This window comes from Acinetobacter sp. YH12086 (assembly GCF_013419345.1).
GTDB lineage: Bacteria > Pseudomonadota > Gammaproteobacteria > Pseudomonadales > Moraxellaceae > Acinetobacter > Acinetobacter amyesii.
In genome coordinates, this window is sequence record NZ_VPAF01000020.1 from 1 (window position 1) to 46,051 (window position 46,051).

General features: G+C 39.3%; 36 protein-coding genes and 2 pseudogenes. 13 read left to right on the forward strand and 25 right to left on the reverse strand.

All coding sequences use genetic code 11. The annotated features are described in order from the left end of the window. Nucleotides 1-449: 449 nt before the first annotated feature. From FTU29_RS15440 to FTU29_RS15450, 3 genes are all read left to right on the forward strand, one after another. Nucleotides 450-1,613 (forward strand): efflux RND transporter periplasmic adaptor subunit, encoded by a 1,164-nt coding sequence (locus FTU29_RS15440; RefSeq protein WP_077109212.1) that lies wholly within the window; start codon nucleotides 450-452, stop codon nucleotides 1,611-1,613. Further along, complete coding sequence (locus FTU29_RS15445) at nucleotides 1,610-4,714, forward strand: multidrug efflux RND transporter permease subunit (protein ID WP_269465455.1); 3,105 nt, start codon at nucleotides 1,610-1,612, stop codon at nucleotides 4,712-4,714. Before FTU29_RS15440 ends, FTU29_RS15445 begins: the two co-directional genes overlap by 4 nt. A 126-nt stretch (nucleotides 4,715-4,840) precedes the next feature. Further along, nucleotides 4,841-6,355, forward strand: a complete 1,515-nt coding sequence (locus FTU29_RS15450; RefSeq protein ID WP_020752726.1) for an MFS transporter — start codon at nucleotides 4,841-4,843, stop codon at nucleotides 6,353-6,355. A 103-nt stretch (nucleotides 6,356-6,458) separates the two neighbouring features. On the opposite strand, the gene adeS is transcribed toward FTU29_RS15450, so the two are convergent. From adeS to FTU29_RS15490, 8 genes are all read right to left on the reverse strand, one after another. Beyond that, complete coding sequence (gene adeS / locus FTU29_RS15455) at nucleotides 6,459-7,574, reverse strand: two-component sensor histidine kinase AdeS (protein ID WP_107008550.1); 1,116 nt, start codon at nucleotides 7,572-7,574, stop codon at nucleotides 6,459-6,461. After that, nucleotides 7,564-8,292, reverse strand: a complete 729-nt coding sequence (gene adeR / locus FTU29_RS15460; RefSeq protein WP_020752724.1) for an efflux system response regulator transcription factor AdeR — start codon at nucleotides 8,290-8,292, stop codon at nucleotides 7,564-7,566. Before adeR ends, adeS begins: the two co-directional genes overlap by 11 nt. A 123-nt stretch (nucleotides 8,293-8,415) precedes the next feature. Beyond that, nucleotides 8,416-9,672, reverse strand: a complete 1,257-nt coding sequence (locus FTU29_RS15465) for a hypothetical protein (protein WP_020752723.1) — start codon at nucleotides 9,670-9,672, stop codon at nucleotides 8,416-8,418. Nucleotides 9,673-9,743: 71 nt separating this feature from the next. Further along, entirely contained in the window at nucleotides 9,744-11,183 is a 1,440-nt protein-coding gene (locus FTU29_RS15470) for a hypothetical protein (protein WP_020752722.1), read from the reverse strand. Then, entirely contained in the window at nucleotides 11,170-12,276 is a 1,107-nt protein-coding gene (locus FTU29_RS15475) for a TniQ family protein (protein ID WP_020752721.1), read from the reverse strand. The genes FTU29_RS15470 and FTU29_RS15475 overlap by 14 nt, the downstream gene beginning before the upstream one ends. A gap of 18 nt (nucleotides 12,277-12,294) precedes the next feature. Further along, nucleotides 12,295-13,215 (reverse strand): TniB family NTP-binding protein, encoded by a 921-nt coding sequence (locus tag FTU29_RS15480; protein WP_020752720.1) that lies wholly within the window; start codon nucleotides 13,213-13,215, stop codon nucleotides 12,295-12,297. A 4-nt stretch (nucleotides 13,216-13,219) separates the two neighbouring features. Beyond that, a complete protein-coding gene (locus FTU29_RS15485) occupies nucleotides 13,220-15,124 on the reverse strand; it encodes a Mu transposase C-terminal domain-containing protein (protein ID WP_107008552.1) in 1,905 nt (634 codons plus the stop codon). Then, nucleotides 15,125-15,835 (reverse strand): TnsA endonuclease N-terminal domain-containing protein, encoded by a 711-nt coding sequence (locus FTU29_RS15490; RefSeq protein ID WP_038346575.1) that lies wholly within the window; start codon nucleotides 15,833-15,835, stop codon nucleotides 15,125-15,127. A 158-nt stretch (nucleotides 15,836-15,993) separates the two neighbouring features. Between FTU29_RS15490 and FTU29_RS15495 the strand changes: the two are divergent. Continuing rightward, nucleotides 15,994-16,647 (forward strand): annotated as a pseudogene (locus tag FTU29_RS15495) (ATP-binding protein); the annotation flags it as partial. Nucleotides 16,648-16,690: 43 nt separating this feature from the next. Here the strand turns inward: FTU29_RS15495 and FTU29_RS15500 are convergent. Further along, complete coding sequence (locus FTU29_RS15500) at nucleotides 16,691-17,422, reverse strand: TorF family putative porin (RefSeq protein ID WP_180122733.1); 732 nt, start codon at nucleotides 17,420-17,422, stop codon at nucleotides 16,691-16,693. 396 nt (nucleotides 17,423-17,818) lie between these two features. Next, nucleotides 17,819-18,595 (reverse strand): TorF family putative porin, encoded by a 777-nt coding sequence (locus tag FTU29_RS15505; RefSeq protein ID WP_180122735.1) that lies wholly within the window; start codon nucleotides 18,593-18,595, stop codon nucleotides 17,819-17,821. Nucleotides 18,596-19,310: 715 nt separating this feature from the next. Between FTU29_RS15505 and FTU29_RS15510 the strand changes: the two genes are divergently transcribed. Continuing rightward, nucleotides 19,311-20,645: an OprD family outer membrane porin gene (locus tag FTU29_RS15510; protein WP_180093174.1), complete on the forward strand. Its 1,335-nt coding sequence runs from the start codon at nucleotides 19,311-19,313 to the stop codon at nucleotides 20,643-20,645. A 101-nt stretch (nucleotides 20,646-20,746) separates the two neighbouring features. On the opposite strand, the gene ppa is transcribed toward FTU29_RS15510, so the two are convergent. Both ppa and FTU29_RS15520 read right to left on the reverse strand, forming a co-directional pair. Next, nucleotides 20,747-21,283, reverse strand: a complete 537-nt coding sequence (gene ppa / locus FTU29_RS15515; protein ID WP_078189469.1) for an inorganic diphosphatase — start codon at nucleotides 21,281-21,283, stop codon at nucleotides 20,747-20,749. 114 nt (nucleotides 21,284-21,397) lie between these two features. After that, complete coding sequence (locus FTU29_RS15520; protein WP_078189470.1) at nucleotides 21,398-21,796, reverse strand: MAPEG family protein; 399 nt, start codon at nucleotides 21,794-21,796, stop codon at nucleotides 21,398-21,400. 108 nt (nucleotides 21,797-21,904) lie between these two features. Between FTU29_RS15520 and FTU29_RS15525 the strand changes: the two genes are divergently transcribed. After that, nucleotides 21,905-22,294: a hypothetical protein gene (locus tag FTU29_RS15525; protein ID WP_078189471.1), complete on the forward strand. Its 390-nt coding sequence runs from the start codon at nucleotides 21,905-21,907 to the stop codon at nucleotides 22,292-22,294. Nucleotides 22,295-22,352: 58 nt separating this feature from the next. Here FTU29_RS15525 and FTU29_RS15530 read toward each other — a convergent pair whose 3' ends face one another. From FTU29_RS15530 to FTU29_RS15555, 6 genes are all read right to left on the reverse strand, one after another. Continuing rightward, nucleotides 22,353-24,032 carry a long-chain-fatty-acid--CoA ligase gene (locus tag FTU29_RS15530; protein WP_180024224.1) on the reverse strand — a complete coding sequence of 560 codons (1,680 nt, stop codon included), beginning with the start codon at nucleotides 24,030-24,032 and terminating at the stop codon, nucleotides 22,353-22,355. A 149-nt stretch (nucleotides 24,033-24,181) separates the two neighbouring features. Then, nucleotides 24,182-26,401 carry a DNA topoisomerase IV subunit A gene (gene parC, locus FTU29_RS15535; RefSeq protein ID WP_180122737.1) on the reverse strand — a complete coding sequence of 740 codons (2,220 nt, stop codon included), beginning with the start codon at nucleotides 26,399-26,401 and terminating at the stop codon, nucleotides 24,182-24,184. 163 nt (nucleotides 26,402-26,564) lie between these two features. Then, nucleotides 26,565-27,884: an MFS transporter gene (locus tag FTU29_RS15540; RefSeq protein ID WP_180122739.1), complete on the reverse strand. Its 1,320-nt coding sequence runs from the start codon at nucleotides 27,882-27,884 to the stop codon at nucleotides 26,565-26,567. 144 nt (nucleotides 27,885-28,028) lie between these two features. After that, complete coding sequence (locus tag FTU29_RS15545) at nucleotides 28,029-28,673, reverse strand: trimeric intracellular cation channel family protein (RefSeq protein WP_078189475.1); 645 nt, start codon at nucleotides 28,671-28,673, stop codon at nucleotides 28,029-28,031. A 59-nt stretch (nucleotides 28,674-28,732) separates the two neighbouring features. Beyond that, complete coding sequence (locus FTU29_RS15550; RefSeq protein ID WP_180122741.1) at nucleotides 28,733-29,200, reverse strand: YchJ family protein; 468 nt, start codon at nucleotides 29,198-29,200, stop codon at nucleotides 28,733-28,735. A gap of 130 nt (nucleotides 29,201-29,330) precedes the next feature. Further along, complete coding sequence (locus FTU29_RS15555; protein WP_078192606.1) at nucleotides 29,331-30,902, reverse strand: TerC family protein; 1,572 nt, start codon at nucleotides 30,900-30,902, stop codon at nucleotides 29,331-29,333. 320 nt (nucleotides 30,903-31,222) lie between these two features. Here FTU29_RS15555 and FTU29_RS15560 point away from each other — a divergent pair, with 320 nt between their 5' ends. Then, a complete protein-coding gene (locus FTU29_RS15560) occupies nucleotides 31,223-31,843 on the forward strand; it encodes a TIGR00730 family Rossman fold protein (protein WP_078192607.1) in 621 nt (206 codons plus the stop codon). A gap of 85 nt (nucleotides 31,844-31,928) precedes the next feature. Here the strand turns inward: FTU29_RS15560 and FTU29_RS15565 are convergent, their stop codons facing one another. Together FTU29_RS15565 and FTU29_RS15570 are read right to left on the reverse strand one after the other, a co-directional pair. Further along, nucleotides 31,929-32,894, reverse strand: coding sequence for a hypothetical protein (locus tag FTU29_RS15565; RefSeq protein ID WP_180122744.1), 966 nt, complete (start codon nucleotides 32,892-32,894; stop codon nucleotides 31,929-31,931). Nucleotides 32,895-33,050: 156 nt separating this feature from the next. Continuing rightward, entirely contained in the window at nucleotides 33,051-33,188 is a 138-nt protein-coding gene (locus FTU29_RS15570; RefSeq protein ID WP_180008096.1) for a hypothetical protein, read from the reverse strand. 200 nt (nucleotides 33,189-33,388) lie between these two features. On the opposite strand from FTU29_RS15570, the gene mdtD reads away from it, so the two are divergent. The 6 genes from mdtD (at nucleotide 33,389) to FTU29_RS15600 (ending at nucleotide 39,773) form a co-directional block, all read left to right on the forward strand. Continuing rightward, nucleotides 33,389-34,780: a multidrug transporter subunit MdtD gene (gene mdtD / locus FTU29_RS15575; RefSeq protein WP_180122746.1), complete on the forward strand. Its 1,392-nt coding sequence runs from the start codon at nucleotides 33,389-33,391 to the stop codon at nucleotides 34,778-34,780. A gap of 77 nt (nucleotides 34,781-34,857) precedes the next feature. Beyond that, nucleotides 34,858-35,643: a GH25 family lysozyme gene (locus FTU29_RS15580; RefSeq protein ID WP_180122748.1), complete on the forward strand. Its 786-nt coding sequence runs from the start codon at nucleotides 34,858-34,860 to the stop codon at nucleotides 35,641-35,643. A 59-nt stretch (nucleotides 35,644-35,702) separates the two neighbouring features. Beyond that, complete coding sequence (locus FTU29_RS15585; RefSeq protein WP_180122750.1) at nucleotides 35,703-36,716, forward strand: MBL fold metallo-hydrolase; 1,014 nt, start codon at nucleotides 35,703-35,705, stop codon at nucleotides 36,714-36,716. A gap of 63 nt (nucleotides 36,717-36,779) precedes the next feature. Beyond that, entirely contained in the window at nucleotides 36,780-37,835 is a 1,056-nt protein-coding gene (dinB, locus tag FTU29_RS15590; RefSeq protein WP_180122757.1) for a DNA polymerase IV, read from the forward strand. Nucleotides 37,836-38,070: 235 nt separating this feature from the next. Further along, nucleotides 38,071-39,387, forward strand: a complete 1,317-nt coding sequence (shiA, locus tag FTU29_RS15595; protein WP_180122766.1) for a shikimate transporter — start codon at nucleotides 38,071-38,073, stop codon at nucleotides 39,385-39,387. Nucleotides 39,388-39,416: 29 nt separating this feature from the next. Next, nucleotides 39,417-39,773 (forward strand): RidA family protein, encoded by a 357-nt coding sequence (locus FTU29_RS15600; protein ID WP_180122760.1) that lies wholly within the window; start codon nucleotides 39,417-39,419, stop codon nucleotides 39,771-39,773. Between the two features lie 81 nt (nucleotides 39,774-39,854). Here FTU29_RS15600 and FTU29_RS15605 read toward each other — a convergent pair whose 3' ends face one another. The 5 genes and pseudogenes from FTU29_RS15605 to FTU29_RS15620 form a co-directional block, all read right to left on the reverse strand. Then, complete coding sequence (locus FTU29_RS15605) at nucleotides 39,855-40,397, reverse strand: DUF2726 domain-containing protein (protein ID WP_078189487.1); 543 nt, start codon at nucleotides 40,395-40,397, stop codon at nucleotides 39,855-39,857. 434 nt (nucleotides 40,398-40,831) lie between these two features. Then, complete coding sequence (locus FTU29_RS15610; RefSeq protein ID WP_180122762.1) at nucleotides 40,832-43,243, reverse strand: YgiQ family radical SAM protein; 2,412 nt, start codon at nucleotides 43,241-43,243, stop codon at nucleotides 40,832-40,834. Nucleotides 43,244-43,469: 226 nt separating this feature from the next. Then, a pseudogene (locus tag FTU29_RS15615) lies at nucleotides 43,470-44,012 on the reverse strand (M48 family metallopeptidase); the annotation flags it as partial. Nucleotides 44,013-44,036: 24 nt separating this feature from the next. After that, the gene (locus FTU29_RS17540; RefSeq protein ID WP_257226947.1) at nucleotides 44,037-44,300 is read right to left on the reverse strand and encodes a hypothetical protein; all 264 of its coding nucleotides are present in this window, start codon (nucleotides 44,298-44,300) and stop codon (nucleotides 44,037-44,039) included. Nucleotides 44,301-44,615: 315 nt separating this feature from the next. Continuing rightward, a complete protein-coding gene (locus FTU29_RS15620; RefSeq protein ID WP_180122764.1) occupies nucleotides 44,616-45,815 on the reverse strand; it encodes an MFS transporter in 1,200 nt (399 codons plus the stop codon). Nucleotides 45,816-46,051 lie beyond the last annotated feature (236 nt).

Consider the following 46,051-nt stretch of genomic DNA (forward strand, 5'->3'; position numbering starts at 1 on the left):
TTCTTGACTCAAGCATTAATGCAGTACGATCTTCAAAGTTAAGATGATGGTATGACAATTTTATATACTCCATAAACCCTTTAAATTAATTAGGTGGTTTATGTCGCACTTCAAGTTTTACTCTGCCCAGCTTGTTTTAAAACTTCTACTTCAAAATGATCCATTAGCTTCTTTATTACTTCTTTTTAAATAGATAACTCATATAAAGAATAGTATGAAATATATCTAAAACTTCCAACAGGTTTCTCAATCAACCAATATTAATAAAGTTATTATAAAAGAATAATTTAGCTTAACAAAATCAAGTGTTTATTATTAATAATAGTTTCAGCCAAATTAAAATTACTTCCCATTTAACAGTTTTCTCCACACAATCTCCACATAACATTAGCAATTCATAAACACTGCTATTTCAAAATAGTAGCATCTAAAACTCTCTCTGAAAAAACATGCAAACATGTCATCATTTAATAAGTTCAATACTTATTACAACTGTACTTTTGATCGGCTGTACACAATCCAAAGATGCTGAACAGTCCGCAGCAGAAATGCCGCCGGTGGTGGTCAGTACCATCACTGTATTACCGCAATCTATGAATGTAATTGAAAATCTTCCCGGCCGTGTTACAGCTTACCGGATTGCTGAAATTCGTCCGCAAGTAGGTGGAATTGTTGATAAAGTGCTTTTTAAACAAGGCTCTTATGTGCAAGCAGGTCAACCACTTTTTAAATTAAATTCTGAAATCTTTCAGGCAGATGTAAAAAGCAATCAAGCTACTTTAAACCGTGCACAAGCTGAGGTGACACGTTTGCAGGTGCTGTTAAAACGCTACACTGAATTGGTAAAAGTAAATGCGGTTAGTCAGCAGGAATACAACAATACGGAAGCAGATTATAAAAAAGCAAAAGCCGATGTGGCGCAAATGCAAGCTATGTTAAGTAGACAGCAGCTCAATCTTAAATATGCCACTGTCACAGCACCCATCTCAGGAACGATTGGTGAAATCTTAGTGACTGAAGGTGCATTGGTTGGTCAAGGCGATAGCAATGCGATGGCCGTAATACAACAGATTAATAAAGTCTACGTCGATGTAAAGCAATCAATTAGTGATTATGAAAAGCTACAGGAAGCTTTGCAGCAAGGTGACGTGTCAAACATCAAACATACGGTTGAAATCCTGAATAGTCAGGGTAAACCTTATAATGTCACAGGTGAAATCCTATTTTCAGATACTAAAGTTGATCCTGACACGGGTGATGTCACGATTCGTATTCTAGTCAATAATCAAAATCAAAAACTTTTGCCAGGCATGTATGTTCGAGTCAATATGAGCCGAGCTCAAGTTGAAAATGCGCTGTTAGTACCTGAACAAGCGATTCAACATGATATTAATGGTAAAGCCAATGTTACGATTGTTAATCAAAAAGGTTTAGCGCAAAGCAAGCCTATTCAGCTTGGTCAACGTTATCAAAATAGCTATGTAGTAACACAAGGATTACAAGCAGGCGAAAAAGTTATTGTTGAAGGCGCTGATCGTATACAGCCTGAGCAAAAACTAAAAATTAAGCAGTGGCAACCTACAAATACTCAGGAAAGTGGAGGCAAGAAATAATGTCTCAATTTTTCATTAAGCGTCCTGTTTTTGCATGGGTGATCGCTTTATTTATTATTTTGTTAGGTGTACTCAGTATTCCCAAGTTACCTATTGCAAGATTTCCGAGTGTTGCGCCACCACAGATCAGTATTACTGCAATCTATCCAGGTGCTACCCCAAAGACACTGAATGATAGTGTTGTGACATTGATTGAGCGGGAAATGTCAGGTGTCAAGAACTTACTGTATTACAGTTCAAGTTCGGATAGTTCTGGAACAGCAACAATCACCGCAACCTTTAAACCAGGCACAGATGTAGAACTGGCACAAGTTGATGTACAAAACAAAATTAAAGCCATTGAGTCGCGCCTACCCCAAACAGTTCGACAACAGGGGCTGATGGTTGATGCTGCATCATCTGGTTTTTTAATGATGGTGGGGTTGAGTTCACCAAATGGCAAATATAGTGAAATTGATGTCAGTGACTATATGACTCGCTATGTAATTGAAGAATTAAAACGGGTCGAAGGTGTTGGTAAAGTCCAAAACTTTGGTGCTGAGAAAGCCATGCGAATTTGGGTCGATCCAGACCGCTTGGTCTCTTATGGATTGAGTATTCAAGATGTGAATACAGCCATCCAAAACCAAAACTTGCCGATATCACCGGGTCGTATTGGTGATGTTCCTGCGTTGAAGGGGCAACAAATCACCATTCCTTTGACTGCTCAAGGTCAATTAGAAACTGTAGAGCAATTCAAGAACATTAGTTTACGTGCTCAACAAAATGGTGCCATTGTTCGATTATCGGATGTTGCTCGTGTCGAAATTGGTGCGCAAATGTATAACTTTGCGATTTTAGAAAATGGTAAAGCCTCTACAGCTGTGGCGATACAAATGAGTCCTGGTGCCAATGCTGTTAAGACTGCAGAGGGTGTAAAAGCAAAAATTGAACAATTAAGTCTAGCATTGCCTGATGGTATGAAATTCTCTATACCTTACGACACTGCACCTTTTGTAAAAGTTTCGATTGAAAAAGTAATCATGACATTGCTTGAAGCTATGGCTTTAGTTTTTATTGTCATGTTTATTTTCTTACATAATGTTCGATACACCTTAATTCCAGCGATCGTTGCACCGATTGCATTGCTTGGCACATTTTCAGTCATGCTACTTGCAGGTTTTTCGATTAATGTGCTGACCATGTTCGGCATGGTGCTTGCGATTGGGATTATTGTCGATGATGCGATTGTGGTCATTGAGAATGTTGAACGAATTATGGCGACAGAAAGTTTATCTCCAGTTGAAGCCACATCTAAAGCCATGAAGGAAATTACCAATCCGATTATTGGTATTACCTTAGTGTTAGCCGCTGTATTCTTGCCGATGGCATTGGCGTCAGGCTCGGTGGGGATTATCTATCGCCAATTCACCATTACCATGTCAGTTTCCATTTTATTCTCAGCTTTCCTTGCATTGACATTAACCCCTGCGTTATGTGCAACAATGTTAAAACCGATTGATCAAGACCATCAGAAAAAAGGTGTTTTTGCATGGTTTGATCGCAGTTTTGAGAAGCTGAACAATCGCTACGAACGTAGTTTATTTAAAGTAATTAAACATAAAACCCTCGCAATGTTATGTTTCTTAGGCATTGTCATTGTGCTGATTTTTAGTTTTAAACACGTTCCGACTGCGTTTATGCCAGAAGAAGATCAGGGGTGGTTTATGACTTCAATTCAGCTTCCTGCGGATGCAACTCAAGAACGTACCCGTAAAGTCGTTGCTGAGTTTCAAAATCATTTAGACCAAGAAACGGGTATTAAAGACAATATGGCAGTCTTAGGTTTTGGTTTTAGTGGTTCTGGTCAGAATACAGCGATGTATTTTACTAATCTATTGCCATTCGAAGAGCGTACTATTACGGCACAAGAAGTCGTGAATAATGCAAATATAGCGATGGCTGAAAGTTCAGAAGGTCAAACCATGTCTGTGTTACCACCAGCCATTGATGAATTAGGTAACTCATCTGGTTTTTCACTGAGATTATTAGATCGTGGCAATATTGGCATGCCTGCTTTAAGAGAAGCGCAAGATCAGCTTTTAGCATTAGCAGCACAAAGTAAAATCGTGGCGGAGGTCTATCCTGAAGGTTTGCCAGATGGCAGTTCTGTACAGCTTAAAATTGATAGAGATAAATTGCAGGCATTAGGTGTTAATTTCAGTGATGTGACCGATATTATTTCAACCTCAATGGGTTCGATGTACATCAATGACTTTCCAAATCAAGACCGCATGCAGCAAGTCATAGTGCAGCTTGATTCCAAATCACGCATGAGTATTGAAGATATTCTTCAGATTAAAGTGAACAGTCAAAGCGGTAAATTGGTTTCAATGTCTGAAATAATTACACCCATTTGGCAACATTCACCACAACAATACAATCGTTACAACGGTCGTCCATCATTGAGTATTTCTGGCAGTCCAGCAGCAGGTGTATCTTCAGGACAAGCCATGACTGAGATGGAAAATTTGATTAAACAGCTTCCGAAAGGTGTGGGTTATGAGTGGACTGGGATTTCTCTAGAAGAAAAACAGTCGGAATCACAAACCTTGTTTTTATTACTGTTGTCGATGTTAGTCGTTTTCCTTGTCTTGGCAGCACTTTATGAAAGCTGGTCAATTCCATTCTCTGTGATGCTAGTTGTCCCTCTAGGGTTGATTGGCGCCTTTTTAGCAGTAATGTTACGTGGTATGCCAAATGATATTTTCTTTAAGGTCGGCATGATCACGATTATTGGTCTATCTGCAAAGAATGCCATTTTGATTGTTGAGTTTGCAAAAGCATTAAGAGAAGAAGGAATGGGTTTAGTGGAGGCAACCGTTGCAGCCGCTAAATTGCGCTTACGTCCAATCCTAATGACATCTTTGGCATTTACCTGTGGCGTTATTCCTTTAGTCATTGCCAGTGGCGCTAGTTCTGAAACTCAAAAAGCGATTGGTACAGGCGTCTTTGGCGGCATGATCAGCGCAACAATTCTAGCTGTTATTTTTGTACCGATTTTCTTTATTGTCGTCATGAGCATGGTTGAGAAATTCTCGAAACGTAAAGCGGCACATTAAGCATCAAAACTGAGAATAAAAGCTAAATATAAAAGCTGTGGGTTAACGAGTTTAGCCCACAACAAATCTTTCATTTACATCTTTATTTCAGAATTGATTTAATAAACCATCAATATAGGTTTGATCATGAAAGCTACGAATCTTGATCCGAAACGCTGGTGGATATTGCTCGCTGTCGTGCTTGCATTTCTGCCGATTGTGATTGATATGACTGTACTGCATGTTGCGGTTCCATCATTAACCCAATCATTGAGTGCCTCAAGCAACCAAGTCTTATGGATTATTGATATTTATCCATTACTTATGGCTGGACTTTTAGTTCCGATGGGAACTTTGGCTGATCGTGTCGGCAATCGTAAGATTCTGCTGATTGGCTTGGTTATATTTGGAATTGCCTCAGTCCTTGCGGCATTTTCCCAAACGGCTTCTATGCTGATTGCCGCACGTGCTTTATTAGCATTAGGCGGTGCCATGATTATGCCCTGTGTATTGGGTATTATTCGCAGAACCTTCGAAGACAGTCGCGAACGTGCCATTGCGCTGGGTATTTGGGGCACAATCGGATCAGCCGGTGCCGCCATTGGACCGCTCATTGGTGGTGGATTGTTAGAATATTTCTGGTGGGGTTCAGTTTTCCTCATTAATGTCCCAATCATGTTAGTTGTCGCCCCAATGTGCTATTTCTTATTATCCAAAAATGAAGCTGTAACCTCTGGACATTGGGCATTTGGTCAGGCGCTATTGCTAATTTTCGGTTTGGTTTCATTTGTATATGCGCTCAAAGCAGGCTTAGGCGGTAAACAGTCGTTGTTAATTGTCCTTCCTTTAGTCATTTTTTCTATTGGATTATTAACCATATTTGTACGCAAACAGCTGAATTCTCCTCAACCGATGCTAGATCTTTCACTATTTTCACGCCCTGCTATTTTAGCAGGCATTATTATGGCAATGGTTGCTGCAGGCGCTTTGGCAGGTGTGGAATTAACCTTAGCGATGGAGCTGCAATATGTCATTCGTTTAACACCACTACAAGCTGGTCTTTTTATGGTTCCGATTATGGTTGCTGCTGCTATTGGTGGGCCTATTGCTGGATTTTTATCTAATAAATTCGGACTGCGTCTAGTTGCAACATTTTCATTAATATTGGCAGCAATTGCGTTGATCAGTTTGAGTTATTCAGATTTTCATCATCCGGGAATTATTGTTCCCTTTATTTTAGCTTCAATTGGACTCACTCTAAGTATCGGTTTAACAGCTTCATCCATTGCGATCATGGGCTCAGTACCTGCAGAAAAGGGCGGTGCGGCAGGTTCACTTGAAAGTACAGGTTATGAACTGGGTACAGGACTAGGTATTACTTTATTTGGTGTTTTCATGGCCTATATATTTGGCAGTCATCTTCAAGTGCCGTCAGATTTAACTGCTGTTTTAGCAGAAAAAGCCAGACTATCGATTGGTGATACCTATTTAGTGGCGAGCCAGTTACCCGTTGAACAAGGTACAGCATTGATTAACGCAGGTAAAATTGCCTTCAGTTCAGCTCATGTTAATTTATTATTAACAGCAGGGATTATCATCGGCATACTCTCCATTGTGGTATTTTTTATGCTAGCGAAATATCGAGATGAGAATTCATTGTAATGAAATTTATTTGAGGATCATCAAACAGAATGGTTAAGTTCAGACATCAATTTATCTTAAATTTATGGTTTAAATGAAGCCGTATTGATCTGAACTTAACACATTATAAATGAGTTGATGTCTTACGATTTATACGATTTAGTTGAATAGTAAAACAGCTGCCACCTAAGTTTTTGGATTTAGAATAATAAATATGACCTTGGTGTGCTTCAATAATTGCATCAATCACTGCCAAGCCTAATCCAGTACCGCCATCTAGACGTGATCTAGAGTCTTCCAGACGATAGAATGGCTTGAACAGATGTGCAAGATGCGATTCATCAATACCAGGACCTTCATCTTCAAACATTAATAGCCAATGTTCTGCTGTGGCCATCGTTGTAATATTGATTTGTCCAGCATTCGAATATCTTAGAAAATTAGAAAATAATGCAATAAAGACTTGTTCCATCCTTCTTATATCAACGCAAACCAATTTATCCGTCAAATTTAAAATAATAGTTAAACCTTTAACCTGAAACCGTTCATTAAACATCTGCAGACATTTTTCAATACTATCTTTTAAATTGGTCTTTTCTAGTTCTAAACGTAATTGTTTATTTTCAATAAGTGTCAGTGTCCGTAAATCTTCCACAAGGTAAGATAAGCCTTCGACTTGGTTCAATAAGCTTAGGTGTAAAGCTTGATCGGCAATAAATATACCATCGACAATACCTTGCAAGCGACCTTGTAATATTGTCACAGGTGTTCGTAATTCATGTGCAATTGCAGCATTCCAAACAGTTGAATTCTTAACTGATACTTCAAGTTGGTTTGCCATTTCATTGAAGTTCTCAATAAGGGACTTGATTTCATGTGGAATATCATGATGTGGCTGTTTAATTCTGAGTGCTAAATTACCTTGTTGAATTTGTTGAATAACATCTGCTAAATCACTAATTGGCTGTGTATAGCGTTTTCCATATTTAAAGGCGAGGATAGTAGAAAGAAAAAAGCCTGTTAATAGCACTAAAAACAGCCAGATAAAGTCAACATAGGTAACTGAAAATTCATTTGAATTAATAACTTGCGTATTTAGAAAACCTATTTTTATCGCCCAGCTATAAACAAAATAGCCAATCATGAAAGATAACAGCGTAATGCCTAAATTGAGTAGGCTCATCATGATAATAAACTGGAAGTTAATTCCAACTGAATTTTTAAAAAAGTTAAATTTCATGATTTTGATCTAAGCGATACCCCACGCCACGGACATTGATTAATAAACCATTTACATAATTTTCTTCAAGTTTTTTGCGTAATTTGCTGATATGGCTATCTACAGTGCGATCTAAAGCATCACTTTCAGGCATACAGTTTTGGATCAATTCATTGCGTGTAAAGACTTTATTTGGTGTTTTTGCCATCAAAACCAGTATCTTATACTCAGTTAACGTAAGGTTGAGCAGCTGATTTCTTTGACCATTTGAAATGTAAACTTGATGATGATCTGGATTAATTTCAATATTTTTATAACGAATAATATTAGTTATTTCCGTATTTTGGCTTGTACTTCGTCTAAGTACGGCTTGTATTCGCGCAATCACTTCATTTGGGTTAAATGGTTTAATAATAAAATCATCAGCACCCATTTTTAGCCCCATGATCTTATTCACTTGATCATCTAAGGCAGTCAGCATAATGACAGGTAAATGACTTGTTTGACGGATGATTTGTAGAATTTCCCAGCCATTTAGTTTGGGTAATTTAATATCAAGGAGAATCAGGTCTATAGAGTTGGCTTTTAAGCACTCTAAAGCTTGTTGTCCATCCAATGCACGGATGACCTTCATGTTTTCATTTTTTATGTATTTTTCAAGAATGTCACCAATATCATAATCATCTTCTACAACGAGAATTACGCTATTTTCAAAGCTATGTTGTAAGTTCTGATACATACAAGTTATTCGGATAAAATCTTGGTAAGTAAATAGTTTAACAGTTTGAATTGTAAATTTCAGAATAACTGAATTCTACTTCTGCTTACCCAATACATTGAGAAAAATGTACCTGAGCTTCAATTACTCACTAGGTTTCTCATCTTTTTTCTTCTGAATCAAATCCCATATAGAGAAATCAGGCTTAGCTTTATCAGAATGTTCCGCAGGGTTAACTTTAAATGCTTCAAGATTGATTTCTAAAAGTTTTAATTTAAGCTCCTCTGAACCAGTAACTCCTAACTTTTCAAGCTCTTGAATTTCTGTTTTGTACCGTTCATAAGATTTAGCCAATGCTTCTTTATGAGAATATTCTTGCTCTAATTTAGAAAAACGATTTAAATTTATATTCGCAATTGTTGCAATCCAAATCAAAGGTGCGTTGATCAATAATTTGAATAAGAATGTATCCCACTTCATATTCAAAAAATCTGATTTATCAAACAAATAAAAATTAAATCCAAAAATTGCTAATACAACTAATACAAATACAATAATACTGATGAATTGTCCTTTTTTGGCTTCTTGTCCTTTTACAACAAAACCACCTGCAAGCCCTGCTTCACTTGATAATCCAATAACTGATTTTGCTCGCTCCTCAACATTTTTTAAATTTTCTAACCTTTTATCCAAATCTTCACTTAATGCAGTAATGTTTTTTTCTTCATTACCATAAATTTTGTCATAAAAATTTTGGACTCTCGATAACTGAAAATTTATCTGCTCATTTTTACTTTTATTATCAGGATCATCAGAAATAAATAAATCGTCATAGTATGCAACTAACTCATTAATTTTTCTTTCGTATTCTTTAACTTTCGTTTCACCATTATCATTTAGTTCATCAAACAATTTGTCATATTGATCTAAAATTTTATCAATTACATAATTTACTCGATCAACTTTAGAAGTATCCTCACCATTTCGATCAAATAATTGACTATAAGCTGTGTGAATTTTTTCGGACTCAACTTCCAAAATATCTAGATTATCTTCATTGGTTACTTCTAATATACGAGAATAAATAGAACTACCATTTTCATCATTAGCTAAAACAGATTGAATTTTTTCAATAGCAATTAGAGACTCATCTAATTTGGCTTTTAGTTGAGATAACTCATTCGTTTTATTAATTAAACTTTGTTGGTGAGCTTTAATCTTATCTAATTCACCTTGTAAAAGTGAACTAACAGTATGCCGATTATCTGTTAAATCTCTTAAGTCAGACCTCAAAGAATACATGGATGATAAATGATCATTTAAAGCCCTAAGTTGTGCTAATCCTTCACGTAGTTTTTTTTCATCACTTTCTTTCAGACCAAGCAAATCCTTTAAGCCCATTTTTTTCTCTTAATTAATGAATTATCAAAATATTAAACTAAATTATATATCGAAGTATTGAAACTTTAGACTTACTTTTTAAAAGATGGATCAATGTTCTTAGGCAACCAATAATTTTGGTTATTGTACAAAACATTATAGCCATCTTTTATTTCAACGATCATTTCCAACTTGATCTTCAATGAATCCTGATAACTCATCTCATGGAATAGTTGTAAGCCATTTTTCACCCATACCATGACATTGAAATCAGTATTTGGGCTGAGCATCGAGATCAATTCTTTTTCCAATTTCCGCTTACTTGCTTCTTTTATGAAGTTAGAATGCTTTAAGGAAATATAATCAATATCCGTATCATATTGATCGTTTAAGAAATTAATAAACCCTGTTAATGCAGCAGCCTGACCTGAATACTCATTTAAATAAGCTTTTACTTTTGCCAAATCTGGCAGTAATTGCTTATCCTGAATAGATAACATCAATGCAACAGCAGGCTTCATTGCAAGCCTTACAGATCGAGCAGATGTTTTTCCTTGATGCATTTTTTCATCGAGCTTTTGCTTATAAGCAAATACAACATCAAAAGCCAATGAGGGCTGCGGTAACTGATCAATCAACTTATTGGCTTGATCTATCTCAGAACATTCATTTTTATTTATAGTTGAGATTTTTACCCCATGCATTTGATCGAGCCACTGTGTTACTAATTCAAACTTTCTAAGTCCACTCGTCCGTAAAGTCAACAATAATTGGTCTGCATCAGGAATATTACTCTCCCATAACATTTCTGTTTTAATAAAAAAATGAGTATGTTTATTCAAATACAAAGCTGCTTGATGTGCTCCAACTAAATCGACCAACCAAAGCACGTAGTTTTCATATTGTTTTTTTAAAAAAGATGACTCGAACAAATAAATATTTTGATGGAACTTTGACCATAGATTTTTAATCCAGTAGCAATCATCACATAGATCACCGCATCCTGCTGAGATCATCGTTTTACATTCAATACAAGGTTTATTCGGTTGAGTTATACATTTTTTACAAACTTTATTTCCTTTTTCATCTAACTCTAACAAGCGATATTTATGACATGAAGGACATGTTTCATAATCCCTTGTTGAACATTTCGGACAAACTCTGAGGTCATCATTAAAGCGTGATATTTTCGTTAATTTTTGCGATTGAACATTGCATCGCTCACATCGTTCAACCTCTCTAAAATAAACAGAACAACTATTACAAACGACCCCATACTCTGTAAGCGTTCCTATCGGTCTGTTAACTTGATTGCATCTTATACAAGGTTGTTTTTTAATACATTCATTACAGATCGCTTGATCATCATTTTTAGGTAATCGAGCAGATAACCCACATTTTGGGCAAAGACATTTTTTAAAAATTCGAGCATAACAAGTTGAGCAATATTTTTTCCCTTTATATCTTTTTTTTAGTTGGGTAACTGATTTTTCACACCCATTACATAACTGCTCAATATTAATCTCCGCCAAGCTTATGACTCCGTTTCTTTCTTGATTTTCTTAACAAATTAAGCCACTTACGTTGCACGGTTTTTTTTGCTTTTGGTTTTCCATTATGAGAACTCACACGTTGTAAAGCATATACTCTTATAGGCTTGATCATTGCTGATTTCATTTGTTGAAGTTGAATCGGTAGTTTTTTACGCTTATCCCAAAAATTTGCACTACTAATCCCGTACTCATAAGAGCGGTCAATAATCAACTCACATGGGATTTTCATAATTTCATTCAAGATGGAAAGCAAAATTATACGTTCGTTTGTATTTAAATATTCGAAAGCAATTGGTGTGAAAGGAGTTATGGTATTTAAATTTATACCAAAGCTCTTAAACATTTCAATAAGTTGAATATTATCTGTATCTACAAGTAATCTGATTTCACTTATCCATGCACGAGCAATCGCAAACCATTCGGTAGCTGAAATATTTTGATTATTATATAAACCTGAGCCTTGTTTTAAAACGTTATCTGCATTTTTTTGAAAATCTAAAATTTGAATATTGCTAGGTTGTGGCTGATATAAAGTCAAATTAAAATGGCATGAGAAACATACTGCTAATGATCCATGCTCTAAATCTATTTTAAATGGCTGAATGACTACACCGCAATTCGGACAATGATCAATTAAATTTATTTGATGTTTTTCACAACAACAATGCCACCCCATTCGCCACATTAACCGTAAATAAGCTGATCTACCATCACTTTCAAAACATTGAGTACACACCTGCCGACCTGAAAAATTTGATCTACTACGCTGACCTAAACTTAAAACCCATCCACTATTTGAACTCTTAACTAGATAGGGAGCCACATTAGTTAGCATTGTTTTCAAAATTTTTTGTTTATCATCAAAAGAATGTACAAATAATAATTCAAGCCGATCTTCCGTCATACCTCGATCAAGATCAATCGTTAATGCTCTCCATCTACCCCACAATGCTTCTATAAGTGTTAAAGGGGAACATCCCATGTCTAAGGCTGAACGAATGAGCCATGATGATAATACTTCACCTTGTTCAATGGGGGTATGTATAAACCAATTTTGAGCATAATTAGGCATATTACACCCTCAATAATACTAAATAGAATTAAGCTGAATAGTGCGAATATTACGAGCACCCTCTGTTGGTTTAAGCCACTTGAATTTTTTAACAATTTCGAGGGTAATTTCTTCTTTACCAGTCAATATTGCTTCTTTTGCACATTCCACCAATAAACGATTTAAATCACCAAAATTACCACCTGAAATTTCATAGAGTAAGGTCGCAATTTCTTGTGATGCCAAGTTTGATAATTTTTTTAGGGGAAGTAAGCGAACATAACTTAAAAGAAGTCTTAAAAAATCCGCATCCAATTTCCATAAAGGCAAATCTATAATTTCAAAGCGACTGGCATACTGAGTATCCGTATGAAGAATAAGAGATGCATCACGAGTACCAACACCAATGATATTCATACTAAGTTCATTGCTTAGCGTTTTAAGTGTATTCATCACTTCTTGCCGTTGCCTAGCACTCCCACTTAAACAATTATGCAACTCATCAATAATTAACATTTTGGTTTCATATTTACGCAGTAGATGGGTTGCTTGATACCTTAATTTGCTTTCAGGATCAGTGACACGAAAAGGGACAAAAAAATGATCTAAGATATTAATATATAAATCTTTTACATTTGCCCTAGCAGGGGCTTGAATAGGAATGACTGGTTTAGTCAATGACATAAGCTGCATGTCCATATCATCAACTCTCTTAGTATAGTATTCTTTTGCAAACTCATGAATAATCTTAGTTTTTCCCATATTTGAATCACCAACAATTAAAAGACATTCTGGTCTTAATTTTCTAGGTCGTTTCAAAATATCAGTCAGTGTATTCAAAACTGCAATTGCTTTCTGATAACCAATCCACCGATCCTCATAAAGAATATTAATTCTTTCAGCATCACTAAGAATCATAGTGTCAAGGACATGCTCAGCAAGGTAATCATATTGTTTCATGGTCTTACCTCAAATCGTCAAAAGCAGTTAAATTTTGATCCCATAAACTATTTTGTGACTTTGGAGCATCTACATTTGTATGGATAACTGAATTATTTTTATTTTCATGGTGTAGTGCAGCAACTATCTTACCATTCTCTTTTTTTCTTTGATTCATTCGGCGTTGCTTTTTAGTTAAAGTCACGGCTTGATCTACTTTTTCACGGAGATAAATAATTGCTCTGTAAATAGCATCTTGATCAACTGTATCTAATCGCTCACTCTTAAGATATGCTTGGACTTGTCTATATTCATGCAATCCGATTGATGGAATTTCACGTTTGGCTGTAGGTACTTTAAAATATGTATTTGTATTCGGTTCATAAAACCAAATCATTGAAATATCACGAGGATCTCTTTTAAAAATAAACTTTCTTTTACGCTTTTTCTCATCGTCAGTTGGATCAATCGCATTGATCCAAGGTCTTAAACAATCAGCAAAATAAAAAAGTTTATCTTTTTTTACGCCCGTTCTTTGAATGGTTGATTCAAATTCAGGGGCGAAATCCAAAAATAGTGTTGCTTCATCCGCAACCCTTTCTTTTAAACCAGTACCAACTTTAAATTTTGTTCCCCAAATACCCTCTTCCCACATTTGTTGTGGCGGAATTTCAAGTATTGAATGCTTGCTTTTATGATAAACATTTACAATCCAATAGACGATGTAATGTTCTAATTCACGAAGTGTTAAACAAGCATTCTTAGCGGAATCATAAGTTCCTTTTTCAAAAATATTAGATTTAGTCGTTCCATCTAAAACATGCATTTCAAGATTTACGATTCCAAGTAAACGCTCAATATGCCCACCATATTTTGCACCACCAATAGGTCGATACTCCCAATTAATATCGTACTTTAGACATGCTTTATGCAGATGGTTTGTTCTAAAATCAGAACCATTATCAGAATGGACTGAATCCATAATACCTTCGATATCCCACTCACCATCCACATCTAACTCAAGCAGTTTTCTTTTCTTTGAAATAATGGCTGATGAAATACACATTGCTACCGATGTTGCACTTGGAGCTTCTAAAGAAAGGTAATAACCAACAATCATTCTACTAAAAACATCAATTGCTAATGTCAAATATGCCTTGCCTATTGTTTCACGGTATTGTTCATCAACGATTTCTATATCTAAAGGAGTGTGATCAATCTGCACATACGCCAAAGGATAGTCTGCATTCGGAAAAGTCCCTGCTGATGCTTCATACTTATCTTTAGCAGCCTTTTTTCCGTATCTTGCCTTAGTCACTTCATAGCCATTAAGGGCTTCAATTCTATAGCGAATCGTATTGTCATGAGGTGGTTCAATTTTTCTTTTGAAGCACTCAAGCTTCACTTCCAAAATTGTTTTGGCAACACTTGGCTTTAAACTTGTTAAATACTTAGTATGGATCGCTTGTTGAATAATATGATTTAATTCAGGCGACAACCTTGTTTTTTCTGTTGTCCAACCACGTTTTTTTGGGACTAAAGCTAAGATAGACTTGTTTTCTCGGTAAGCTTTAAGCCATTTCCAAATAGTATTTACATGAAGATTATGTTCACTTGCAGTCTTCTTAACCGCCTCAACTGTGGAATAGTCAATGAGTTCCCTAATAATTTCATAATGATCTAAAGCGATTTGCCATGACTCAGCAGAAATATCCTCACCTTGGTTAAGCTTAGAATTATCTTCACTTAAAACAGATAATTCCCTTATGTTCACTTGTAAACTTCGAGCAGATTCCAAATTTGCAATCACGACATCTTTTGCATTTAAAATATTGATAATTTTATATTTATTACCTTTATAACCAACAATTGCATTTGGTTTAATAACTAGGCGTTTTCTATCAATCTTTACTGAATCATCCTGTATCATTTAAATAACTCCTTGTGCTTTAGAGCCATCATTTACCCAAATAACAGTTTCAGTAGTAAAAGGGTTATATAGATCGCAAGCAAGTATATTTTTTGAAATTAAAACCCATATTTGGCGAATAGCCTTTAATACATTTTTTTCATCTTTAAAAATATAAGCAGGCAATTGATTAACTGTTGAAAAGCCTAGTTTTAATAAAGTTTCAATTAATACTCTCTGATCTACCTCATCAACATGAGAACGTCTGAATCTTTTTAAAAAATTGATATTTTCCCAATATTGATCATACAAACGAGACTCATCAATAATTTTGAATTTCCATGCCTTTTCAGAAGCTAAAGCATAAGCTGCCCTAAATTTTGGTCTAAGGGTATTCCAATCTTCCTTTAATTTTTTTCTAGGCTTAATTTCAATCAATAATGGTGCAGGAAAGAAATCAATATCATTATAAATTGCACTTGAAAATTGCACCAAATAATCAGGGGTATATACCGATTCATTTCCTAATTCAGTTATATAAGGAATAGAAATAGGCTGTTCAACCACATCAATAACATTACTGTTATATTCTTGCTTAAAAAGAAAATCACGCTCCAAAGTGGATTCAAACCAAATCGTTTTTTCTCCCCTAAAAGAGTAATTCCCCGAAATACTTCCGTAAACGGTTTGGGCTTTTCTAACGGGACTATATTCATCACTTATTCTTTTCATATCAGACCTCAAGAGTAATCTACTAGCCCCTATTATTGTAGTTTTGTAATCTACTAGCCCTTATTATTGTAAAAACTAGCTTTTATTTCTGTACAAAACGACATGCAACTAGCTGAATTTATATAATGCCACTAGCTTCTATTATTGTAAATGACAGCGGATCAAATCCTAAACCGGGTGAAATCACCTTGGCACATTTAGGGGTTTTATTTTTAGATGAGCTGCCGGAATTTGATCGAAAGGTGTTGGAGGTATTACGGCAACCACTCGAATCCAAAGAAATTGTGATTTCACGGGCTTCTCGTCAAATCACCTTCCCTGCAAATTTTCAATTGATCGCGGCAATGAATCCTTGTCCATGCGGCTATGCCTTTAACCAAGACAGCCGCTGTCAATGTAGTGCTGAAAGTATTAAACGCTATCAAAACCGTATTTCAGGTCCATTATTAGATCGTATTGACTTACATATAGATGTCCCGCCACTGGCAGCACATGAATTACAAAGTTCACAAGAGGTTGAAAGTTCAAGTACGGTTAGGCATCGTGTCATTCAAGCTTATGCTTTACAAATAGAGCGTCAGCAAAAATCCAATATGGCACTCACGCCGACGCAATTGGAACAACAGGCGGTTTTGGATGCTACTGCACAGAATATTTTACAGTTAGCCCAGCAGCGCATGAATTTATCTGCACGTGCTTATCATCGGGTATTACGTGTGGCTAGAACCATTGCCGACTTGGCTCAAAGTGAACACATTCAAGCTCAACACGTTTCTGAAGCACTGTCCTATCGAAGCCAGCTCAATACTTAAAAAAATGGCGACCCTAGGTCGCCATTTTTAATGCTTTTTAAAATTAAAATTCGTATTTCAAGCCAAATACGACTTTATTCTTTTGTTTTTCATCCAGACGGTCATAACCACCCACGATATAATCCATATTTACGCTCGCACCAGTGTCACCCAATGGATGACTTAAACCTGCTGTAAAATGACGGAAGCCAAAGTCTTCAGTGGTTTCTACAAATTCGTCATCATCACCATATGCATATAGGCCCAATGAAGTATTTAGCGTGAAATCTTTTGGCAATGCATAGCTATAGCTACCTAAGATATACGTATCGCCCTTGTTACCCCAAGTCGTATTTTGCGTTAAGGTTTGCGCAGTTACGCTAAAGTCTTTGTAGTTCAATCCTAAAAGTGTTTCGAAACCATCTGAATCAACATCCGATTCATAGTAGTAATAATACGTACCACCGACGGTATAACCTAAATCTTCAGTAATTTTGCCGTTATAACCTGCATAAAAGTCATGTTCAAAAGAATCACGCCCTTCTTCACCAAGTGCATAATCTAAAGTTGAACCCCAGTACCCAGCATAGAAGCCTGACGCATGGCTATAGTCCAAACCACCTTGAATAGTTGCGCCGCTATTTTCAGGTACATTGGTAATACCACGTAAATTATAGCTAGACAGTACGCCGATATTTCCGGATACAGAATGCTCAGAAGCTGGCGCTTCAGCAAAAGTAAATGTCGATGCTGGTCCTAGTACAGCGATTGATAAAGCTTTAAGTGCAAATTTCATGGTTTGTTCCCCCACATCGTACGACGACGTATTTTTTGGTTATTTCGTTGAACTCAATGAGGTATTAGCAAGCGCTGTGCCATGTTTAAAAATAAGCGCATATTTTTTTTATAAAAGTCACCATTTTGGTTTATCAAAAACCAATATATTACTGTTTTTATTAATTATTTTTTAATTATCCTATTTAAACTTTTATCTCTACAATTTTTTTTAGAATGCAGATTGTCAACTATTCAGATTATTTAAATCTTCGGGTTGATAGTTGTAACAGGATTTTAAAAATGCGCTTTTTTGAGTATATTTTTTCAACACCGATCTCAAAAATGCATAAAAAAAGTGCACAATCACCATTATGCACTTTCAAGAATATGACCGAATACGATCAACTCGTTAATGTTAGAAAGAATAGGTCAATCCAACCACAACGTTATCATCTAATTGCTCGCCTTCACGATCTTTACCGCCCCATACATAGTCAGCAGCAATTTCAAATCCAGTATCAGCAATCGGTTTACTCAAGCCTAAACGTGCTTCAGTGAACACCACATCTTCTGTGGTTGTTAATAGGCTGTCATCACGACTGTCATTAAAAACAGAAACACCAAGCGATGAATTTAATGAAACATTATAAGGTAATGCATAGCTATAAGCAGCATTCAGATATACATCTCCTGCGTTGCCATAATTAACATCAGACAACAATACAGCCATGCTTGCAGTTAAATCTTTATAACTTATGTCCTGAATAAATTCGACGCCCGTTGTGCGACGCTTTTCAGAGCGGTCATCGTTATAAACTGAACCGCCACCTTGATAGACATAGGCCATCACTTGTGACTTATAGCTCCAATCTTCATTCAGTTCACGTCCATATCCAACATAGAAATCATGTTCAAAACCATGTGACTGACTGTCGTCCGTAGGGTCATAGTTGAGTGTAGAACCCCAATAGCCCGCGAACAGCCCACTGTTGTGTGCATATTCAAGTCCGGCTTGTAATGCCGCTTGATCATTTTCTTCACTCGCACGGTACACATATTTGTTTACCACGCCCAAACTTCCAGACCAATTCCCTTGTGCAGTTGTGGCTTGTTCAGTTTGTTCTGCAAATGCAGGGACTGTACCTAGGGTCACTAAAATACTTAAAATTGCTTTTTTATAAAATTGAATCATGTTTAGTCCCCACATCGGATCGATCGTGGATTGGGTTGAGTAAAATTTAGCGCCGATTTTAATCGATTTTACCGCACTGTATAGCCCCTTTTTTCTTATTTTGATAAATTAAATCATTTAAAAACAAAGGTGAGATTATATAAAACAGTAAAAAATAAGGTATTGATTCATAAAATATCTTTTATCCAATTCGAGTATTTAAAAATAATTTAATTCCTTCATTCATATGTATTTATCACGGTTTATATCACCTTTTTTTAATTGTATTTTTATGGAAGATATTACTTACTACAGAGCCATGTTTTACGATCTATTTTTGAAAAACAAGCCAAGATTGCTTGCTTTGACTGGACATAGAAATCCCCCCCCTCAACTATTTTTATAATTTTCGATCAAAAGCCAACTTTGTATTCAGCACAAAATGGCGATAAGAATGATAATAAATCAGCAAGTTAAATGAAAGTTTTTACCATTTTTTATATTTTTTTATGATAAGCAATGAATAAACTTCTCTTTAGCTTAATATATATTCAACTTAAATAAACTATCTGTTAAACAACAATAACATACGAAACATTTGCTTATTACAGATTGACCGATGATCTGAATGTTTTCTAACTTTAGTGTAATAAGCGCATTAAAAATAGTGATTTTTTTAAGAAAAAATATACAATCGCACTACATATTAACCAAATTTGCATGAGGCTCTCTCCCAATGCTTAAAGCTCAACAACTAACACTTGCAGTATTAGTAAACGCTGCTCTTATTTCTACTGCTTTTGCTAGCGAACAAAGTGAATCTAAAGGCTTTGTGGAAGATGCTGAAGGCTCTGTATTGTTCCGTACAGGTTACATCAACCGTGACAAAACTAATTACATTGACAATGATACTAGTGCAGTAAAACGAGTAACAGATACCAGCTCAGCTGCTCAGTCTGCGATTGTAAAACTTGAATCTGGTTTTACAAAAGGTATTATCGGCTTTGGTGTAAATGTTACTGGCGACGCTTCATTCAAATTAGGCAGCAATGATAATGCTGGCAATGGCATGATTCCGCTTCATAACGGCGGAGCTAAAGATGCAAATGGTGATGTAGACGCCTATGACCATTGGGCGCGTGGCGGAGCTAGCCTTAAAGCACGAGTATCAAATACAACTGTTGAATACGGCACCCAAGTTCTAGATCTTCCTGTACTTGCGTCTAATACAGCACGTATGGTTCCAGAATATTTCACTGGTGTTCTTGCGAAAAGCCGTGAAATTGAAAATCTAGAATTGGTTGCTGGTAAATTCACAGAGAATCAATATTCAGATCAAATCAATACTGATGGCCGTCATCTAGATAATGCAATCGTTTGGGGTGCAAAGTACAAATTTAACGATCAGCTTAATGCATCTTACTATGGCTTAGACAGTGAAGATGCGCTTGAACGTCACTACATCAATGCAAACTACACATTGCCTTTAGCTGAAAAACGCTCATTAAATGTAGACTTCAATGGCTACCATACTGAATGGGACGAGCAAGCTGGAACTTATTCTTCAACAATTGGTAATAAAAATGTTGACGGCCGCAGCAATAGCATCTGGTCTCTTGCAGGTACATTAAACCAAGGCGCTCACTCAGTCATGCTGGCTTACCAACAAAATACAGGCAACACTGGTTATGACTATGGCGAAAATGCTGATGGCGCACAGTCAATCTATGTAGCTAACTCATACTTATCTGACTTTGTGGGGAACCATGAAAAATCGGCACAAGTTCAATATAACTTAAACTTTACTGATTATGGTGTGCCAGGCTTGAACTGGACTTCTGCATTCGTTTATGGCTGGGATATTAAAGTCAACAATTCAGCAAAAGAAGGTCAAGAGCGCGAATTCTTTAACCAAGTGAAATATACTGTTCAATCTGGTTTTGCTAAGGACGCAAGCTTACGTGTACGTCATTCTTACTACCGCGCAAGTGATAACTACCAAGCTGGTAACTATATCGGTGATACAAACGAATGGCGTTTATTCTTAGACATCCCTGTGAAATTATTTTAATTTCGCAGCTACTCTAAGATAGCAAAAAAAACCTGCACACTGTGCAGGTTTTTTTATGAGCATCGATTTTATCTAAAAACGATGCTCAGCTTAAAACAATATTATTTGTTCGCAGCTTTGTAAGCTTCAATTGAGCTAAGTACTTCTTGTTTCGCAACATCAGCACCTTCCCAACCACTTAACTTAACCCATTTACCAGGCTCTAAGTCTTTGTAGTGTTGGAAGAAATGTTCAATTTGATTGATCAATAATGCAGGAAGATCTGTATATTCTTGAACATCTTTATAAAGCGGAGTCAATTTGTCGTGTGGAACCGCAACGAGTTTTGCGTCAACACCACCGTCATCTTCCATGTTCAATTTACCAACAGGACGGCAACGAATTACAGAACCTGGCTCTACTGGATGTGGAGTTACCACAAGTACGTCTAGTGGGTCACCATCCAAAGATAATGTATTTGGAACATAACCATAGTTCGCTGGGTAGAACATTGCAGTACCCATGAAACGGTCTACAAATAACGCATCAGAATCTTTATCGATTTCGTATTTGATTGGTGCTGCATTTGCAGGAATTTCAATAATGACATAGATGTCGTTTGGTGCATCTTTACCCGCTGGGATATTGCTGTAGCTCATAGCATCACTCTTTAAACAAGTTAAATCTTTTAATCCGGCACAATTATAACGGTTTTATCGCTTTTTTTGTGATTTTAGCGATCATGCTGATAATTTAATCATCAAGCTGAACATTTAGCTTAATTTAATGACCAATAACATCAGGCAAATTGGGCATAACATCGACAAGGTCCAAATGATTGAACGTAAAGTTGCCCAATTCGCTAAATAACATAGCCCATAAATAACGCGTAAAACGAGATAGGCAATCCCAAAGGTCATGATGTATTGTTGATGAATCACCATGTATTCAGCCATTAGAATAGCCGCAATAAATAAAGGTAAACTTTCAAAACTATTTTGCTGCACTGCATGTGCGCGGCTCGCCAATCCTGTAGAGCGCGCTAAAACTTCACGTGGATTTTGATTATCACTCGACTTAAAACCTGCAGCTCGCTTCGCAATAAATGTAAATACATATGGCAATAAACAAGCGGCCAAAATGAGATAGATGATCCCACTGATGCTGTGCATGTGTTTTTTCTCAGGAAGATTTTTATGGCTGCTATAATACCATGGCATTTCGTGAATAATTTTTGTTAAATATAGTGTTTTTATAATCGGCAGATGAAAGGATCCTCTATGAGTACTTCTGATCAAGATCAATTATTTGAAGTTCTTGAAGAGCAAAAACGCCATCAGCTTCGCGTCGATCGTGTTTTAAAAATTGTCATTCCTGTGACTGCATTTTTACTTGCTGTGATCTGTGCCAACTTAAATGTATGGTCGACTGTTTTCAGCTTTGTCATCATGTGGATTGCATTCTATGCAGTTTCCATCAAGCAACTTCCCCTTTGGCATTGGGTCATTGTCATTGCACTATATTGTTTAGTCGACAATATTTTAACCTATGGCAGCTATAACCAATCTGGCTTTAGTCGTCAGTTCGGCGCGATGTTTATTTTCTTAGGTGTTTTTGGTGTAGGACGTCGCTACTTTGATCGCTGGTCGATGAATAAAGGCAAGCTTTAATGATCAAAATTAAAAGCGATAAAAAAAGCGCCCGAAGGCGCTTTTTTTATGCATTATATTATGCTGTTTTACGCAAATCTTTACGTAGAATCTTACCAACATTCGATTTTGGTAATTCATCCATAAATTCAACATAACGTGGGCGTTTATAGCCAGTTAAGTTTTCTTTTGCGAATGCCAAAACTTCTTCAGTCGTTAAAGATGGATCTTTTTTCACAACGAATAATTTAGGTACTTCACCTGATTTTTCATCAGGAACACCAATCGCAGCAACTTCTAGTACTTTTGGATGTTTTGCAACAACTTCTTCAATTTCAGAAGGATAAACGTTGAAGCCAGACACCAAAATCATGTCTTTTTTACGGTCTACAATCTTCACATAACCGCGTGGATCCATGACACCAATGTCACCTGTACGGAAGAAACCGTCCGCCGTCATTACTTTGGCAGTTTCATCTGGACGGTTCCAATAGCCTTTCATGACTTGAGGACCACGAATCGAAATTTCACCTTGCTCACCTTGAGCAACTTCATTGCCATCATCATCTAGAATAGCAACTTCAGTCAGTGGCAATGGAATACCAATCGTACCGCTGAATTCCATTGATGCTGGAGGGTTTGCAGTTGCAACAGGTGAAGTTTCTGATAAGCCATAACCTTCGATGATATTGGTACCGGTAACTTTCTTCCACGCTTCTGCAGTCGAAGGAAGTACTGCCATACCACCACCCATCGCCATTTTTAGCTTGCTGTGGTCAAGTTGCTTGAACTCTTCATTGTTCACCAAAGCATTAAACAAAGTGTTCACTGCTGGAAAGAATGAAGGTTGGTATTTACGTAATTCTTTCATTACCGCAGGTAGGTCACGCGGGTTAGGAATCAATACGTTCGCCTGACCTTTGTACATGCCGTAAAGTGCACACACCATAAATGCAAAGATGTGATACAGCGGTAATGCACAGAAGATACGATCATCTGGCTGACCATCTTGCTGACCAAATTTACTTTGGAAAATACCATCACACTGCAACATGTTTGACACAAGGTTACGATGTGTTAATTCTGCGCCTTTAGATACGCCAGTTGTACCACCAGTATATTGAAGTACTGCAGTATCACTTAGAGTTAAGTTTGGACGTTTGTAATTGTTTGCACTCACTTTAGACATTGCTGCATTAAAGCGAATATGACCTGGAATGTTCCAAGCTGGAATTTGTTTACGTACTGAACGTAATACAAAGTTAACCAATGTACCTTTCAGCGTACCAAGCATGTCACCCACAGATGCCACGATCACGTGTTTTACTGGGGTTTTACCAATAATCGCTTGGTAAACAGATGCAAAGTTTTCAATGATAACCAATGCCTCTGAACCAGAGTCATTTAATTGATGCTCAAGTTCACGAGAGGTATACAGTGGATTCACGTTGACCAATACCAGGCCAGCGCGGAATACACCCAATGCGACAACAGGATATTGAAGAACGTTCGGCATCATAACTGCAACGCGTGAACCTTTAGCCAAACCTAAGCTTTGCAAATAAGTTGCAAATTTACGGCTTGCTTCATCAAGTTCTTTAAAAGTTAAGACTTTATCCATGAAGATAAAGGCATCTCTTGAGCCAAACTTCTGAAAATTACGCTCAAAAATATCGACCAATGAGGTATTTTCTGCGGGTAATTCTACAGTTTCTGGAATCCCTGTCTTTTGGTATTCAGCGAACCAAATCTTTTCCATAACGCCCAATTCTCCTGTCGTAATCCTTAATAATCCAACTGTTTTTTTTCAATATTAAGCGGTCATTATTTAACTTGTTTGTGCTTAATATTGCATCCATTTCACGAATAACAGCATATATAACGTATTTCGTTCCATGGATGCTAGTATTATCTTTGAATGAACAGTTTATTTGCTTTTTGATATCCACGTGGTAACAACACGCCTTTCGATGCACGTTTACCCACATATTTTTGCAGATCGTCGCCTTTAAGCTTTAATTGTTGATTTCCTGCAAGCACTTGAATTATTTCATCTAAATTCAAAGTTGTCATGGATACTATTTGATCTTTTGCTTCAAGTTGTATCAATTTATTACCTTTACCCTTATTCAATACTGGTAATTCATCAAGTTCAACCAACAGCAAACGCCCCGCAGAACTGAGGAGTGCAAGATGTGTTGCATTCTCAATCGCCGTTAAATTCATGACCGCCGCGCCTTCAGATAAGGTAAGGAAGGCTTTACCTGCTTTTGCATTGGTATCGAGGTTTTTGGCTTGGGTTTTAAAGCCATAGCCTTTACTACTCATCGCCAAGACTTCTGTTTCATCTTCAGCAATAAATACTTGTTTAAAGCCGACACCACTTGCAGGTGCAAGTTTAGAACTCAGAGGCTCACCTAAACCACGCGCGGATGGTAAAGTATTGATGCCCAAAGCATAGCTACGACCGGCATCATCTAAGACATAAACGCGTTGATTTGATTTACCTTGCGCATGGCTGAGATATTGGTCACCTGCACGGAAATTTAAGTTCTCAGCATCGACTTCATGACCTTTCGCCGAGCGAATCCAACCCGCTTCAGACAACACCACAGTCACAGGATCTGCAGGAAGCATATCTTGTTCATTAATCGCATGGGCTTCTGCACGTTTCACAATTGGAGAACGGCGGTCATCACCAAATTTCTTCGCATCTTCTTTAAGTTCATTAATGATCAATGCTTTTAATGACTCAGGATTCGCCAATTGTTCACGAATAATGGCTGCTTTGGCTTCCAATTCTTCTTGTTCACGGCGCATTTCCATTTCTTCAAGTTTTGCCAAATGACGTAACTTAAGTTCTAAAATCGCTTCGGCTTGAATTTCATCGATATTAAAATGCGTCATCAACACCGGTTTAGGCTGATCTTCTTCACGAATAATTCGAATCACTTCATCAATATTCAGATAGGCAATGATCAAGCCTGCAAGTATATGTAATCGTTTTTCAATTTTATTCAGATGATAAGTCAAACGACGTGTTACGGTATTTTTACGGATTTCGATCCATTCCAACAAAATACGGCGGATCGATTTCACTTGCGGACGACCGTCAGCGCCAATCATGTTCATATTGACACGATAGCTCGACTCTAAGTCGGTGGTTGCAAATAGATGACTCATCACCGATTCAGCATCAATACGATTCGAGCGCAGGACGATCACTAAACGTGTTGGATTTTTATGATCTGACTCATCACGTAAGTCCGTGACCAATGGCAACTTCTTCGCCTGCATTTGATCTGCAATCTGCGTGATCACTTTTGAGCCTGAAACCTGATACGGCAACTCCGTAATCACGATTTCATTTTTCTCAATACTGTACACCGCACGAGTTCGATAACTACCGCGACCTGTGGTTTGAATTTTGAGTAATTCTTCTGGAGAAGTAATAATTTCCGCACGTGTCGGCAAATCAGGCGCAGGAATATATTCTGAGACTTTCTCATCGGTTAAGTTTGGATTGCGAATTAAGGCGATGGTGCCCTTCACCACTTCACGTAAGTTATGCGGTGGAATATCCGTTGCCATACCCACAGCAATACCCGTTGTGCCGTTGAGTAAAATATTTGGAACACGTGCCGGTAAATTCACTGGCTCTTTCATCGAACCATCAAAGTTATCCTGCCAATCACAAGTCCCTTGTCCTAACTCAGACAATAATAAATCACTATAAGCAGACAGTTTTGCTTCGGTATATCGCATCGCTGCGAAGGATTTCGGATCATCTGGTGAACCCCAGTTTCCCTGACCTTCAATAAATGGATAGCGATAACTAAACGGCTGCGCCATGAGGACCATGGCTTCATAACAAGCTGAGTCACCATGAGGATGGTATTTACCCAGTACATCACCAACCGTACGTGCAGATTTTTTTGGCTTACCCGTTGGCTTTAGCCCGAGCTCGCTCATCGCATAGACGATACGACGCTGAACGGGTTTTAGACCATCACTGATATGTGGCAATGCACGATCCATAATCACGTACATGGCGTAGTTGAGATATGCTTGTTCGGTAAATTCTGCTACGGAACGGTTTTCTGTCGCATGATGCGCAAGGCTTGTCATAACAACCTGTAATCCTAAATTGTTCGTTCTTTATTGGGTTCTTATGCTATGTCGCAGGTGTCCCCTATACAAGGGGATGATCTAACACTCTGCGACAAATTGTGTCTTATGGCGTAAAAATATCCATTTTATTCACCATGATCAACTAAAAATTCAACAGTCTTTATAGACCAATGGATTCTAAAGTTTTGCCTTTGGTTTCTTCACCTAAAACCAAAATCACCACGGCAACGGCAATTAAGACTGCTGTAAACATCATAAAGACATAGCTAAAACCATGATCCATATCCATCATATGTGTCACAGCAAAAGGCGCGGCAATGCCCCCGATCCGACCAATGGCACCCGCCCAGCCCGAACCAAAGGCACGAATATTGGCCGGGTATTGTTCTGGTGTATAGGTGTAAAGTACGCCCCAAGCACCGAGATTAAAGAAGGACATTAAACAGCCCCAAATCACAATCTCTGTCACACTGCCAGACTGACCGAAGAAATATGCCGAAATGGCACACATCCCAATGAAGCCCGCCAACGTAGCTTTACGACCTAATTTTTCGACCAACCATGCAGCTGCAATATAACCCGGTAATTGTGCCAAAATCATGACCAAAACATATTCAAAGGATTGAACAATGGTGTAGCCTTCTTTGACCAATAAGCTTGGTAACCATGTAAAAATACCGTAATAAGAAAAGACGATACCGAACCAAATAAGCCACAGCATTAAAGTACGACGTGCAAAAATGCCTGACCAAAGCTGTGAAAAACTGATATTGTGCTTTTCTGCAACCGGTTTGACCTCAAAGATTTCAACAACTTCTACACCACATTTGGCTTCAATCTTTTTCACCAATGCATGTGCTTCATCAAAACGTCCACGGTTAATCAAATAAGGTACAGATTCAGGCACCATTTTCCAAATCACGATCGCATATAACGCAGGAATACCGCCAATCAGGAAAGCCGCATGCCAACCAAAATCCGGAATAATAAAGCGTGATACCAATGCAGCAACCAACCAGCCCAGCCCCCAAAAACTTTCTAGTAAGACAATAAAACGTCCACGTACATGAGCTGGAATATATTCACTGACCAAAGTCACCGCGACTGGGAGTTGCCCCCCTAAACCTAAGCCGACAATAAAACGAAATACCAACAACCAAGTTAGATTAAGTGCAAATGCACATGCAGCGGTAGCTAAGCTATAAATTACCAATGTCCATGCAAACACTGTTTTTCGGCCGAAGCGATCTGCCAGTCCTCCAGAAAACACCGCACCAATCGCCATCCCAACAAAACCAATCGAGACCACCCAACTTTTATCATTTGGCGTCATGGCCCAATCTTCAGCCATTTTCGCTAAGATAAAGGAAATGAGTCCCGTATCCATGGCATCAAACATCCAGCCAAGGCCAATAACCCAAAGTAAAGTGTAGTGAAACTTACCGATGGGTAAGCGTTGTATACGTGAGACTAAGTCCATAACAAGATCTCTGAACTGGTGGAAGGATGAACACTGCTTTCCCAACAGGATGTATGATTTTGCGTTTTTTAGTATAGATCCATGCAAAAGACCGACCATTGATCCGTCTTTTTAGCATTTTAATGTGATGTTATAGCAACGCGGTTACGACAAATCTTTTGAAGATACCGACTGATCATCATCATCTTTATAAATGAATTTAGGCATTTCTAAGCCAAAGTAAATGGCGATCAGACGTAAGGTGAAACCGAAAATGAGCGTCGCAATGACGGTCAATTCTAGCGATAAGCCAATCTCAATGCAGAGCCAATAACAAATCACGGACACAAAAGAAATACTGGCATAAAGTTCACGACGGAACACCAGCGGGACATCGTTACACAGGATGTCTCGTAAAATACCGCCAGAGACCCCAGTTAACACCCCTGCTACTGCAGAGACGACAAAACCATGGCCCATTTCTAAAGCAATTTGACAGCCAATAATGGTAAAACCTATGAGACCAAGGGCATCGAGAACCAAGAAGATATTACGAAGATGACGCATCCACTTTGCAATCAGGATGGTGACAAATGCAGCAAAGCAGGTCAGCATGAGATATTCAGGATGCTTAACCCACGTCAGTGGATAGTGCCCAAGTAGCACATCACGAACCGAACCGCCCCCCAGTGCCGTGACACAGGCAATCAATGTTACCCCAAACCAGTCCATACTCCGCCGACCCGCAGACAATGCACCTGTCATTGCTTCTGCCGTGATTGCGATAATATAAATAACGGTAAGTAACATCGCCCTTCTTCCACTGAGGGTTGAGATGCGCGCTATTCTAAGCTAAATCTGCTCAAATGTTATAAAAATTGCGCACAACATTGTTTAAATTTTCGTCCAGAACCACAAATACACGGCTGCTTCATGGTGATTTTCATCTCTGTGGTCGGATCAAGGAAATACCAGCGCTGCTCGAACTTCACAAAGTGTGAAATTTCATGATGTACCTGCGCTTGCTGCCCATCGTGATAATGGGCTTTAAATTCAACTTGAGCATGGTTTTTATCGAGTTTTTCTTGGGCTTGTACAACTTCAAGTTTTAACCACTGATTGGCCTGACTCCACGCTGCAATGGCACTCACATCCAAGGCTTGCTGCTGTCCAAGCGCAGTTGTTTGTACAATATAATCAATCTCATGCTGTGCAAAAGCACTATAACGTGAACGCATCAACTGCTCTGCAGTCTGTGCATTTTCACGCCCCGTATGTAAGGGCTGACAACAGCTACCATATTCACCTTTGCCACATGGACATTGGACTTGTGACATATTTGTTTCCATAAAAAATAGCCTGACAATGCAGGCTATTTTAACGGATCTTTCCACACAATTTTCATCAGCAGTATGTGAATCAATATTGATCTATATAGATTAAGCTGAATGTTCTCTTGGCTTCAGCTTAATCTTCAGTTGGCATGGGAATGACATGCACTTTTTCGATCTTATGGCCATCCATTGTGACCACTTCAAAGATGTGTTCATCCGCTTTGAATTTTTCACCATTGGCTGGTAAACGGCCCAAATGAAATAAGATATATCCGGACAATGTCGAATACTGTTCAGCATCATCCACCAAGTCACGACCCAACAATAAAGACACGTGGCGAATATCGGTTGAGCCATCGAGTAACAATGAACCATCATCGAGACTTTCTGCTGCCGTTTCCGGTTCATCTTCATCGGGGAACTCACCAGCAATCGCTTCTAAGACATCGATCGGTGTTGCAATCCCTTCAATTGAACCGTATTCGTTCAACACCAAAGCCATTTGCAACGGTGCTTGACGTAGCTGTTCCATCACCATCAAGACTTGTGCATTTTCATGCACCACCACAGGCTCACGGAGATGTTTTTCGAAATCGAGTACGCCTGTTTCAATATAGTCATTCATGACTTTATGAGTCAGTACCGCACCCGCGATATTGTCTAACTCACCATGGGCCACAATTAAACGTGAATGCGTGGTACTGAGTAATTGAGCACGAATCGCCTCAGGTTCTTCATCTAAATCAATCCATTCCAGTTCAGGACGAGGTGTCATCACGGACTTTACTGGACGCTCAGATAAACCCAGTACCCCTTGTACCATGACACTGTGGTAAACCCCGTTGTCTTCATCAAAGACTTCATCAGCAAAAGCACGTGTTGCAAGCACATCTTCATTTTCATTTTGATTGTCTGCAACATTTTTCCCACCGAGCATACGCATCACAGCTGAGGCTGTGCGATAACGTAAGTCTGTGGTTGTGACCATTTTTTCCTGATTATGACGCATGGTTTGGTTCAAGAACTCAATCATGACAGAGAAACCAATGGCCGCGTATAAGTAACCTTTTGGAATATGGAAACCAAAGCCTTCGACTAAGAGCGAGAAACCGATCATCATTAAGAAGCACAGGCACAGAATCACCACCGTTGGGTGACGGTTCACGAAGTTCATCAGTGGTTTAGATGCCCACAGCATAATGCCGACAGCAATAATGACCGCAATCATCATGACAGAAAGGTGTTTCACCATCCCGACAGCGGTAATCACGCTGTCGAGCGAGAACACGGCATCGAGCACCACAATCTGCACAATCACCATCCAAAACGTCGCATGCACAGGATTTTCTTCCTTTAGCATAGGCTTGTTTTCAAGACGTTCACGCAGTTCCATGGTGCCTTTAAATAGCAAGAACACCCCACCAAACAGTAAAATCAGATCTCGACCGGAAAATGGATGGTCGAAAATATGGAACAGTGGATTGGTTAGAGTCACCACCCATGCAATCGAGGCCAGTAAGATCAATCGCATACACAGTGCAAGCAATAAGCCGACAATCCGTGCAGTATTACGCTGTTCTGGCGGTAATTTTTCCGCAAGAATCGCAATAAAAACCAGGTTATCGATACCTAAAACAATCTCAAGCACCACCAGTGTCAATAAACCCACCCATGCAGATGGGTCGGACATCCATTCAAAGATCATAATTGTATCTCCTGAATGTTATTCACACGTGGATCATGCTGATTTGAAGATGAAATGCATTGGACATGCGCAAACGCTTTTAATGGCGTTCTTTCTAATATTTTGATGTGTGCTGAGTGACAACAACCACTACCCATGACGGTTCTTTAGCTTAAAATGAAGTTTTAAGTATAGCAAGTTAAGGTAAAAATTCACCCTTTTTTACCAAAGTACAATCTCAGTATGGAAGAATTTAAACCCAATGATGACATTAAATTGTCATATTTAGCTGCCAATGTAGTGTCATAAAAAATAACATGCTAAGGTAAAATTAAAACGTAATGAATAGCGGATTAAAAATGACAGAAAAACGTGGTAATCCTTCTCCTGCTACAACACAACCTTTAATCGCACTGTATTGCGGCTCCCGCTCTGGTAACAATCCAATTTATCAAGAAAAAGCCATCGCATTAGCGCAAGGCTTGGCTGAACATGGTTTTGGTCTGGTCTATGGTGGCGCCAGTATTGGCCTGATGGGTCAAGTCGCTGACGCTGTGGTCGATCATGGCGGCGAAGCCGTGGGTGTGATTCCTGAGTTTATGTTGGATTATGAAATTGCACATAATCATTTGACTGAACTACACGTCGTGCGCAGTATGCATGAGCGTAAAGCCATGATGGCAGAACGTGCAAGTGCCTTTGTTGCTCTGCCCGGTGGTCTCGGTACATTCGAAGAAATTTTAGAAATCGCCACTTGGGGACAGTTGAATCAACACCAAAAGCCGATGATGCTTTATAACGTCAATGGCTTCTATGATGCACTAATTGCACAATTAGACCATGCGGTCGCTGAAGGTTTCTTGCCGCCGCAGCATCGTGCCAAGCTGATCGTATGTAATTCTTCGAAGCAGATCTTTAGTGCACTGAAAAATTTAGATTGCCCGAAAAATTTCGTGGTCTAACTGTATTTTAGATGTCAAAAAGGGGAATAAATCATTCCCCTTTTTTATTACTCAATATCCTACTTCAAATCGAGATCGTGTCGACTTAACCTGACACCATACGATAGAACCATGGCAATGTTGTCGCTAAGAAAATACTCATCAACAAACCAAGCATCAATTTCATCGCATCTTTGCTGACATTTCGTGAAGTTCGATATTTATTCACTTCATGTAAATGCATGGACATGGCAAATTCACGTCCTGCGAGTAAGCCCAAGAACACCCAAGTGGTACTCATTGGAATATTACTCCACTCTTTGAACACCAATAAAATCAAGGCATACATAAAGTCGATAATGGTTGCCGAGCGGATATCAGCCACACCCGTTTTGGTGTCGATAATGCCCTGAATCGCCCCACCACGTTGGTACAAAATGATCCCAAGCAGTACGATAAACACCACAATTGCAAAAATCAGGAACTCCAGCGGCACCTGACGAGGGACGTAGACAAAAATATTGGCCAAATCCTGAATCAGCCACTGACTCCATAAAAATGCCGTCGAAACCCACTGTAGTCCCACCCAAATATTCGAGGGGGTTTCATCACGTGTTTTACTGAAATAAACCGAAATGCCTTTAATCACAAAACGGTAAATAATAATCGCGACAACAAAAGCTACCGCATAACCCATCATCGACTTGGTTAACATCGACCCGAGACTACTCGGAGAGAAAATCGTCAACACTAAGAATGTGGTACTGACTGGAATACCGTAGCGAGTCAAAATGATCAGTAAGATCGGTGGCACAATATAGAGCCACGTTACCCCTTCTGCGGGAAATGGAATCGTTTCTAAACGACCATAAGATGCATCCCCCACGCCAGAACTGTACCAACCATAAACCAATACAATGGCTAGAATACTGCTGACATAGATCCACAACAGCCACCAAGGGCGATGCGCATTGGATGAAATAAAGGTTCCCAATGTCTGTGGCACATCATTACCGACAATAGAATAGGCCGCGAGACAGAAGCCTATGACCATCAGAATTTCGATTGTCATGAAAACAAAACACCTTTGCCATAAAGAAAAAGCCCTCCAATAAATGAAGGACTTGAGCGCATTATGACAGTTTATCTGGCGTTCATACAATTTTGTGCCGTGCTTTTCTCGACATTAAAATAAAAATTTTAGATAAAACAACAATTTAAAATTAAATTATTTCAATTTAATCTGATAAACCGCAGTGCTACCGTTCACTTCATTTCCAACCACCAACAAAGGTTGGGCATTGGGCGAATCTTTGGCCGCAATAAAAATCAGACCTTCAGGTCCCACATCGCCTTGTTTAACCATATCAGTACCGAAACTTGTAGTTTCATGTTTTCATTCGTCTTTTATTAAAATATGACCAATTTATAAACATTAGGTTGCATAGAGATGAAACTCTCATTGCATTTTTCTTGCAATTTTTTGGCTCAATTATGCAAAGCTTTTACTACATCCAAATGGCAATATTCATTTAAACTGTTTAAAAATCTCAGCTTTATTGACTTATGAATAGCACGCCAACGCATCAGGCTTTACAACCCGAATTTAGACTTCTAGTGCTATTGGTCTCTATTGGCTTTTTTATGCAAGGGCTAGATACGACCATCGTCAATACCGCAATCCCAGCGATGGCAAGAAGTTTGGGCGAAGACCCGCTTCAAATGCATAGTGTGGTCGTGGCCTATGTCTTGTCTGTCGCAGCGTGTATTCCCTTAAGTGGTTGGTTGGCCGATCGTTTTGGTGTCCGAAATACCTATTTCACAGCCATTATTATTTTTACATTAGCATCACTAGGCTGCGGTATGGCCAATAGCCTGAATGAGCTGCTGGTTTATCGGGTAATTCAGGGCATAGGTGGCGCATTACTGCTACCTGTTGGGCGTTTGGCAATGCTCAAAGTAATTCCTCGGACACAGTTTTTATCGGCCATGAGTCTGATGAGCCTTGCCGGTTTGATGGGCCCCTTAATTGGCCCTACCCTTGGCGGTTGGATGGTGGAAGTCGCAACATGGCATTGGATCTTTTTAATTAACATTCCAATGGGACTGCTAGGGGTACTCATTACCTTTAAAGCCATGCCCAATGTGACCGAACCGAGCGTACAACGCTTCGACTTTATGGGTTTTTTCTTATTGGTCATCGCCATGGTGGGGTTATCGTTAGGCATTGAAAACTTTGCCAGCCCGCATCTGCCGCTATGGTGGAGCCTGCTTTTGGTCGCTGCGGGGATCATCGCTGGTTTGATCTATGCCTTTCATGCACATACCCATGCCAATGCGCTGTTTCGCAGTAAATTATTTCAAAATCGGATCTATGCCATCGGTATTATTGGCAACTTCTTTGCCCGCCTTGGCGGCAATGCCATGCCATTTTTGATTCCCTTAATGCTACAAGTGGCTTTTGGCTTTGAGCCCTTTATCACTGGTTTATTGATGATACCGACAGTACTCGGTTCATTGGCATCAAAACCGATTATTCGTCAAATTATTCAACGTTTTGGCTATCGTAAAGTGTTATTGGTAAATACTTTCTTGGTTGGCGCCTGTATTTGTAGTTTTGCACTCTCTACGGCTGAAACCCCCACTTGGTTACGTGCCTTACACTTTTTTATTTTTGGTATTTTAAATTCGCTGCAATTCGTTTCGATGAATACCTTAACCCTCAAAGATTTACCTCAGCAAGATGCCAGCAGTGGCAACAGTTTCTTGTCTATGATTATGATGGTTTCGATGAGTATCGGTGTGGCTTTGGCAGGGACTTTAGTCAACGTGTTTACGGCCTATTATGGTGCTGCACAAATCGAAACAGCATTCCATAGCACCTTGATTTTACTCGGCTGCATTAACCTGATTACCGCAGCGATTTTTTGGCAGATTCCTAAACATGTGGATGTCTAAACCTGTGTCATCAGGCAAATCTATGACAGATCAACCTTTAAAGGGTTATGATAAAAAGGATACTTGGATACATTTTCATGCCTAAAAAAGCCAAATCACGTACCACAAAAAGTTCACTCAAAAAATACAGCCCGATTATTGCACTTAGCGCTATCAGCGGCGTCATGGTAGTGGCAGGACTAGGTTATTTAGCCGTGATGCCGCATCGCCCTGCATCTGCAGAAGAATATCCTGTCAAAGGCTTTGATGTTTCCCATCATCAAAAAGATATTCAATGGTCAAAAATTTCACCTAAAAAATACCAATTCGTTTATCTCAAAGCCACGGAAGGTGGTGATTTTAAAGATCGAAAATTTCAAGACAACTGGTTACAAGCACGGGAAAATGGTTTTTTAGTTGGGGCCTATCATTTTTATCGTCTGTGCCGTGATGGCAAGATTCAGGCGGAAAATTTTATTGCTTCCGTGCCGAAAAAAGCCGATGCCCTTCCTCCCGTGATTGATTTGGAATATGACACCAATTGCATTAACACCTACAGCAAAGAGCAGTTACTCAAAGAAATCAGCTATATGCATGATCGCTTGCACCGCCATTATGGCAAACAACCGATTTTTTATACTTCGAAGTCTTTTTATAATATTGTCTTAGCTGGCGAGTTTAAACAGACGCCGCTGTGGGTCCGCGAATATAAAGGCCCACCCGATCTAAAAAACAATCCGAAATGGCTGATTTGGCAACATACTAATCAAGGAAAAATTCAAGGCATCTCGACCACCGTCGATTTAAATGTATTTTCAGGTGATGCCAAGGCATGGACTGATTTTTTAGACAAAAATGGCGTTTCCCCGATCAAACCCCGTTGATTTATTCACCGACTCAGGACAACATCGAAGAAAATAATCCATGAAAACTGAGTCGCAGGATGCGTATTTTAAAAATTTTTCTTATTATATTTTCAGTCTTTATAGTCCTCGCCATCGGGATATTGGAATATTTGATCCAACCTTCAGGGACCTTGGCAGCGTTTAAAACGTGGCATTATCAACATCCCGCACAAAGCACTACAGATACTCACTCAGCGGCGCCCTATCACGTGAAGTTCTTTGGTGTTTCGACTTTACTGTTTGACGATGGCCAAGAGCAAATCCTCATCGATGGCTTCTTTAGTCGACCTTCGCTCAGTCAGACCATATTCACTCAAATCCAAAGTGATCAGCCTTTATTACACAGCTATATCGACCAATACGACTTAAAACGCACACGTGCTATTTTCGTGACTCATTCACATTATGATCATGCGCTCGATATTCCAATGTTGGCCCACCAGCTCCCCAAGACCATGATTGTCGGATCTAAAAGCACCTTAAATATTGCACGGGCGATGCCAGTCGCTGAATCACAACTACACGAAGTTCAAGCTTGGCAACCGATGCAAATCGGTAAATTCACCATTACTGCCATCCCCTCGCAACATACTCCGCCAACGGCCGTGAATGATGATTTGGGGGAAGAAATTTCGCAGCCACTGCAACTCCCTGCACATTTTAGTCAGTTTAAAGAAGGTGGATCATATGACTATCTCATCCAACATGGGCCGCATTACAGTTTAGTCAAAGCCAGTACAGGTGCTGTGCCCAAACAGTTGCAAAAACTAAAAGTCGATACTTTATTTCTAGGCATCGCCCAACTTTCCAAGCAAACGGCAGCGTTTCAACAGCAATATTTCAAAGAAACCTTAGCGACTCTTCAACCCAGCACCGTGATTCCAATTCATTGGGATAATTTTTTCAAACCACTGAATCCAGAGCTCGAATTTTTGCCCCGCTTTGCCGATGACACCCCTCAAAGCCTAAATCTATTAATACAGTCGGCAGCAGCTCAAAACACCAAGGTGGTTTTACTCAGTCAACCTGTGTCGTTCGAGTTAAAAAATTGAGGAAAGCGTTGGATTGACTGTGCGATACTGACATTCAATTTTTAGGCACTGATCTAACTAGGCATGAGGAAAATCATACATATCGACATGGATGCATTCTTTGCATCAGTAGAGCTGCGGGAACGTCCAGAACTCAAGCAGCTTCCTGTTGTTGTGTCTTCACATCACCCTCGTGCAGTCATCTGTGCCGCATCCTATCCTGCACGTGAATTTGGTTTACGTTCTGCAATGTCGATGGCACAGGCCCGTAAACTCTGCCCACAGGTCGTGGTGATCGAACCTAATTTTGAAAAATATCGTGCTGTTTCGGCGCAAATTCATGCCATTTTTCAACGCTATACGTCGCTGATTGAGCCACTATCTTTAGACGAAGCTTATTTGGACGTCACAGAAAATTTACAACACATTCCGAGCGCTACCGAAGTCGCTATGCGAATTCAGGCAGAGATTTTACAAAGCACTGGTTTAACTGCCTCCGCAGGTGTCGCGCCCAATAAATTTTTGGCTAAAGTCGCTTCTGATTGGAACAAACCTAATGGCATTTGTATTATCAAACCTTCACAAGTTCTGCATTTCATCCATGACTTGGCACTGAAAAAAATTCCTGGTGTGGGAAAAGTCACTCAAGAAAAATTAAAAGCCATGCAACTCAATACATTGGGTGATTTACAACAAATTGAAGAAGCCGTTCTGATTCATCATTTTGGTAAATATGGCCGACAACTCTATCTGTATGCACACGGGATTGATGAACGACCGGTCCAATCTAGCCGCGAGCGTCAGCAGATTTCCAAAGAAACCACTTTTGATGATGATCTCACCCTGAGCCAATGTCAGCCCTATTGGCCCAAACTGATTGACCAAGTTTGGTCTAGTTTAGAAAAAAAGCAGTTAAGCGCGCGCGGTGTATCGGCCAAATTAAAACTGAAGAATTTCCAAGTGCTACAGCACAGTAAAAGTTTTAAAACGTCACTGAATCATCGTGAAGACCTTGCGCAGGTATTGCAGCAATTACTGCATGAAATGCATATTTCCGAGGACGATCAATTTCGCCTGATTGGCGTAGGGGTTTATCAATTAAGTGCGCAAAACCAAGAAACACAACTTTCGCTGCTCTAAAAACTTCAAGAAGATCGTATTTGCTTAAGATTTAGGCAGAAGAACAAAATTAAAGCAATTTGCTATTCACAAAGCCTAAAATTAGAGTACTCTATCAGCGCACTACATTATCCGTGTATGCGCTGAGATGCTGAAAATCACCTTTACTTTCAGCATGCTGTCCTGTGATTGGCGTGACGATCAAATCCGAATATTACAGGGCAACTCTGTTGTCAATCATGGAATACCCCGCTGTATGCCTTCTGCAAAATCTGCTCCAAATCCTCAAAATATTTCACAAAATCAAGAACAACGCGCTCGTAAAGCCGCATTAAGTAGCTTCATTGGTGCCGTAGTCGATTGGTACGACTTTTTACTTTATGGCATTGTTGCCGCACTCATTTTCAAAGATCTGTTTTTCCCTAGTATTGGCAACAATATGGGCACGCTTGCTGCTTTAGCCACATTTGGCGTCGGCTTCCTGTTCCGCCCCTTAGGCGGCATTGTATTTGGACACTTTGGTGACAAATTGGGTCGGAAAAAAATGTTGGTGCTCACCGTCATCCTGATGGGGATTTCGACTGTCGGTATCGGTTTATTACCCAATTTTGCGGCCATCGGTTGGTGGGCCCCGATCCTGCTCGTAACACTTCGGGCAATACAGGGTTTTGCTGTCGGTGGTGAATGGGGCGGCGCTGCCCTGATGGCTGTAGAAAATGCCCCGAAAGGCAAAAAAGCCTTTTACAGTAGTGGTGTACAAATTGGCTATGGCGTCGGACTCGTTCTGGCAACAGGCGCTGTGTCTTTGATTATTGCCACTTTGGGTGAAGATGCTTTTGCCGATTGGGCGTGGCGAATTCCCTTTATTGCCAGTATTGTCTTGCTGGCTATCGCAATGTGGATTCGACGTGATCAAGACGAATCACAAGAATTCGTCGACCATATGGTCAAAGCTCAACAAACGCCACAAAAATTACCGATTCTGCAAGCGATTAGCCAACACCCAAAAGCCTTTTTCTACATTATTGCGCTGCGCCTGACCGAGTTACTCACCATGTATTTGGTGACGAACTTTGCACTGAATTATTCCACCGCTCAATTGGGCATGGACAAACAGTTCTTCCTGAATATCACCTTAATGGTTGGTGCCATTAGCTGCTTCAGCATTCCGCTCTTTGCGTGGCTAGCAGATCGATTTGATCATCGTAAAATGTGTGTTTTGGGTGGATTGATTGGTGCGCTTTCTGCCTTTCCATTCTTTATGGCCCTTGATGCTCAAAATACTTGGCTGATTATTGTCGGTGCAATTTTCCTTGCCAATATTGCCCATGATATGGTGGTGAGTGTACACCAGCCGATTTTTACCTCCTTGTTTGGTACCGCCTATCGCTACAGTGGCGCAGGTGTCGGCTATCAAGTGGCTAGCATTATCGGTGGTGGCTTTACCCCAATGATTGCAGCAGCTTTGGTGATTTGGGGTGATGGTTCATGGCATTATGTGGCAATCTACCTTGCTGTCGGCTGTTTATTGACGGCCTTAGTTGCAGCTACGATGCCTAAAACTCAAGATTAAGTGCTCTTTTTGCTTTCAGGATATTCCGCATGACCATCCAACGCCTGCATGTTTCAAAACGCTTTTCCGAAATCGCTATTTCTGGTCAATTGATCCATTTGGCAGGTCAATTGGCAACAGACCTTGATTTAGACATCAAAGGACAAACACAGCAAACATTTGAGCTTATTGATCGGTTCCTTGCAGATGCCGGTACAGATAAAAGCCACATTATGTCAGTGACCATTTATCTTAAAGATATTGAACAAGATTATGCCGCATTCAATGAGGTATGGGATACGTGGGTATCAGACATTGAAGCATTACCAAGGACTTGTGTCGAAACCAAATTATACGACCCTCGTGTACTGGTAGAATTAACGGTCGTAGCCGTTAAGCCTGAATAATCATTAAGCCTAAATAACCATTAAAAAAAAGCATGTCTAAAGACATGCTTTTTTTTGCAAAAGATTTTGGTCTTTGAATCCCTAAGATCCAATAATTTTGATCTTTTTACGTTCCAAATCTGAATATAAATGATATTTTTTCAGATCATTAACCGGTACAAATGGCGCTTGTACACGCTGCTCATTTAAGAAATCTTCGCGTAATTGAACGTACTCAGGCACATCATCATAACGAATGACCCGATAGCCTGCCAAAGCGAGCAAAGCATCTTGATATTGCGACTGCTGCATCCGTTTTAGCACCATCGGATCATCTAAAGCGACGATCGCCAAGATCTGATGCTGTTCATCTAAGACGACAAAGTCCGCCACCATATTTCGATACTTGTTCCGCGTACGATAATATTTCGTGGTCAACAGTGCATCAAAAGACACATGCGCGAGGATCGTATGCTTAGGCAAAATTTCTTTTAAACGCGTGTAGGTTAATTGCTCATTAATGTTGAAAATAGCACGTTGTTTCAATGCGCTATCTTGTTGCTTAGAATCACCTTCTAAACTTTTCCAAGCCATTATGAGCACACAGAAGAGTAAAATACTCCCTATTACTATGTATATAGTCATCTCATAATCCTTTATATTTCTTATATTTTTGGTTTTTGACATACTTCTTATGAAGACGAAGTATACAACCAGTATTATTTTTTTAATTTCCTATTAAAAAAAATAACTCTAACTTTCACACAATACGTATTTAAACTGACAAAAAGTTGCAAACTTAAAGCGTTAAACATCACATGCCACTTCGTTCAGAGTAATAGCATCCATTGCTATATACAGATACTTTAGATCATTCGCTAAAACGACAGCAAGTGCATTTCCTCTCACTGTCAGACAATTCCGATAAGCTGTCAAATTTTGCTCGTATTTCATTGAGATAACCGACACACATATGGCATTGAGCTTGTAACAGCATATAAAAATGCAAACTTTCTTATGCTGCCGAGCATAACACCCATAAAAAAAGACACCGAAGTGTCTTTTTTTATTTAATCATTTTAAGCGCGTGATTTAGGCTTCGATTTTCCTTTGGGTTTCGGACCGCCAAAAGGTTTTTTCGCATCACCCGTTTCACGCGGCGGCAGACCAGTATGCTGCGTCAAGATTTGACCGCGCTCAGGACGCTTCTTGGTATTTGAAGGACGCGATTGAGCAGCCTTCGTCCGATTACCTTGTTCGCCTGTACGTTTTTGTGAATCACCCGCAATGCTTGAATTCTTTTTACGTGCAGATTGGTATTGACCATCAGCACTGCCAGCCGGTTGATACGTCGGAATCAAATGCTGTTTTGAGTTACCAATCAGATCCTGACGGCCCATTTCTTTGAGCGCGTCACGCAGCAATGGCCAGTTGTTTGGATCATGGTAACGCAAGAAGGCTTTATGTAAACGGCGGCGTTTTTCACCTTTCACGATATCGACATTTTCGGTATAACGCGCCACTTTAGCCAGCGGGTTTTTACCGGTGTAATACATGGTGGTTGCAGTCGCCATTGGTGATGGATAGAAGGTTTGCACCTGATCGGCACGGAAACCATTCTTCTTCAGCCAAATCGCCAAGTTCATCATGTCATAGTCCGTCGTACCCGGATGCGCTGCAATAAAGTAAGGAATGAGATACTGCTCTTTCCCTGCTTCCTTACTGAAACGATCAAACATTTGTTTGAAACGGTCATAGGTCCCGATCCCTGGCTTCATCATCTTCGACAATGGGCCTTTTTCAGTATGTTCTGGCGCAATCTTCAGGTAACCGCCGACATGATGTGTCACCAATTCTTTGACATATTCTGGGTTTAACACTGCAAGGTCATAGCGTAAACCAGAACCGATCAGAATCTTTTTAATCCCCGGCAATGAACGCGCTTTACGGTATAACTGGGTTAAAGGCGCATGATCGGTATGTAAGTTTTGACATACACCCGGGAATACACACGACGGCTTACGACAGTTCTTTTCAATCTCAGGATCTTTACATGCCAAACGGTACATATTGGCCGTTGGTCCGCCTAAGTCAGAAATAATCCCGGTAAAGCCCGGTGCTGTATCACGAATTTTTTCAACTTCACGCAAAATCGATTCTTCAGAACGGTTTTGGATGATACGCCCTTCATGCTCTGTAATTGAGCAGAAGGTACAGCCGCCAAAACAGCCGCGCATAATGTTCACAGAGAACTTAATCATGTCAAAGGCAGGAAAACGCGCTTCACCATACGCAGGATGTGGCAGACGTGCATAGGGTAAATCAAACACGTAGTCCATCTCTTCCGTCGTCAATGGAATCGGTGGTGGATTTAACCAGACATCACGTTCACCATGCTTTTGCACCATCGCGCGCGCATTGCCCGGATTGGTTTCCAAATGCAAAATACGGTTGGCATGTGCATACAGCACAGGATCATTCGCCACATCTTCATAGGCAGGCAAACGAATCACCGCCAATTCACGCGGCGGCAATTTATGCTTAATGGCTTTTGATGCAGGTTGCAGCTGCACGATTTGCGTGTCGGCGTCTAAATTATCGCCTTCACGAACAATCGGATTTGCTACCGCCTCTTTTTGGAAGCCCTGATATTGCGTAACGCTGTCTTTGCCTTTCTCGATTTCACAGCCTTCAAGGTCTTCAGTCATCACGTACGGGTTAATGATCGGATCGACACGGCCAATCGCATCGACATCATTTGATGCGATTTCAACAAACTTCGCTTTTGAAGCCCGGTTATTTTTATTCACAATAAATGCAGTACCGCGGACATCCGTAATCTCTTGGATTTTTTCACCGCGAGCCAAACGATGCATGATTTCCGTGATTGAACGTTCACCATTACCATACATCAATAGATCGGCTTTCGAGTCCATCAATACTGAACGGCGGACTTTGTCTGACCAATAATCATAATGTGCAATACGGCGCAGCGAGGCTTCAATACCGCCCAATAATACAGGCACATCTGGATAAGCTTCACGCACACGTTGGCAATATACCGTTGCTGCACGGTCTGGACGTTTATTCGGTTGATTATCCGGAGAATATGCATCATCCGAACGGATTTTACGGTCTGCCGTATAACGGTTGATCATCGAATCCATGTTGCCGGCAGTCACGCCCCAAGCAATATTTGGTTTACCCAATACACGGAAGGCTTCTACATTGGTCCAGTCTGGCTGTGCAATAATACCCACACGGAAGCCTTGCGCTTCTAAAGTACGACCAATAATGCCTGAGCAGAATGATGGATGGTCAATATAGGCATCACCACAGACCAAAATAAAGTCACAACTGTCCCAACCGAGTTGATCCATTTCTTCGCGTGACATCGGCAAAAATGGCGCAGGGTCAAAACAAGACGCCCAATATTTGTCGTAATCAAACAACGCTTTTGGCGCAGTCTGCATAGTATAAGCAGTAGACATGGCTAGCAATTCTCGGCTGGCAGATGGAATGATCTGAAAAAAGATCAAAGAAGATGAAAGCCGATCATTTTACCATGAATTCCATTCATCATGCTTGATTATAATTTATACAATAGCTAGAGAATCATTGAATTGTTTTATATAGACATCAGATGTAATAGTGCTGTAGCACGACTATAAAACTAGATTTAAAAATCATTTGGATCTTTGTACAATTTAAATCAATCTAGAATGTGTCATGAGTTATCGCATTTTTATTCAACATTACAGCCTGCGCCTGTTGAAATTGAATGTGCATTTCAGGTAAATATTTTTCAATATAAACCTTACGCTTATCTATACTATCTTGAGTCATCAATGGTTTTACATCAAGCATTTGACGGCGTGTCGTTTCCTGCTGATATTTTTGCCAAAAACTCAATGCTGCATTTGGATCAAAGCCCGCTTTCGACATCAGATAAAGTGCAAGGACATCAGCTTCTAGTTCAAATTTTGAAACTTTAGGCAGAAAAACCGCTTGCCCACTCACACTACTGGCAGCCGTTGCAAGCGCACCGATACCCGCAGTTGAAGAAATCATCGCCACCTGACTTGCAAACAGCAGGGAAATCTTCTCACGATGATGATCACGCAATGCATGTGCGATTTCATGCGCCATCACAAATGCCAATTCATCTTCAGTCAGCTTTAAACTCCAATACAAACCCGTGTTAATGACAATTTTCCCACTTGGAAAACCATGTGCATTTAAATCTTTATTGAGATTCCCACTGACTTGCCAATCCCATTGACTCTAACCATGACGGTAAAACTCCGCATTTTGCTTGAGTTTATTTAAAACTTGATCCAATTTCGGATCTATGATCAAAAGTTGCTTGTCTTTCGCTTGATGAATAAATTGTTGATAGGTTCTATCCGCCTGTTTAGTTAATAACTTTTGAGGAACGATAAAAAACTGTTTTCGCTCTGCGCCTGCTGTCCCTAAATTCGTGGTACTTGTACAAGCTGAGATTAAGATAAAAACCAAAGCCATCATTAAAATAGTTATATTTTTCATAATCACCTTCAGTTTAAAACCAATGATGATCTATATATAATTCTAACCAAAAATAAATGCAAAAACATTAAAAAAATACAAATAAACATTTAATATCAATTATTTAAAAATATATTAAATTTTAAAAATGATAACCAAAAATATTTTATTTATTATATTGTGATGCGTTTCATTATTATGAGGCACCTTTTAAAAGAAATATTAGACCAAAGTTGTATAATCATAAAAATAATAAATTCCGCCATTTTTACAGTGTTATTTATATTAAAAAATAGATGTAAAACGAATATTAAATAATAGCTTATTCACATATTTCTATTTTAATTTATTCAATTTTATTGCTAAAAATAAACCGATCATCAAGATAACAGCAATAAAGCTCGTCAACCCAATCCAACCAGACATCTCCCAAACCAAACCACTACTGCTACCCAAAATACTAGAACCTAAGTAATAGCAAAATAAATATAAAGATGAACCTACGGCACGGTATTGCAGGGATTGAACTGATACCCAACTACTTGCCGTGGAATGCGCTGCAAAAAAAGCAAAAGTGAATACAATCAGCCCTAAAATGACTGACCAAAATGCCGGAATGAGCATGATCAATAGCCCCAACAACATCATGATCAGCATCGAAGGTAAAACTTTTGCCCGGCCAAAGCGTTTCCCCCAACTTGCAGCCCGAGGTGAACTATATATTCCTGCCAAATATGCTATGGAGATTAGTCCAATCCATGTTTGAGAAAGTTGATAAGGTTCTTCTAATAGGTGGTAGCTCATATAGTTAAATATAGAGACAAAACATCCCATGAGGATAAAGCCTTGAAGGAATAAAATTCTCAGCTTAGGATCTGCTAAATTTTTAACGAAAGATTCATAAAATCGGTTGAAACGAATGGGATAAGCTTGAAAATGTTGAGATGCTGGAAGTAATAAAAAGAATGCTGTGGCTATACATAGGTTAATGATGCCGATAATCATCATGGCATTTTGCCAACTAATATAGTCAATCAATACCCCTGCAATGAGACGACCACCCATTCCGCCAATAGCGGTACCTGAAATATACAGGCCCATTGCAAAGCCTATATCTTTTTGCGCAATTTCTTCACCTATATAAGTCATTGCAACTGCAGCAACGCCACTCACACTTAATCCGATCAGCACGCGATTCAATAAAAATATTTCCCAAAGTGCAAATATGGAACTGATAATTGAAAGTGACGCCGCCAAAAATAAAGCAGTGACCATCACAGGCTTGCGGTCGAATCGATCTGAAATCAAACCGGTGAAAAGCAGCCCTATTGCTAAGGCAATGGTAGAAAAAGATAAAGGAAAACTGCTATGTGTCGGACTGACATGAAAATAATCCGCAAAGATGGGCATCATCGGTTGTACACAATACAACGATGAAAAAATTGCGAAGCCTGCTAAAAATAAAGAAAATAAAATGGCAAGAAATGGCCGTGTGCCATATTCAATATAAGGAGAATTTGAGGCTAAATCAGACATGAGCTTTCCATCAATGACACGGATAGTATACGCCTTTCAGCCTTTAATTTAAAAATCACATAAAAATGAATGAAGAATTCTTTGTTTTCTTCCTTCGCCCCTTTTCTCCACACATAAAAAAACACCCCCTGACGTATCAGGGGGTGTTTCGAATAATGAGCTGGCGATGACTTACTCTCACATGGGTAACCCCACACTACCATCAGCGCTAAGAGGTTTCACTTCTGAGTTCGGGA

Excerpts from the sequence above, each read along its gene's own strand:
- FTU29_RS15440 (WP_077109212.1), top strand. The coding sequence starts at position 450 with ATGCAAACATGTCATCATTTAATAAGTTCAATACTTATTACAACTGTA.
- FTU29_RS15450 (WP_020752726.1), top strand. The coding sequence starts at position 4,841 with ATGAAAGCTACGAATCTTGATCCGAAACGCTGGTGGATATTGCTCGCT.
- adeS (WP_107008550.1), bottom strand. The coding sequence starts at position 7,574 with ATGAAATTTAACTTTTTTAAAAATTCAGTTGGAATTAACTTCCAGTTT.
- adeR (WP_020752724.1), bottom strand. The coding sequence starts at position 8,292 with ATGTATCAGAACTTACAACATAGCTTTGAAAATAGCGTAATTCTCGTT.
- FTU29_RS15465 (WP_020752723.1), bottom strand. The coding sequence starts at position 9,672 with ATGGGCTTAAAGGATTTGCTTGGTCTGAAAGAAAGTGATGAAAAAAAA.
- FTU29_RS15475 (WP_020752721.1), bottom strand. The coding sequence starts at position 12,276 with ATGCCTAATTATGCTCAAAATTGGTTTATACATACCCCCATTGAACAA.
- FTU29_RS15480 (WP_020752720.1), bottom strand. The coding sequence starts at position 13,215 with ATGAAACAATATGATTACCTTGCTGAGCATGTCCTTGACACTATGATT.
- FTU29_RS15485 (WP_107008552.1), bottom strand. The coding sequence starts at position 15,124 with ATGATACAGGATGATTCAGTAAAGATTGATAGAAAACGCCTAGTTATT.
- FTU29_RS15490 (WP_038346575.1), bottom strand. The coding sequence starts at position 15,835 with ATGAAAAGAATAAGTGATGAATATAGTCCCGTTAGAAAAGCCCAAACC.
- FTU29_RS15500 (WP_180122733.1), bottom strand. The coding sequence starts at position 17,422 with ATGAAATTTGCACTTAAAGCTTTATCAATCGCTGTACTAGGACCAGCA.
- FTU29_RS15505 (WP_180122735.1), bottom strand. The coding sequence starts at position 18,595 with ATGATTCAATTTTATAAAAAAGCAATTTTAAGTATTTTAGTGACCCTA.
- FTU29_RS15510 (WP_180093174.1), top strand. The coding sequence starts at position 19,311 with ATGCTTAAAGCTCAACAACTAACACTTGCAGTATTAGTAAACGCTGCT.
- ppa (WP_078189469.1), bottom strand. The coding sequence starts at position 21,283 with ATGAGCTACAGCAATATCCCAGCGGGTAAAGATGCACCAAACGACATC.
- FTU29_RS15520 (WP_078189470.1), bottom strand. The coding sequence starts at position 21,796 with ATGCACAGCATCAGTGGGATCATCTATCTCATTTTGGCCGCTTGTTTA.
- FTU29_RS15525 (WP_078189471.1), top strand. The coding sequence starts at position 21,905 with ATGAGTACTTCTGATCAAGATCAATTATTTGAAGTTCTTGAAGAGCAA.
- FTU29_RS15530 (WP_180024224.1), bottom strand. The coding sequence starts at position 24,032 with ATGGAAAAGATTTGGTTCGCTGAATACCAAAAGACAGGGATTCCAGAA.
- parC (WP_180122737.1), bottom strand. The coding sequence starts at position 26,401 with ATGACAAGCCTTGCGCATCATGCGACAGAAAACCGTTCCGTAGCAGAA.
- FTU29_RS15540 (WP_180122739.1), bottom strand. The coding sequence starts at position 27,884 with ATGGACTTAGTCTCACGTATACAACGCTTACCCATCGGTAAGTTTCAC.
- FTU29_RS15545 (WP_078189475.1), bottom strand. The coding sequence starts at position 28,673 with ATGTTACTTACCGTTATTTATATTATCGCAATCACGGCAGAAGCAATG.
- FTU29_RS15550 (WP_180122741.1), bottom strand. The coding sequence starts at position 29,200 with ATGTCACAAGTCCAATGTCCATGTGGCAAAGGTGAATATGGTAGCTGT.
- FTU29_RS15555 (WP_078192606.1), bottom strand. The coding sequence starts at position 30,902 with ATGATCTTTGAATGGATGTCCGACCCATCTGCATGGGTGGGTTTATTG.
- FTU29_RS15560 (WP_078192607.1), top strand. The coding sequence starts at position 31,223 with ATGAATAGCGGATTAAAAATGACAGAAAAACGTGGTAATCCTTCTCCT.
- FTU29_RS15565 (WP_180122744.1), bottom strand. The coding sequence starts at position 32,894 with ATGACAATCGAAATTCTGATGGTCATAGGCTTCTGTCTCGCGGCCTAT.
- FTU29_RS15570 (WP_180008096.1), bottom strand. The coding sequence starts at position 33,188 with ATGGTTAAACAAGGCGATGTGGGACCTGAAGGTCTGATTTTTATTGCG.
- mdtD (WP_180122746.1), top strand. The coding sequence starts at position 33,389 with ATGAATAGCACGCCAACGCATCAGGCTTTACAACCCGAATTTAGACTT.
- FTU29_RS15580 (WP_180122748.1), top strand. The coding sequence starts at position 34,858 with ATGCCTAAAAAAGCCAAATCACGTACCACAAAAAGTTCACTCAAAAAA.
- FTU29_RS15585 (WP_180122750.1), top strand. The coding sequence starts at position 35,703 with ATGCGTATTTTAAAAATTTTTCTTATTATATTTTCAGTCTTTATAGTC.
- dinB (WP_180122757.1), top strand. The coding sequence starts at position 36,780 with ATGAGGAAAATCATACATATCGACATGGATGCATTCTTTGCATCAGTA.
- shiA (WP_180122766.1), top strand. The coding sequence starts at position 38,071 with ATGCCTTCTGCAAAATCTGCTCCAAATCCTCAAAATATTTCACAAAAT.
- FTU29_RS15600 (WP_180122760.1), top strand. The coding sequence starts at position 39,417 with ATGACCATCCAACGCCTGCATGTTTCAAAACGCTTTTCCGAAATCGCT.
- FTU29_RS15605 (WP_078189487.1), bottom strand. The coding sequence starts at position 40,397 with ATGACTATATACATAGTAATAGGGAGTATTTTACTCTTCTGTGTGCTC.
- FTU29_RS15610 (WP_180122762.1), bottom strand. The coding sequence starts at position 43,243 with ATGTCTACTGCTTATACTATGCAGACTGCGCCAAAAGCGTTGTTTGAT.
- FTU29_RS17540 (WP_257226947.1), bottom strand. The coding sequence starts at position 44,300 with ATGAAAAATATAACTATTTTAATGATGGCTTTGGTTTTTATCTTAATC.
- FTU29_RS15620 (WP_180122764.1), bottom strand. The coding sequence starts at position 45,815 with ATGTCTGATTTAGCCTCAAATTCTCCTTATATTGAATATGGCACACGG.